The organism is Ruegeria sp. G2 (genome assembly GCF_056533505.1).
The window spans coordinates 337,468-395,138 of sequence record NZ_JBQFON010000001.1; the positions used below are offsets into that span (position 1 = coordinate 337,468).

The following is a 57,671-nucleotide window of genomic DNA, read 5'->3' on the forward strand; positions in this document are numbered from 1 at the left end:
TGCGCGGTAGACATCTGTGTCCTGACGGATGCGAGCGTCGCCTTTTCCGTCCTCAACCAAATCTATGCGCTTCTTATCTCGACGGCGCTTTACGAACACTTCGTCCCGATGATGCTGCAGCGTGAAATCGCGCACCCAAGCGATTAGACCTTCTGTCATCGGGATCTTCTCGACAATCTCCTCGCCGGTATCAGCGTAGTCCTGACCTTCAAACGGAGAGGCCGTGATCAGCACTGCATTCAAGTGAGTTTCACCTTTCAACTCATCCCGAAGCACCAGGTAAAGCGAGGGCTGTCCGTCCGACAGGTTCACCATATAGGCCTCTGTCTCGTCAGCCCAGAGTGATAGAGGCAGTGTGGCAGCGTGATATTCGACGGTTTCACCTTCGCGGCGCAGCTCTTGCCAATCCGCAGGTCCGGCGCCAGGCAACAAGGCGACTGCGCGCCAGCTCCAGCGGGCCCAACGAGTGACCCCGGGTGTTTTGCGCACGATGACGCCAACCGGCATTTCAATCTGGCTTGCGGCCTTGGCCACTGGCTCCTCCCCGGAAGGCTCTCCCCTGCCTTCCCTATGATGTACTATGGTACATAAATTGGCGCTGTGCCAAGTCCACTTGCATTGATCAGGTCGTTTTCTTCGATAATTTATTCGTTATTGACCTCAATGGCTCGTGGATGGCTTGGGGGTCGATGAAAAATAGTGCACAAATCTGCCATTCTGCCCGGTACCGCATTGCCACGGTGCGGATTAGGTCTAGTGTGAATTGGGGCAGCAAACAGTCCGGGAGAAGACATGACCAGCAAGCTTTTGTTGTGTGATTGCGAGGGGACGCAATCAATTGACGCAGATCGCATATCTTCGGCCTGTGAACTGAGCTGTTCAAAGGTACATACTGCGCTTTGTACCCGAGAACTTGGCGTGGTGGCTGAAATGCTTCAGACCGACGATCAGGTGGTGATTGCCTGCGGGCAAGAGACTGTCGTGTTTTCTGACCTTGCAGATGATCTGGGTGTGGATCAGCCGGGATGCGTTGACCTCAGAGACCGTGCTGGCTGGTCGGAACAGGGCCAAAATGCAGCGCCTAAAATGGCAGCGTTGGCAGCTGAAGCGATGTTGCCGCAGCCGATCACTTCTGCAGTTGATGTGATCAGCAAAGGCACTTGTTGTATCATCGGGTCGGGCGAGATCGCTTATGATCTGGCTGAACAATTATCGGACAGCTTGGCCGTAACGGTTTTGGTCACAGATGAGGTTCAACCGCTGAGCCGTGCTTTTGATGTTATTCGTGCCAAGGTGCGGAACTTGTCGGGCGCACTGGGTGGGTTCACGTGGCATCTGGATCAAGTGCAACAGTTAGAACCCGGCGGGCGTGGTGATTTCGCGTGGAGCGCGCCGAGGGATCGGGCCACATCGCGCAGTGATATTGTTGTTGATTTGACCGGAGGTACGGCTTTGGTTGCAGCCCCGGATAAGCGCGAAGGCTACCTGCGCGCCGATCCTCGTGATGCGGTTGCGGTTGCGCGTCTAGCCTTCGATGCGGTGCAACTGGTCGGTACCTTTGAAAAACCGCTTTACGTGCGACTGGATGAAGCGCTTTGTGCCCATTCGCGCGCAGGACAGACCGGGTGTTCGAACTGTTTGGACATTTGCCCGACCGGTGCCATCACATCAGCGACAGATCATGTGGCAATCGACCCCATGATTTGCGCCGGGTGTGGTGAGTGTTCTGCCCTATGCCCGTCTACAGCCATTACTTACGAGGATCCGCCGGTATCTGCCATTCTCTCTAGGATGCACATACTGGCGCGAACTTTTCGTCGGGCAGGGGGTACAGCGCCGCGTTTGCTGGTGCACGATGCCCACGGGGCGCAGATGATCCGAATGGTTGCCCGGTTTGGCCGAGGTCTTCCAGCGGATGTCATTCCACTAGAATTGAACGTGGTTTCAGGCTTTGGTCATGCCGAGATGCTGGCCGGGTTGGCACATGGCTTCGCCCGCGTCGACGTCCTGTTGGGGCCCAAAGTCGAACGGGACGCGCTGGATCGGGAACTGGTTTTGGCGCAGGCCATCGCGGGGCAGGGTGCCCTGAGCCTGATTGACGAGGTTGACCCGGATGCGTTTGCTGATCTGCTTTACGCGCAAGAGGTACCGCTACCATTGACCGATCCGGTTCTTCCATTGGGGAACCGGCGACAAATCACCCGACTGGCGGCACAAGCGCTGAATGCCAAGACCGAATCACCGTTGGCATTGCCCGATGGCGCGCCATATGGCGCCGTCGTAGTAAACACTGGCACCTGCACTTTGTGCCTCAGTTGTGTATCTTTGTGCCCCTCAGGTGCGCTGATCGACAATCCAGACAAGCCGCAGTTGAACTTTCAGCAGGATGCCTGCCTGCAATGCGGTATCTGTCGCACGATCTGTCCTGAGCACGCCATTGATCTGGTGCCGCAGCTTGACCTAAGCGACAAGGCCCTGTCGCAGCAGGTTCTCAATGAGGAAGAGCCGTTCGAATGCATCGAATGTGGTGCGGCCTTTGGCGTCAGATCGACGATCGAGCGCATAATGGACAAACTGTCGGGAACACATCCGATGTTTGCAACTTCGGATCAGGCAAGGCTGATCCAGATGTGTGATGATTGCAGGGTAAATGCTCAGTTCCACAGCACCGACAATCCGTTCCAGTCATCTCCTAGACCCCGTGTCGTGACGACGGACGATTATTTTTCAAAGCGTAAGGATCACTGAAGTTGCAGCGGTGCGCCCAGATCGGCGGCGTTGATGGCGGCGACAAAGGCCAAAATGGCTTCGAGATCATCCAGACTTATTTCCACCGGATGGATCGGCGATGGACGCTCGGGCGGGAAGGGCTCGGTTACGCCTTCAATCTGGGTGAAGGCGGGATGTGGGTTCAGGGCAAAAAAGGCCTGAAACCGCTCGGACCAATCAGGCATCGCGCGCAGGACGGCGAAAGACGGCGTGGAACCCAATCCGTTCATGCGGTTTTGCGGCCCGATCACATGGCACCGGCCACAGTGATTAAACGACAAATCCTGACCCAAAGCAGCATTTCCGTCGATTTTAGCGTCTTCGACAACATCTGCGATTTCGAAGTTCGCGCTAAAGGGCCCACCTTCAGCGGGAACAAAGCTTTCGACCGTACGTTTCCCAATGTCGGACAACAGCCAGTCTCGGAACTTGATTTCCTTTGCGCTGGCATTAATGCGCAGGTGATAGACTGTTTCGTCACGGGCAAAAACCGGATCGCCAGGAGGTGCCGGAGCAAGAGCCATTACACCATCGTCGTCTGCGACAACGCGAACCCCGGTCTTGAGAGAGAAGCGCGGAAGGATATGTTGCAGAAGACCCGAGTTTGAAATCTCATCTGGCGCTGCGAGTCCAATTGCCTCTTGTGACCAAGAGGGGGTGGCGGTGAGCGTCAGGCTCAGGCACAACAGGACAAAGCGCATGGCCAAACCTAACGGTGTCAGGCCAATTGCGTCAAATGAACGAAAAGAGACGGAGTATCATGCAATGAGCGGCGACCGCAATCAGTCGACACGCAAGACCCTAATCGAAGGGCGGGCAACGGAGGTGATCGCATGAGCATCCGTGACGCCGTACTGGCGAACCTAAAGAAGATCACTGATCCTGTTTCCGGACAGGATATCGTCAGCGCAGGTATTGTGCGCGCGCTGAATGTCGAGGGGGATACGGTACGCTTTGTACTTGAGATCGATCCCAAACAGGCCGAGAAAATGGAGCCCGTGCGCGCCACAGCCGAGAAAGCGGCGCAGATGGTGGACGGCGTGTCTAACGTCTCGGCCATGATGACCGCGCATTCGGACAAGGCCCCACCCGATTTGAAGCCCAAGCCTAAGCCTTCGCAAACCGGACCGCAGGCGGTGCCGGGTGTGGACCGGATCATCGCGGTGGCGTCTGGTAAAGGGGGCGTCGGCAAGTCCACTGTGTCGGCCAACCTTGCCTGCGCGCTAGCCGCAGAAGGACGTCGCGTGGGTCTGTTGGACGCGGATGTCTACGGTCCGTCGCAGCCCCGGATGTTGGGGGTTTCGGGTCGTCCGGCAAGCCCTGATGGCAAGACGATTCTGCCTTTGCGCAATCACGGTGTTACCATGATGTCGATGGGGTTGATGACCAACGAAGGACAGGCGGTTGTCTGGCGTGGCCCGATGCTGATGGGCGCATTGCAGCAGATGATGGGTCAGGTACAATGGGGCGCGCTCGATGTGTTGATCGTTGACCTGCCTCCTGGCACGGGTGATGTGCAGCTTACGTTGAGCCAGAAGTTTAAGGTGGATGGCGCCATCGTTGTTTCAACCCCACAAGACGTGGCTTTGATCGATGCTCGCAAGGGGATCGACATGTTTAATCAGCTCAAAACACCCATCGTTGGGATGATTGAAAATATGTCGACTCATATCTGTTCGAATTGTGGACACGAAGAGCACGTATTCGGTCATGGCGGTGTGGCGTTAGAGGCCGAGGCATTGGGAGTGCCACTGCTGGGTGAGATACCACTGCATTTGGATATCCGCGTGGCAGCAGACGGGGGGGCGCCGATCGTAGTCAGCAAACCCGACAGCCCACAAGCAGAAGCCTTCCGAAAGATCGCTCGCGACATGATTGCCAAGGGGAATGCATGAGCCACCCGGTCTTTCCCCCATTGCTCAGCGGGCATCCTGCCAAGGCCGGAGAGGACCCGTTCGAAAAGGCTCAGGCCATGGCGGCGCTAGGCTGTGATGGGGGAACCGTGGTCTATAGTATTGAGGCGGATCGTTTGCGCGTTGCCATCGTTTTTGCCCCCGAGGTGCCACTGCAGGATGCAATAGCGATGTTGCCGCTATGTGCAGTCGGTTTCCAGAACGCTCTGGGTGCATTGGCTCCTCCAGAAGTTGCTGTGCATCTAGGCTGGGACGGCGTGATCTGCGTGAATGGCGCATCATGCGGGACGATGAAGGTTGCAGCCTCGTCTGCCGAGGCAGGCGAGATTCCTAATTGGCTTGTCGTCGGTTGGGAGCTAGCATTGCTGCCGACCAGCGACGCCCCCGGGGAAACGCCGGATGTAACTGCGCTTTATGACGAAGGTTGTGCTGACGTGTCGGCGACGCAACTGGTCGAAAGCTGGTCGCGCCACATGCTGACATGGCTCAACCGCTGGCAAGAAGAGGGCAACGCGCCGCTCCATGCCGAATGGATGGGGCTACTGCGCGGGGTTGGAGAACCCATCGCGGACTCCGGTGTATTTCTCGGCACCGACGAACGGTTTGGCATGCTGATCCGCGAGGGCGCAGACACCCGAATACGCCCGCTGACAGAACTGTTGGAGACCGTCTGATGAATCTCGCCCGCGCAATCCATTTTGATGAAAGCGACATGAACGTGTTCCATTCACCTGCACGAACCGGTGAGTGGTGCATCCCGGGTGGTTTCGAGTTTTCGAATTGGGGAGAGGCCGACTTGGAAGGCAAGGCACGTCAGGCCTTTGCCAACGGTTGGCTGGGGCTTGAGACGTTTGGGCGCGTGACATTCGTTGCGGTTACGCAAATTGAGCAGGCTGAAATTGACCAACTGACAAAGAATCTGGCTGAGCATTTTGTGCAGTTATACGGCGCACCATCGGTCGAGGCGGCGATGGATGTCGCGCAGACCGAAATCGCGCACATGACCGAGATGTGCGAGGATCATGCCCCGAACACGTTGCTGACTGTGGCCCGGGAATTGACAGCGGCAGGGGTGCACGAGGCGTTTCGCGTGATCACGCCGCAAGAAGCGCAGCTTGAAGCATTGGCCGTCCACGGATCGCTGGACGACTAGATCAAATCTGCGAAACCACCAAACTGGCCGCGTTTAAAGATCAATCCTTGACCGGGGCGGTGCATGACTTTCTCGACATGGCCAACAAGAATCAGGTGATCACCTGCCGCGTGACGCGCCGACAAGCGACAGTCGAAGCGGGCTAGACATTCAGCAAGACGGGGACGCCCTGCATCATCTTCCTGCCAGTCGGCATGAGAAAAATCGAACCCGTTACGCGCAAATTGCAGGGCCTGATCGTGCTGGTCCTGCGCCATCACATGGATCGCGTAATGTTCGCAGGCGCTGAAGGCGTCATACCGGTTCGAGTTCCGGTCGAGACACCATAAAACCAAAGGTGGGTCCAGAGACACGGATGCGAACGAGTTCACCGTGATCGCGGCGGGGCCGTCGGCGGTGCTGGTGGTGACAACGGTGACCCCGGTGCCGAAACAGCCCAACGCCTCGCGAAAGGCAAGATTGTCCTCAGGGCCAGGAATGAATGTTTTTTCCGTCATCACGCGCTCGTTCAAGGGGCCTGTCTCAGGTGCCATGTGGCGCAGGGATTGTCCACGAAAAGCTGCGGTGAATTGTGGATTTTCCGGCTAGTTTAGATCCTCCAGCAACCGGCCGTGTTTGCGGGTTTCCGCAATGACGTCGCCAAAGGTTGTCAAGCCGCGCGCGTTGAGCATTGGCAGCATCAGAACCAGCACTTCTGCCGTGGCGACCGCATCGCCCAATGCCGTGTGACGCAAGGCTTCGGGGATCGTGATACCCAGCCGTTCGCAAACCGAATCCAGCGTGTGCGTTTCGCTCGCCCCGAACAGCACCGCCGACAGCAAGACGGTATCCAGAATGGGATGGGTCCACTCTACCTGCATACGCTCAGCGTGGCGGTGCAGAAATGCCATGTCGAACGGTGCGTTATGCGCAACAATCACCGCGTCACGAGCGAATTGGTGAAAGCTGCGGCCAGCCTGGGCAATATCGGGTGCACCCTGGACCATCCTGTCACTGACCTTGTGTACCTTGGTCGAGGCTGGCGGGATCGGGATGCCGGGATTGACCAGCGTGTCCAACCGCTCGCCCTCGACAATTTTGCCCTTCACGACGCGCACCGCGCCGATCTGAACGATTTCGTCCTTATGCGGTAGAAGCCCCGTGGTTTCGGTGTCAAACACCACAAAGCAAAGATCCAGTAATGGCCTTTCTTCAAACGCGTCGTCGCCGGGCGTTTCAAGAAGCTCGAAATCATAGACCAGTGGGCGCGCCTCGTCCGGTTCGATCTGTGCAGCGCTGTCGTCGAAAACCAGCATATACCCGGGTGCATCGCCCAAGGGTTTTATTCGGGCCGAATAGGTTTGCCGCCCGTCAACGCTGGTCAGTGTGCAATGTACGTCTTTTCCGGTCTTGATCAGCTTGGCATAAGCGTCGGTCAGGCCAGTTGCTTCGAGGTAATCAAACAGCGAGGCGTTCAAACGGGGATGCGCGATTTGCGCCAGAACCTCGGCTGCCTGAGCGTCATACAAGACAATCTGATGCTTGGGTCCCGCCAGCAGCATGGCGACCGGGATTTCGGTCAGCAGCGCGGTGAGGCGCTGTTTTTCCGAAGCCAAATGAGCGGTCTCTGCCGCCACAGCCTCTGCCGTGTTCATGGCGTTTGCGGCCAATTGTTCGGCCAGCCCGGCGGCGGCGGGGGCCAGATCACCCAAATAGCGTGCGGCCTGAAGGTCCAGATCAGCGCTGACCCCGGCATGAGCGCGCGCGCGCAATTGGGCCGAAAGCCGTTCGATTGGTTTTGCAACATTGTCATCGAACAGAAGCCAAACTCCGGCAACCAATGCCAACATCCCAAATGCAATCAGAATCTCTGCAAAGATGAACGCGTCCAACAGTCCGGGATCACGTGCCCTTTGATAGCCGACCCACAAAGCCAAAGCGCTGATAACCAGCCCGCCTGCCGCCAGCAGTAGGAAGAATAGAAAGACCCGCAGGCGCAAGCTAAGGTGATTCAACATCTTCAGACCCCGCAAGTTGCCTCGATCACCGGATCATCGGCGTCAATCTTGATCCAACTGGCGTTCAGCAAACGTCCGTCATCAGCGAATTCTGCCCCGTCAGCCAGATTGGCCCGGCTGTTATCAGCGCAATTGACCGCAACGGGCATCTTCGACACTGGTGCCCAGCGACCGAAGAAATACAGATCGACCAAACGTTCGTCGGGCACGCTGCCATTGGTACGGACCGAGGCAGAATCGATTGCGGCAAAGCGGTCTACAAACGGTACCGCGTAGGTCCAGGGACGATAAAAGGCACGGCTCTCGACTTCTTGTACCACAGTCAAACTGTCGGGCAGTTGGTCACGTGTTCGATCGTACCACGAGTATTCGCTGGTGATCGTCATCGCGATCATCCCGATACCCGCTGCAACCGGCGCGGCCCATTTGGGTAGGCGTCCCCCGGTCAGCTTGTTCACAACCATCACAACACCCGCAAAAGCAAAGCCCGCAAAGATTGTGCCGATCAGTTCCAGAAACATAAGGTTTCTCCGTTCATTTCCAGTTGCTTACCCCAGCATTCCCTTGCCGTGTCCAACCGCCGATTGCATCGTTTTTATCACGACAAAGGCGTTGCGGAGATGACTTCGCTCAAAGTCGGACAGGTCAGCCGGGGGAAGGTAGTTGTCGGGCGCATCACCGACCTTGACCAGACGTGCCTGATGTTCAAGCCGGGTTTCAGCGATGAGGTCATAGGCGTCCAAAAGATCGCGTGCTCCAGTAGCGCTTAGGACACCAGCAGCCTCAGCAGCGCTGAGCCGCGCGCGTGTGTTGGCCTCGGTTAACTGACCCTGAAGGCTGTAGATGCGTGCCAGATCAACCACAGGCACGACGCCATTGTGCTTCAGGTCCAGCGTATCGCGGTGCTCACCCGACCGGATCGTTGCAAAACCGCGCAGCAGCCCCAATGGTGGCGTGTGTTTCAGAGAATTCGAGATCATGTGCGCCACGAAGATCGAGTTTGCGCTGGCATTGGCCAAAGTCTCGGACTGCAGGTCAGTGAACAGGTCGAAATTGCCCCCGATCGGGCGTAGATCGAACATGACTGAGGCTAGCATCTGTGCCTCAGGGTTCGGCCGGTCGATCCATCCTTTGAAGTAATCGCGCCAGACCCTGATTGGTTGGCACCAACGTGGATTTGTCGCCATCATGTCGCCGGGGCAATAGAAATACCCGCAGGTGTCCAGCCCGTCCGACACAATTTTCGCCAGCTCGGCGAAGTACGCCATGTCGTCTTTGGTTACGCGGTCATCCAGCATCAGGCAATTGTCCTGATCCGAAACACCGGTCTGCTCCTGCCGTCCTTGCGAGCCGCAGGCCAGCCACAGGTATTGCACCGGAGGTGCCCCAAGCTCGGCCTGGGCCAGTGCCAGCAAGCGCCGTGTTGCGGTGTCAGCAATGTCGGTGATCAGTCGTGTCACGATCTCGTGCCGGTTGCCGCCTGCAACGAGTTGAACCAGCAGTTGGGGTATCTCGGCAGTGACTGTAGCCATCTCATCGGCAGTATTGGCGCGGGCGATCCGGCCCACCAACTCGGCAGAATTGACCGCCTGATAACGGGTGAGGTCGGTTTGAGTGACGATGCCAACCAACCGCCCGGCCTCGGAAATCGGGATATGCCCGATGCCACGCTCCATCATCACATGCAGCACGTCCGAGCCGATATCGGTAGGGGACAGCGTGATCGGGTTGGTGGTCATGATGGCTGAAACCGCAGTGTCTGCTGGCATCGACTCGGCGACGAATTTGCCCGAGATATCGCGTAGGGTCGTGATGCCCAGCAAACTGTCTCCCTCCGTCACGCAGAGGGATGATATATGTCGGTCGCGCATGATCTGCGCGGCGTTCTGAACCGGCGTATCGGGCGGGCAGGTGGCAGGATCGCGCGCCATCAAAATGTCAATTGCACTGGTGGCCAGGCTTTGCGGCCCGCTGCGCCCACCGCGTGTGCGGTTGAAGAATTTGGACACCACGTCGTGCCCGTCGATCAGGTTTTTCACCAAATCTGGTGGCAGCACGATGAGCACCGTCGGCGTGTGGGCCCGCGCATGGGTTGCGGCCTTGCCGTCCTTCAGCAATCCGCGCTCACCAAAAGAATTGCGCAGTCCCAGATGCGAAACGACAGCGCCGTTTTCATCTGTAATCTCCACCTGTCCTTCGTAGATCACAAAGACGCCGGGCAGGGCATTGCCCAACTGGTAAATGCTGCCATCGGCATCGACCTCACGCACTTCGATCTGCTGGGCCAGCTCGTCCAACGCATCGTGGGGCAGGGCGTCATAGGGGTGCACAGATTTCAGAAACCGGGTGATTTCGTCATGGGACAGGGGCATTTACGCTCTCCGGAGTTCCGAATAAAAATCCCGCCCGGTGGTGTGCCGGGCGGGAACAGTAAGTCGAAAGACGCGATCGAAGACAAGAGCCGTCGACCGCATCACACTCAGTGATCCTGAGCTGCGCCCGCACCACGGGGAATGCGAATGCTTTCGACCATATCTTTGATCTCCTGCGGAGTCTCTTTGGTTGCGCCTGCTACAAAGTAGGCGACCGCAAAGTTGATCATCGCACCGATGGCGCCGAACGAGGTCGACTTGATCGGACCCAGAAGTGGGTCAGCATCGGTGAAAGAGTTGGTGCCCGGAATGAACAGCCAGCCCTTATGCAGGAAGATGTAGACCAGAGTTACGGTCAGACCAGCCAGCATACCTGCGACCGCACCGGTGTTGTTGATGCGGGTCGAGAAGATCCCCATCATCAGCGCCGGGAAGATAGAGGCAGCCGCCAGACCGAACGCCAATGCAACCGTCTGCGCCGCAAAGCCCGGAGGGTTGAGACCCAGATAGGTTGCAACAACGATGGCTACAGCCATGGCAATCCGCGCCGCCAGAAGCTCACCCTTTTCAGAGATCGACGGGTTGATTGCACCTTTGACAAGGTCGTGGGACACAGCCGACGAGATCGCCAGCAGCAGACCCGCAGCGGTAGACAGAGCAGCCGCAAGACCACCGGCAGCAACAAGACCGATCACCCAACCTGGAAGGTTGGCGATTTCGGGGTTGGCCAGAACCAGGATGTCGCGGTTGAACTTGGTCAGCTCGTTTCCGACCCAGCCCTTTTCTTCCGCGATCGCGGTCATGGCTTCTGACTTGTCGTTGTAGTACTGTATTTTGCCGTCGCCGTTCTTGTCTTCCCAATCCAGCAGACCGGTTTTCTGCCACGTGGCCATCCAGTCATAGCGGGGATCGTTGTCGATTTCCTCGACCGATACAGCACCACCTTCGATGCCGCCATTGGGCCACATCATGTCACTGATGTTCAGACGCGCCATGGCACCAACCGCAGGGGCGGTCAGGTACAGCAGAGCGATGAAGACCAGTGCCCAGCCAGCCGACCAACGTGCGTCAGATACCTTGGGAACGGTGAAGAAGCGCATGATGACGTGCGGCAGACCCGCTGTACCGATCATCAGCGATAGGGTGAACAGCACCATGTTCAGCGTGTTCGAGTGGTGTGCCGTGTACTCATTGAAGCCCAGCTCGGTCACGATCGCATCCAGCTTGGTCAGCAGAGGTTCACCGCTTGCTGTGTCACCAAACAGACCCAGCGCCGGGACGGGTGTGCCGGTCAGCTGCAGCGAGATGAAGATGGCCGGGATGGTATAGGCGGTGATCAGCACGCAGTACTGAGCGACCTGAGTGTAGGTCACGCCCTTCATCCCACCAAACACGGCGTAGGCAAACACAACGCCCGCGCCGATCAGCAGACCGGTGGTGTTGGAAACCTCAAGGAAGCGGCCAAAGGCCACGCCCACGCCGGTCATCTGACCGATCACATAGGTCACCGACGCAACGATCAGACAGATAACCGCCACGATACGTGCGGTTTGGCTGTAGAAACGGTCGCCGATGAATTCCGAGACGGTGAACTTACCGAACTTACGCAGGTAAGGCGCAAGCAGCAGCGCCAGCAGCACGTAGCCACCGGTCCAACCCATCAGGAAGGTTGAGTTGTCATAGCCGGTAAAGGCAATCAGGCCCGCCATCGAGATGAACGAGGCCGCAGACATCCAGTCCGCCGCTGTCGCCATACCGTTGGTGACCGGGTGAACGCCGCGACCGGCGGCGTAGAACTCCGATGTGGAACCCGCACGGGCCCAGATCGCGATGCCGATGTAAAGCGCAAAGGACGCGCCCACAAACAGCAGGTTGATGGTAAACTGATCCATGGCTCTTACTCCTCGTCCACGCCGTGTTCAGCGTCGAGCTTGTTCATGCGCCAGGCGTAGTTGAAGATCAGCACCAGAAAGACCAGGATCGATCCTTGCTGAGCGAACCAAAAGCCCAGATCTGTACCGCCAACGGCGATGCCAGACAGCAGCGGACGCAGCAGAATGCCGAATCCAAACGACACCAGCGCCCAAATCGCGAGGCTGATGTAGATGAGGCGCAGGTTGGCCTGCCAATAGCCCTTGTCGGCTTCGGCAGTCTGCGCGGAGTTTGTTGAATGATCCGCCATCGCGGGTTCCTCCTTCGCTTCCCTCATTGGCGGCCCATTGCCCAACTCCTCCAGTGCGGTGGGCCGCTTCTCGGTTGTGCCAAACGCCCCGTGACGTCAGGCATAACTTCTCCGGTCCGCCAAGGCGGGTCCATTGAAGTATTCTGTTTTAGGATCAAAGCCCTTAGGCTTATCTCCTCCCCTTAATTCATGACTTCGCCAACAATCCCTTGAAGGTCTTGCGCAATGTCGTCGATCTGACCCATGGCATCGATGCCTTTCAGCACGCCCTGGGCCTGATAGTAGTCAATCAGCGGTGCGGTCTGCGCGTGATAGGCCGCCAGCCGCGAGGCGACCGTCTCGGCATTGTCATCAGCGCGGCGCTTGAATTCAGTGTGGCCGCACTTGTCACATTTGCCGTCTTCGACGGGTTGCTTGAACGTATCGTGAAATCCTTCACCGCATCCGGCGCAGGTGTAACGGCCTGAGATCCGGGTAACCATTTCGGCGTCTTCAACCTCAAGGCTGATGGCCGCATTGATCTTCTGATCTGAAGAGGCAAGCAAGCCATCAAGCGCTTCGGCCTGAACCGTAGTGCGCGGGAACCCGTCCAGAATGACACCTTTGGAGCAATCCGGCTCTGCCATGCGGTCGCGCAGGATGGCGATGACGATGCCGTCGCTGACAAGATCACCGGCCTCCATTACCGCTTTGGCCGCATTTCCGGCATCGGTGCCTGCCGCAACCGCGTCGCGCAGCAGATCACCGGTGCTGAGTTGTACAAGCCCGAACTTCTCCTCAAGCATACGGGCCTGCGTGCCCTTCCCGGCGCCGGGAGGGCCGAGAAGGATCAGAACAGCGGGAGATATGGTCGTGGCAGCGTCCATCACATCCTCACTTGTTCGCGCGGTTGTCGATCAGGTCTTCGACCACCGAAGGATCGGCCAGTGTGGAAGTATCCCCAAGCGAGCCAAAGTCGTTCTCGGCAATCTTGCGCAGAATTCGGCGCATGATCTTGCCCGAGCGAGTCTTGGGCAGGCCGGGGGCCCATTGGATCACGTCAGGCGACGCAATCGGGCCGATCTCGGTCCTGACCCATGTGCGCAACTCCTTCAGCAGATCATCCGAAGGCTCGCGATCATTCATCAAAGTGACATAACAATAGATGCCTTGCCCCTTGATTTCATGGGGATATCCGACCACGGCGGCCTCGGCGACAGCTGCATGGGCAACCAGCGCGCTTTCCACCTCGGCGGTACCCATCCGGTGACCCGAGACGTTGATCACGTCATCCACACGGCCCGTGATCCAGTAGTCGCCATCCTCATCCCGACGGCAACCGTCGCCGGTGAAGTAGTAACCTTTGTAGTCCGAGAAATAGGTCTTTTCGAACCGCTCATGATCGCCCCAGACCGTGCGCATCTGACCGGGCCAGCTGTCTTTGATGCACAGAACGCCCTCGACGCCATTGCCCTCGATCTCAATACCGGACTGAGGGTCCAGAACCACGGGCTGAATGCCGAAGAAGGGTTTCATCGCCGAGCCGGGCTTCATCGCGTGAGCACCTGGCAGGGGGGTCATCAAGTGACCGCCAGTTTCGGTCTGCCACCAGGTGTCAACGATCGGGCAACGTCCACCGCCGACCACTTCGTTGTACCAGTTCCAGGCCTCCGGATTGATCGGCTCGCCGACCGTGCCCAACGTGCGCAGGTCGCTCAGGTCGCACTTCTCGACCCACTCGTTGCCTTGCCCCATCAGAGCGCGCAACGCAGTTGGGGCGGTATAGAACTGGTTCACCTTGTGCTTTGCGCAAACTTGCCAGAAGCGTGAAGCATCCGGGTAGGTGGGTACACCTTCGAACATCAGTGTGGTCGCACCGTTGGCCAATGGGCCATAGACGATATAGCTGTGGCCAGTGACCCAGCCCACATCCGCAGTGCACCAGTAAATGTCGCCTTCGTGATAATCGAACGTGATCTCATGCGTCATGGCCGCATAGACCAAATAGCCACCGGTCGTATGAACAACGCCCTTGGGCTGACCTGTCGAACCAGAGGTATAGAGGATGAACAGCGGGTCTTCCGCGTTCATCTCAGCGGGTGCACAATAGTCGTCCGCCTCAAGCGCCATTTCGTTGTAATCGTAGTCACGACCGTCAATCCACGTGGTTTGCCCGCCAGTGCGTTTAACGACCAAGCATTTTACGGTGTCCGTACAGTGCAGCAGTGCAGCGTCTGCGTTAGACTTCAGCGGGGTCTTGCGGCCACCACGAGGCGCCTCATCGGCAGTGATGACGACTTTGGCGTTGCAGCCGTTGATACGTGCCGCCAACGCGTCGGGTGAAAATCCGGCAAATACAATCGAATGAATCGCTCCGATCCGTGCACAAGCCAGCATCGCGTAAGCAGCTTCGGGGATCATTGGTAGATAGATGACAACGCGGTCGCCTTTGCGGACACCCATCGACTCAAGGATGTTGGCCATCCGGCACGTGCGGCGATGCAGTTCGGCATAGGAAATATGCTGAGCCGTGTCATTTGGATCATCTGGCTCCCAGATAATGGCTGTCTGATCGCCACGCGTCTTCAAATGACGGTCCAAGCAGTTGGCCGAGACGTTCAGCGTACCGTCCGCATACCAATTTATGCCAACCGAACCAAATTCATAGCTGACGTCTTTGACCTGAGTGTAGGGCTTGATCCAGTCAACGCGCTTGCCTTGCTCATCCCAAAACGCCTCTGGGTTGTTGATCGACGCAGCATACATATCTGCGTATTTGTCGGCGTCGACATGGGCGCGGGCGACGATTTCTGCGGATGGCGGATATGTCTTGGCATCTGCCTGGGCAGCGGTGGTCATTTTTGAGGCTCCTCCCTCTGGACTGGATTGCATGGGACCGATATTGCCAGCCGATCAGACAATGTCGATCCATTTCCTCCCCGAGTTGAATAATACGGAGATCAGAAAAGAAATAAATAAATTGCGATAATCCTTGAACTTCTTTGTAAATAAGTTTCAGAATAATCGCGTTACTTGTAAACAAATATGAAATTATCAGTAATTATTTAATAATAACAATAATATGAATGTAACATGCAGAAAGCTCACCGGATCGGTTCTGGAATATTAATATATAGCCCCATTTTGTTGAGCTGAATTGATGGCGGTAACACCGCTTATCCGAGCAGGGGTTGGCAGATTCCAGACTAGGCGCTAGCTTCTCTTTCAAGCGCCTCGATAGGGGGCGCATCTATGGGAGAGATCACAATGAATAAGATACTGAGTGGTGCGGCCTTTGCCGCCCTGAGCGTGGCGTTTGTCACCGAGGCAGCCGCGACCGAATGGAATGCCTCGGTCTGGGGTAAACGTCGTGCTTTTACCGAACATGTTGAAAAACTGGCTGAACTGGTGAACGAGAAAACCGGCGGCGATTTCACCATCAATGTCAGCTATGGTGGCCTGTCGAAGCCCAAGGAAAATCTGGACGGGATCGAGATTGGTGCGTTTGAGATGGCGCAGTTCTGCGCGGGCTACCACCGCGACAAGAACCGCGCGATCACTGTACTGGAACTGCCCTTCCTGGGTGTGAACACACTGGATGAAGAAGTGGCTGTCAGCCACGCGGTTTATGATCACCCGGCGGTCAAAGATGAGATGGCGCAATGGAACGCGCGTATCATCATGACCTCGCCGATGCCTCAATATAACCTTGTTGGCACCGGTGACCCTCGTGATGAACTTGCCGAATTCGACGGGATGCGTGTTCGTGCCACCGGTGGTTTGGGGCAAGCATTTGAAGCGGTTGGCGGAGTACCTACGTCCGTGCCCGCGACAGAAGCTTACAATGCGATGGAATCGGGCGTGGTCGATACAGTGGCCTTCGCCCAGCATGCGCATCTGTCGTTTGGAACCATCAACGAAGCCGACTGGTGGACGGCGAACCTCAATCCGGGAACCGTGAATTGCCCAGTTGTGGTAAATATAGACGCCTATGAAGCCCTGCCAGTGGAACACCGTGAGGCGCTTGATAGCTCGATTGATGAGGCGATCGCACATTATCTGGCCAACTACGGTGGACTGCTTGAAAAGTGGGACGGCGTTCTGGAAGAAAAGGGCGTTGAAAAGGTCGAGATCGACGGCGCAGTTCTTGAAGAGTTCCGCGCCAAGGCCGCCGATCCAATCCGCGCAAAATGGATTGAAGACATGACGGCTCAGGGTCTGCCAGCGCAGGACCTGTACGATCTGGTGCAGACAACACTGCAACAGCAACGCGGCGGTAACTAATCGCCCCTCGCCGGGTGTCATTGGGCACCCGGCCTTTCCTACAATCAAAGGGTTGCTGAGATGGCAGGACATGCCACGGTGCTTGAGGATGGCAGTCTTATAAGTCGGCTGGATCACCGATTGTTGCGACTGGAGCGCTTTATGGCGTTGATCAGTGGATTTGCGGTCTTCGGACTGATGGTGCTGGCTGTTGTGTCAGTCAGCGGCCGAAACGCCTTGAATGCGCCGTTGCCCGGCTATGTTGACTGGATAGAACAGGCGATGCCCCTGATCGCGTTTCTGGGCATTTCGTTTGTGCAACGCGATGGCGGGCATATCCGAATGGATATCTTGATCTCGCGCCTGAAAGGGCGGGCGCTGTGGTTGTTCGAACTGATCTCGGTTCTGTTGATCCTGCTGCTGATGCTGGCACTGGTTTGGGGCAGTTGGTCCCATTTCGACCGCTCCTTTGATTTTGGCGCCCCGATGTGGAGCCGCGACAGCTCAATCGATATCGGGATTCCTATTTGGCCAGCCAAGCTGTTGGCGCCCGTTGCTTTTTCGATTCTTTGTGCTCGGCTGGTCCTGCAGGTCTGGGGCTATGGACGCGCGTTCTTGCTGGGGCTCGAAACCCCGGTGGCCGTCCCGTTGATACAAGATGCCGCCGCACAAGCCGCAGCCGAGGCTGAACAATTCGAAGGACGTAACTGACCCATGGATACGATTGATATCGGCCTTTGGGTCACCGCCGGCCTGCTGGTTCTTGTCGTCACTGGTATGCGCGTGGCTTTTGCTGCTGGGCTGGCAGGGTTGGTTGGCCTTATTTGGATATTCTGGGCCAAGTTTGGGTATGATCCCGGGCGGTTTGGAAAGGCACTGACGGTGGCGGTCAAAACGGCCGGGCAGGTGCCGCATTCCAAGGTGGCGTCTCATACGCTTAGCCTGATCCCGACATTCATCCTGATCGGCTATCTGGCCTATTACGCCGGGCTGACGCGCGCCCTGTTCGAGGCGGCAAAACGCTGGGTGGCATGGGTGCCCGGCGGATTGGCAGTTTCAACAATATTTGCAACCGCCGGTTTTGCAGCGGTTTCAGGCGCCTCGGTCGCCACATCAGCCGTTTTTGCAAGAATCGCCATCCCCGAGATGCTGGCCGTCGGCTACAACAAGCGCTTCGCCGCCGGGGTGGTCGCCGCTGGAGGGACGTTGGCTTCGCTTATCCCTCCATCCGCGATTCTTGTGATTTATGCGATTATCGTCGAGCAGGATGTGGGAAAACTGCTGCTAGCGGGTTTTATTCCCGGTGCGTTCTCGGCGGTGATTTATGGGTTGTTGATCGTTGGCATCGCCGTGATTTTTAAATCCGTCGGGCCACCTGTGACAGGATTTACCTGGAAACAACGATTTGCGGCGCTTCCGGGCGCGTTGCCCATCGTGGCAGTGATCCTCATCATCATCTGCTTCGTCTATAACCCGTTTGGCGACAAGGCCTGGGGCACTCCGACCGAGGGAGGAGCCATTGGGGCGTTCATCGTGTTCTGCTTTGCCCTGATCCATGGGATGCGCTGGCCAGAGTTCAAGTCGGCCTTGCTTGAAACCGCCAAACTAACCGCCATGATCTTTGCGATCATCTGGGGCGTTCTGATTTATGTCCGCTTTTTGGGATTCGCTGATCTGCCCGGAGCGTTTTCCGACTGGATCACCTCGCTCGAGATGTCGCCGATGCTGATCCTGATCTGCATCTTGCTGGCCTATGCAGTGCTGGGCATGTTCATGGATGCGATCGGCATGCTGCTTTTGACACTGCCTGTCGTGTATCCTGCCGTTATGGCCCTGAATGGGGGCGAGGCCGTCAGCGCCGCAGACAGCGCATTTGGCATGTCCGGGCCAATGTGTGCGATCTGGTTCGGTATTCTTGTGGTGAAAATGGCCGAGTTCTGCCTGATCACACCACCCATTGGCCTGAATTGCTTTGTCGTTGCCGGGGTGCGGCCTGATCTCAGCGTTCAGGATGTGTTCAAGGGTGTTACTCCTTTCTTCATTGCAGATGCACTGACCATCGCGCTGCTGGTGGCTTTTCCGGGGATCGTTCTCTACTTGCCATCGCTGGCCGGATAAGAAAAAGCCCCGGCCAAAGGCCGGGGCACAGTTATTGATGTGCGGGTTCTTTATCCTGCCCGCATCAACATCCCAAACAGGTCCCTTGGGTCGTCAGGGTCTGCGAGCATATCCAATGCTTCATAGAAATCAGTGCCTTCAATTGCACATTTGATGTATCGTAGTGCCGAAAAATCTTCGATTGCGAAACCTACACTGTCAAACAACGTGATCTGTCGATCGTCGGTGCGGCCTTTGGCCTGTCCGGTCATCACTTCCCACATCTCGGTGACCGGGTGATCATCCTCCAGAGCCTGTATTTCACCTTCGACCCGCGTTTGCTCGGGGTATTCTACAAAGATATCCGAGCGCAGAAGGATATCGCGGTGCAGTTCGGTTTTGCCGGGGCAATCGCCTCCAATCGCGTTGATGTGGACGCCGGGGCCGACCATATTGTCTGTCAGGATGGTGGCGTATTTCTTGTCAGCGGTGCAGGTCGTTATGATCTGAGCGCCTTCGATCGCCTCTTCTGGCGTTTTGCAGGGCACGATTGTCAGCCCTTTGCCCTGCAGATTGGCAGCACATTTCGCCGTCGCGTTCGTATCGGTGTCGTAGAGCCGGACAGTATCGATCCCGCACATGGCTTTGAATGCGAGACACTGGAACTCGGATTGCGCTCCGTTTCCGATCATCGCCATCGTCGTCGCCGATTTGGGTGCGAGGTACTTGCCAACCAGCGCCGAGGTTGCCGCCGTCCGCAGTGCGGTCAGCATAGTCATTTCGGTCAATAATGTCGGGTAACCGGTATAAACATCAGCCAGCAGGCCAAACGCTGTAACGGTTTGCAGGCCCTCAGACGTGTTCTTGGGGTGACCGTTTACGTATTTGAACCCGTAAGCCTCACCATCCGAGGTTGGCATCAATTCAATTACGCCGTGCGGTGAGTGAGCCGGGATGCGGGGCGTTTTATCAAAACTCTCCCAGCGTTTGAAATCAGCTTCGATCTGCGTAGCAATCTGTGTGATCATCTGTTCGACCCCGACGTGGTGAACCAGACGCATCATGTTGTCGACGGATACAAACGGCACGAGGGCCTTATCAGAGGGTTGCATCAAAGACTCCTATCGGCGGGAAAGATGGATACCAGCGATCATACAACGTACGGATCCACCGGCTGTTTCAATTGTGGGAACCGAGAGCGGCAGCGGAGTTGCGCTTGCTTCGATAACCGCGACTTGAGCGGGCGTAAGAGCCTTTAGCGCACGGCTGGACAGCGCCAGAACAAGACCATCGTTGCCGCTAAGCTCAATCGCGTTTCCTGCAAAATCTGCGATCTGTTCATGAGACAGATCGATGACAGTACGACCAGACTCCTCAAGCCGTGCCCGAACTGTTGCCCGACGTTCTGGGTCGGAAATCATGTCCAAACAGATCAGCGCGTAGTGCGTCCCGATCCCCATCAGAACATTGGTGTGATAGACATCGCGTCCTTCGGCATCCTTTGCATCGAACGCGATCGGCTCATAGTTGAAATGCGTACAGAAACGTTCCAACAACACCGGATCAGCGCGATTGGATCGAACGGTGTAGGCAATACGGCCCACGTGATCCAGAACCATTGCGCCCGTACCCTCAAGCGCCAGGTCGTCCTGTTCGAGGCCGGAATAATCGATGACGTCCTGCACTCGATATTCCCGCTTCAGCAACTCGATTACATCTGAGCGTCTCTCGCGTCGACGCGATGGTACGAACATCGGATATACGGCGACATGACCGCCGGGGTGGGTCGAAAACCAGTTGTTCGGGAACACGCTGTCGGGTGTATCGCGCTCACCTTCATCGTCAAACACATGAACGGTCACACCAGCAGCGTGAAGCTTTTCTACTGCTTTGTCATGCTCATCCCGCGCAGCCGCTGAAGTCGCTGCGGCAGATCGATTTGCCAGCGTTTGAAACGCATTGTCGTCTCGGGTTTCTGGATTCGACGCGAATGCATGGGGGCGCACCATCACTACAACCGAAGGAGATTGAAGAGATATCATCAGAAGCTCCGGGTTGGGCGATCGAAGATGCGACGCCCCATAAGCGAGGCTGCAAGATCGACCATCAGTTTTGCGGTCCGGCCGCGCTCATCAAGGAACGGGTTCAACTCGACGAGGTCCAGCGAACAAACGAGGCCGCTTTCGTGCAGGAGTTCCATGACCAGATGCGCCTCACGCTCGGTCGCGCCTCCGGGGACTGTGGTGCCAACTGCTGGTGCGATCGAGGGGTCAAGGAAATCCACATCCAACGAGACATGCAGGATGCCGTTGGCCTCGCGTACTTTGTCGAGAAAGGCCAGAAGTGGGGTCTTGATGCCGTGTTCATCGATGCTGCGCATATCGGCCAGCATCGCGTCATCCTTTTCCAGCGCCGCGCGTTCGGCTGGATCAACCGAGCGCAATCCTATCATCCCAACGCGATTGGTTGGGATTGGAGTGGTTACAGGAGGAAAGGGCTCAAACCCCGGTTGACCGGTGAAATAGGCGACGGGTGTTCCATGTAAATTGCCGCTATCTGTGCTGCGCGGTGTATGAAAATCACTGTGTGCATCCAACCAAAGAACAAAGAGCGGGCGCCCGATTTTATCCGCATGTGCCGCCATCCCTGTCACCGTCCCCATCGACAGCGCGTGATCGCCGCCCATGAAGATCGGCAAACCTTGCTCTGCGACTTCATTCGCAGTCCGGCTCAACGCCTGTGTCCAGCCGACGCATTCCGGAAGCGAGAACAGATGGGCGTCTGCTGGCACATCTACCTGATCCGGGTGAGTATCGCCGATGTCGGTCACGGTATGTCCCAGGTCAGACAGCGCTTGTTCAAGCCCGGCAACACGGTAGGCGTCGGGCCCCATTCGGCAGCCCTGACGATGTTTGCCAGCATCCATCGGAACCCCGGCGAGAATGATGTTCTGTTTGCTCATAAGTCTATCTATCGATACGATATGAGTTGAGAGAAGAGGGCAAATTGATCAAACTGGATCAACAAAATTCTATTTGGTAAATACGTATGGACGAACTGGATAATAGGTTGCTGAATGCGCTGCATAGGGACGCACGCGCATCGCTGTCAGAGTTGGCCGAAATGCTTGGCGTAACCCGAACGACTGTGCGCAGCCGGCTGCAGCGTCTCAAGCAATCTGGCGAAATCGTGGGGTTCACTGTGGTGACCCGGCAGGGTGTGTCGGAAAGCCCCGTACGTGGATTGATGATGCTTGGAATCGAAGGTCGCGGGACCGAGCGGATCCGGTCCCGGCTGGCTGCGATGCGGCAAGTTCGGGCGGTACACTCGACCAATGGCAGTTGGGATCTGATAGCCGAGATCGGCACAGATACTCTGGACGAGCTTGATGAAGTGTTGTTCCAGATCAGGCGGATGGAAGGCATCACGCGGTCCGAGACAAACCTGTTGCTTTCTACGCGCAAGGGCCGTTCGTAACTGGCTGTTCAAGCCACTTTGACGGATTCGAGAATCGTGCAAAGCTTTGAATTAACACTGATCTGAAGATCATAGGGCAGGGACGTACAGTATGACCACAGAGGCGAGCACCAATGAGACGCGCGTGGCAAATTTAGCCGAGCGCGTAACAGGGTTGTTGGAAAAGCCATTGGTCAAGATTGCGGTTCCGCTACTGATCACCGGAATAGCACTCGCGGTTCTGCACGACCTGTCTGCACATGTGAAATGGTCAGATATCCAAAGTGATATCGCGGCGAAGCCTGGGAAGTTCATGTTCTTCGCGCTGTGTTGGACGGCGTTCAGTTTTCTGTCTCTATCATTCTATGATGTCCTTGCCGTGCAGAGCGTGGCTGGTGGAAAGGTGCCTTTGCCTGTTGCCGGAATGGCTGGGGCGAGCGGTTACGCGGTGTCGAATTGCCTTGGATTCTCTTACATCACCGGCACCGCGATCCGATATCGGATCTATGCCTCGCTCGGGCTGGATTTGGGGCGCGTTGCGGGGGTGATCGCGACCTCGTGGGTGGCGTTCTGGATGGGGCTGGTTCTGCTTCTGGGCCTGCTGCTTACCATCCATCCTGACGGTATTTCCAAGGTCCTGCCCATCAGTGAGACAATGGAAACTGTGATAGGCCTCTGCATGCTTGCGGGGCTGATTGTTCTGTTTGTTTGGCTTTCAAGCGGTGGGCGGCGATTGGCGTATGGCGGCTTTGGGTTCAACCTGCCGGGTGGTAAGCTGGCCAGCTTGCTGACAGTCGCCGCAGTTGGCGATCTGTTCGGCGCGTCCATGGCGCTTTGGGTATTGATGCCTGACGATTTGGGTGTTGGCTATCCATATTTCTTCGCGGTCTATATCGGTGCGATCGCGGTGGGTATCCTCAGCCATGCACCGGGTGGGATAGGCGTGTTCGAAGCGACCCTGATTGCAGGCCTCGGGGCATCGGGCCGGTCTGATGTCATTGCTGCACTTCTGCTGTACCGGCTGATCTATACTTTTTTGCCATTTGCCATTGCCAGCCTGTCGATTGCGGTCGCATCGGCAATGACTCAGCGCCAACGCATCGGGGGCGCGATGAGCTGGGTTTATCGTGCAATCCGCCCCATTGTCCCGATGGTGGCCGCGGGTGTTGCGGCAGTGGCCGGGGTGATCTTGCTGGTCTCAGGTGCCTTACCTTCCAGTTCCCAAAACCTTGGCGTACTGCGTGCGGTGCTGCCCTTGTCGTTTGTCGAGGCCTCACACCTCGCAGGCAGCGCAGTGGGCGTTTTGCTGCTGTTGGTATCGCGTGGACTATTCCGCAAACTCTATCGCGCATGGGTGGTGGCCATGTTGTTGATGGCGGCTGGTTTCTTTGCCTCGCTCGCCAAGGGGCTGGATACACACGAAGCCCTGTCCTTGCTGTTTACGATTGGCCTTCTGGCGATGTTTCGGGGGGCTTTCTACCGGGTTAGTGGTGCTTCGATCTTTCGGCTGAATATCCCATGGTTGGTCAGCGTAGTCGCATTGCTGGCGGTAATTTTCTGGATCGGGTTGTTCGCTTATTCCCATGTTGAATACGAGAACGCCTTGTGGTGGGATTTTGCCTGGAGCGGCGATGCCTCACGTTTCCTACGCTCAAGCCTTGTTGTCGCTGTGATCCTTGGCATTGTGGCGGTGGACTCTCTGTTTGGGAGAGAAATTCCGGCTCCGGTTCGCACTGAAATTCCCGAAGTCGTGGAACGGCTTGTGATGGAAAGCGAAGACACCGAGTCTCAGATTTCGCTTACGGGCGACAAGCAATTCCTGATTTCACCCGACGAAACCGCATTCCTCGCTTATGCCGATACTGGCAACGCGCTCATCACCAAGGGTGAGCCGGTGGGAGATGAAAAGGCAGGGCAACAACTGATCTGGCAATTGCGAGAAATGGCCGATCGCGAAGGCAAGCTTTGTGCCTTCTACAGTGTATCGACCAAGTATCTGCCAACTTTCCTCGACCTCGGCCTATCTATCTTGAAGATCGGAGAAGTGGCCCGCGTGCCGCTGCAGGATTTCTCTCTGGATGGAAAATCGCGCAAACGGTTTCGTCAGGCCAAGAACCGGGCCGAGCGTGAAGGGTACAAGTTCGAAATCATCCCCAAGGAACAGCTTGCTCCGGTGTTGCCCGAGCTTCGTCAGATCTCGGACGACTGGTTGGCGCAAAAGGCGGGTGAGGAAAAAGGTTTTGCACTGGGCGGCTTTGATGATGCCTACCTGTCCTATTTCAACCACGCCGTTCTGCGGGATGAGACAGGCAAGATCATGGCTTTCGCCAACCTGTTTCAAGGCGGAAACAAATCCGAATTGTCTCTGGACCTGATGCGTTACGAACCCGACAGCCCCAGTTTTGTCATGGACGCGCTGTTCGCCGAGATGATGGTCTGGGGTTCCGAGCAGGGATTCCACTGGTTCTCGCTGGGCGCTGCACCATTTTCAGGGATTGAGAACCGGCAGTTGGCCTCGCTTTGGAATCGGATCGGTGGGTTCGTTTATGAACATGGCGAGCAGTTCTACCACTTCGAAGGCCTGCGCGCCTTCAAGCAGAAATTCGATCCGGAATGGAGCCCCAACTATCTGGCCAGCCCCGGCGGATTGGCGGCGCCACGTATCCTCTACGAAGTTAACATCCTGATCTCGGGTGGCCTGCGCGGGTTGACGAAATAGCGTTTAGTTCAGGCTGGCGCGTGTTGGCGTTTTCTCAAGCAGATCACCCCAATCGGTGCGATAGGCCATTTCGGCCAGAACAGTCTCGGGTAGGAACTCCTGATTCTGACGGATCTGCCAGCCGCCACCCAAACCTTTGTAGATCGCGACCAGATTGGACGAGACTTCTTGCCGCGCCTCGATCAAGTTTGCTTGTGAACGGAGCAGGGCAGTCTGTGTATTCAAGATACGGGAATAACTGGCGATGCCATCGCGGTATTGATCAACGGCTATGTCAGCAGCTTTGCGCGATGCTTCAACGCTACGCTGATAAAAGGTGACCTGTTTGCGCGCCTGTGCATAGGCGACCATCGCACTTTCAACCTCTGAATAGGCGGTCAGCACAGTGTTCTGGTAATTTGCGATCAACGCCTGATAAGCCGCATCCTGAGCGCGGACGTTGTTCTTGATGCGGCCATAGTTCAGGACATTCCAGACAACGCCTGCACTGGCCAATCCCGTGGCACTATTGGTGCTGAACAGATCACGCCCGCCCGAAGCCTGCAATCCGATCGACCCAGACAGGATGAATTGCGGATAGAGATCAGCCAAAGCGATCCCCACCTGCGCCGACTGGGTGGCAGCCGCAAGTTCGGCGGCGCGGACGTCGGGCCGCCGCCGTAGCAATTCGGCAGGGACTCCCACAGCTACGTTGCTGCGCCCTGTTGGAATGCGACCCGAGTTTCCAATCAGGCCCGCCATCTGGGAAGGGGTTTTGCCCAAAAGAACTGCCAGTGCGTTCTTGGCCTGTTGGATATCGCTTTCCAGCTCGGGCACTAGCGCCTTCGTGTTGTTGAGCAGAGCAGTTGATTCCTGCACATCCAGCTCGGTCGTTACGCCGTTGTTAAAGCGTAACTGGGTGAGGTCTGCCGATTCCTGCTGGATCGTGATGTTCTCCCGCGCGATGCGCAGCGCCTCCTGCAACGAACGGATGTTGATATACAGCGCTGCAACGTCCCCGGTAAGCGTTACTAGAGCGTCGTCATAATTGGCGACCTGTAGTGCAAGGTTAGACCGCGCGGCCTGTACGCCGCGACGTTGCTGGCCCCAAACGTCTAGCTCCCATTGCGCATCAAAACCGACTTGCGAGGTTGAGAATTCGGTGTCCAAAGGGATGATACGCCGGATATCCGAAATCGGCCCAAGGTTGTCGCTGATCTGTCGACGTTGCAGCGAACCGCCCACGGCTTGTGATTGCGGGTAAAGCTCACCAAATGCGATGCCAAGCTGCGCGCGGGCCTGCAGTACGCGGGCACCTGCGACCTGCAAGGTCAGGTTTTGCGCATAGGCTTCGGCGATTAGTTTGTTCAGCGTCGGATCGTTGAATGTCTCCCACCAGCGCACAACGGGGGCGCTGCGCGAGGTCAGCCCGCTTTGACCCGCGCTGGGGTTGTTGACCTCCATCCATTGCTTCACAACTGGAGAGTTGGGACGCACGAAATCAGGCCCGACCGGTGTACAGGCGGCGAGGGTGGCAGCGCAAAGGGCGGTGCCCAACAACCGGCGGAGTGTCATCGTACGCATCCTCAGATATCCAGTGGCCGGATGAAGTTGGCGAAGGAATAGAGGCGGATATTGATGCGCCTCAGAAACTCAAAACTTTGGCCCATGCCCGTGTAGATTGCCACGGCCGCATGGCCACCAGCGGGGAAGGTGTGCCCCTCAGGCACATCGACTGAGATTTGAACAGCGATCCGACCGGGAAGCTTCGGCAGCTCAAAGCCGGGCAGGCGGCCTGAGGGCAGGTATTGGCCTTGCCGTGTGGCCCACCAGACGGCTTCGACCTTCCCGGTTAGAATTTCGCCGGGGTACAGGTCCAGCGCAACTTCAACCGGTTGGCCGACTTCTACGAATTTGAGATTTTGCTGTCGGAAGGTGGCCAGAATATAGGGGCTTTCTTCAGTGACGAAGCTGGCAATGGCACCCAGACGAATTTCCCCCACAACCATCCCCGGGCGGGCCTGTTGCGAAACGATCATGCCATTTTCAGGGGCGTAGATCGTTGTGTTTTCAAGAAAGTACTCTGCTTCGGCCAGTTGGGCCTCAGCTTCCAGAATGCCGGTATTCACCCCGTCGATCTGTGAATCCAGCGCGAGGTTGGCCTTTTCCAGATTGGCCTGAGCCTCTTTGATTTTCGCCTGATCTTCCGCGACCTGTTCGTTCCAGCGATCTAGTTCGTCCTGACGTGCCCCACCAGCCGGAACAAGGTTCTCGTATCGCGCCTGTTCCGTTTGGGCATACGCCAATTGCGCATTTGCACGCTCAACCGCTTCGCTTGCAGCGATGACGTCCTGTTCGAGAATTTTCGCGTTTTGCTGCGCCGCCACCAGTTGCGCATTTGCCTTGTCCACGGCCAGCGAAAACACCGTGTCGTCGAACTTATACAGCGGATCGCCCTTCGTGACCCATGTGTTGGGCTCTACCAGAACCTCGGACAGGATTGTGGGCTGTGTCAGGCGCGGTACGATCTGGATCGTGGACCGCACAACGTGGCTGTCGACTGAGAAGGGCTGAAAGAACCGCAGCGCGACCAAAAAGATCAGCAGCAGATGAGCGCCGACCCAGAACGAGACGATCCCCCACATGATGTTGAATTTCAGCCATTCCATCTTGAAAAAGATGAACCAGACAAAAATGATGTAGAACAGCGTGATGCCAAGGGCGACAAACATGAGTGCTGAATTCCTTTGGCGTTAGGCTTGCTTGGTTTCGTCGGTGTCCAGCGGGTCTTGGTATTCCGGTTTAACGGTGCCGCCCAGACGCTTGATCTCATCCCGGATCGCTTTGCGTTCTTCATCAGGGCCACGGCGCATGTCGACTGTCACCCCGTCATGGAACGCCCAGATAAAGGCATGCACCCACGGTACTATAGCCAAAAAACCCATCCATCCCATGATCTTGACGGCTTCGGCGTGCGGGTGGTTGCGTTTGATCGCAATCCGTCCGGGTAGGCCCATTAGGAACAGAAACAACGCCATCACCGCTGCCAACAGCAGAATAAGCGCCACGAATGTCAAATAGTCATAGTAGCCTAGCGGCTGCCCCAAAAGTCCCATGCTCGCGCCTCCTGTTGGGAAGGTTGTGCCATCCTCAGTTGTTGTTGCCCAGTTCGTCAATCAATTTGTAACTGGTCGGCGGGTCCGCACAAATGGTTGGGCCGCATTCGATCAGGGTCGAGATCGCGTTTAGCCCCGCCAGAGCCAACAACGTAAAAAATGCAGCCTTGGCCAACCCGCGTCCTCCGAAACGCGGGCCTTGTTGAGCGTCACTGACATATTGCCTGTCAAACATCAGCATGATCGCCGTTCCCAGAAGGACCAGAAAAAAGCAGATGGCGGCCCAGGTGTAGTAGTGCAGTCCTAGAACGGGAGAGCCATAGTGGCCCGTGCCTGGTACGATATGCAGCAGGATTTGACGGATCGAAACGCTGCCTCCGTAAAGTGCGGCAAGCAGCATCAGCGCATAGTGACGCGCGCGCGCTCCGTAAAGCAGGTTCAGCCCAAGTCCAACGCCGACGGCGACAAAGCCGACCCTCTGCAACAAACAAAGCGGGCAGGGCAACTCGTTCAGCGAAAACTGATAGGCGTAGGCCAATACAAGTACGAGGCTGACAGCAAATGCGCCAACGGCATTCAGGGTGCGAGACAGTTCAGGTGTCATTGAATCGCTCCCTACAACTGAATGGTGAGCGTGCTGGTGGCGTGGAATTTCAGCCAATAGACGCTCAACGCCAGAGTGATCAGAAACAGGGCCATTCCGGCGTTTGTCCGGCCAAAGTAATTTAATCCCATTGTGACTGTAAGTAACGAAAATAAAAGCGCGATCATGGTCCGCTGCCGCCCCCCTTGCGCCAATTGCAATTGATCACGACTTTGTCATCTGGATTGTGGTCTGGCAAGCAAAGACAACCGAAAGGCGCAGTGGAGGGCTATTTGCATTCCATAATTTGCGTTTGCCAGTCATTGCATTTCCGGGCCAGCGTTTCAGGAAAGTCAGAATCTGTATAAACCGTATCAATATCCGCCAGCGACGCTATGCGCGCAGGTGCGGTTCTGCGGAACTTGGAATTGTCAGCGACGAGGCTGATCTGTCGTGCCTGTTCAATGATTGTTTGGCTGACCAGTACTTCCTGTAGGTCAAAATCCATCAAATCTCCGTCCAAATCCAAGGCCGAGCACCCAATTATGGCGTGATCAAATTTGAATTGTCGGATGGTTGAAACTGCCAGATTGCCTACCAGCCCGCTATCCGATCGGCGCAGAACACCACCTGCAACGACAATCTGACAATCCGGGTTCTCTACAAGGATATTGGCCACGTTCATGTTGTTGGTTACGACCATCAGGTTCTTGTGGTCGAGCAATTGTCGTGCGACGGCCTCGGTCGAGGTGCCGATATTCATAAAGATCGAGCTGCCTTCCGGAATATCAGCTGCGCAGCGTTCGGCGATGCGAATCTTGGCCTCATGGTTCAGGGCACGCCGGTCTTCGTAACCAATATTGGACACGCCCGAACGCAGAACGGCCCCTCCGTGCACCCTGTCCAGTTTTCCTGCATCTGATAACTCGGACAGGTCGCGGCGGATGGTCTGAACCGTCACCTGAAAGCGTTCGGCCAGTCCGTCGACGGTAACGCGACCTTCTACATTGGCGATTTCAAGAATGTCTGATTGACGGAAGGATAGTGACATAGATCAGCTCTGCGCTTGGGATAGTTCGTTTTTGTTCTATTTTTTGAAACTGACAAGACTTATTGTACAGTTATTGCAAAAATTTCGAGAATTTTGATTGCAACCGAACATTTACGAAAAGTTATGTTGACGATACGAAGTGTTGTGATGCTAATGCCATCGAAACTGCCACTTTTGGGGAATCGTTTGGATATGTCATCAGACAGCAGTCAGGTAACCGATCTTTTCATAATCGGTGGCGGCATCAACGGGTGCGGAATTGCAAGGGACGCTGCGGGGCGGGGATTGTCTGTCACCTTGGCAGAGATGAACGATCTGGCGTCTGCCACCTCCTCGGCGTCGACCAAACTGTTCCATGGTGGGCTAAGGTATTTGGAATTTTTTGAGTTCCGTTTGGTCCGCGAAGCTCTGATAGAGCGGGAAACGCTGCTGCGCGCGATGCCGCATATCAGTTGGCCGATGCGTTTCGTGTTACCGTATCACGCCGATATGCGTTTTGATTCTGAGACGCCAACCTCGCGATTGCTGAGTACGGTGATGCCATGGATGCGTGGGCGACGGCCGGCCTGGCTGATCCGGTTGGGTTTGTTTTTGTACGATAATCTTGGCGGCCGCAAAATCCTGCCGGGAACGCGCGCGTTGAACCTGCGCTCTGTGCCTGAGGGCGCGCCTTTGCAAGACAAGTTCGAAACAGCCTACGAATACTCGGATTGCTGGGTCGAAGATTCTCGGCTGGTGGTTCTGAACGCCCGTGACGCTGAGGCAAGGGGCGCGAAGATCAGGGTTCGGACCGAAGTTCTTGCGGCCAGGCGTGTTGATGACATGTGGCATATCACGATCCGTGATCAGCAGAGCGGTGAGACTGAGACAATTCTGGCAAAGATGTTGATCAATGCAGGTGGCCCGTGGGTGGGCGATATCATTCAGACCAAGATCCACATAAATTCACGCGAAGGGGTCCGGTTGGTGCGGGGCAGTCATATCGTGACGCCCAAACTGTTTGATCACGACAAATGCTACTTCTTTCAGGGTGAGGATGGGCGCATCATCTTTGCCATTCCTTACGAGCAGGATTTTACCCTGATTGGCACCACAGATCAGGATCATTCTGATCCATCGGAGCGGCCAGTTTGCACCGAGGCCGAGCAGGAGTACTTATGCGCATTTGCCACGAAGTATTTTAAGAAACCGGTGACACGTGCTGATATCGTCTGGACCTATTCCGGCGTGCGTCCACTTTATGATGACGGCGCAAGCAGTGCCACCGCAGCGACCCGAGACTATACGCTGAAGGTTGATGCCACAGGCGGCGCTCCGGTTCTGAATGTCTTTGGCGGCAAAATCACCACATACCGGCGCCTCGCGGAAAGCGCGTTGGAGAAGATCGGAGAGTACTTCCCAGATCTTGCAGGGCCTTGGACGGCCGGGGTAGCGCTGCCCGGAGGAGATTTCCCCGTTGATGGTGCGCCAGATTTAGTCCGGCAGGTGCAGACGGATTATCCTTTCCTCACCGAAGCTTGGGCGCATCGGCTGGTCCGAGCGTACGGCACCGAAGCTTGGGACATTCTGGGGGCGGCCAAAGATCAGACCGATTTGGGCGAGGATTTTGGGGCGACCCTGACCGAGACCGAACTTGTCTGGTTGATGGACAAGGAATACGCGCGCACCGCCGAGGACGTTATATGGCGCCGCAACAAGTTGGGACTACGACTAAGCCCCGAGCAGATTGATCGGCTCGATGACTGGATGACAAATCGGTAACGCAACAACCAGTCGCTTCACACGAAAAAAACGCCCCGCTGTTCTGCGGGGCGTATTCGTTTTATTGCCGTTTTTACGCGGTTTCCTCTGACGGTCCTGGATCATTCTTGCTCCCTTTGATCCACTCTCGCATGCTTTGCATAACGGCATAGAGGACGGGAACCAGAATGACGCCGAACAGTGTCGCAGCAAGCATACCGCCAAATACGGCCACACCAATGGCCTTCTGACTTGCCGCCCCGGCACCATTTGCCGCCAGCAATGGAACCACGCCCAGCAGGAAGGACAACGCGGTCATCATCACGGCGCGGAAACGCTGGAAGGCAGCTTCGACCGCGGCGTCTTTAACGGACAGCCCCTTGGCCCTTTGTTCCATCGCAAATTCGACGATGAGAATCCCGTTCTTTGACGCAAGCCCGACCAGCATGATCATCCCGATCTGCGTGTAGAGGTTGATGTCGCTGCCCACGATTGCCACCGCTGCGACGGCACCGAACAAGGCCACGGTCACCGACATCAGGATCGAAACGGGCATCGTCCAGCTTTCATATTGGCCGACAAGGAAGAGGTACCCGAACAGGATTGCTAATCCTAGGATCACGACAACCAGGTTGCCTGATGCCAGCTGTTGTTGCGCGGTCCCGGTCCATTCAAAAGCATAACCGGGGGGCAGAGCGGTCGCCGATTCTTCGGTCATAGCGGTGATGGCGTCACCGGTTGACAATCCGGCCGCTGGAACTGCGGTCACAGTCGCAGAACGGAACAGATTGTGCCGTTTCAGCAGAACCGGGCCCAGTACGTTCTCGACGTCGATCAATGTGCCCAACGGCACCATCTCGCCTTTGGTGGAGCGTACATAGAGGTCCGAGATATCCTCGACCTTGTTCCGGTACGAGCCTTCGGCTTGGATCATGACGCGGTAAACACGACCAAACAGGTTAAAGTCGTTTACGTAATATGAACCAAGCTGCGCCTGCATGGTCTGGAAGATCTCGGCCACCGAGACCTGCAGCGTCTTGGCTTTTTCCCGGTCCAGATCAACGAAAAGCTGCGGGACGTTAGCGCGAAAAGTGGTGTAGGCCTGTGCGATTTCAGGCCGCTGGTTCGCGGCATAAACATATGAGCCAACAGCCGAGGCCAGATCCTGCGGCGATCCGCCTCCGGTTTGCTGTACCTCCATTTCCACGCCAGCGGACATGCCCAAGCCCTGAATGGGTGGCGGGTTGAAGGCCACAATCGACGCTGCGGATTCCTGGTTTGCAATCGCCAGAACTTTGCCCAGGATGGCATCGGCGCTTAGATCAGGTTCTTGCCGCTCCTCCCAGTTGGTGAGGTTGACGAAAATGGCTGCTCCGTTTGTCGTCGTACCGTTCAGCAGCGAGAACCCGTTCACCAGAACGGTGCTCGCAACACCGGGGATCTCTTGGATCTGCGCATCCAGACGTGCCGAGACAGTTTCGGTGCGTTCCAGAGTTGCGGCGTCGGGCAGTTGGAGGTCGACAAACAGATAGCCATTATCCTCGAGCGGGATAAACCCTTTCGAGGTGGCACCCATGATGGACCCTGTACCGGCAGCGAAGGCTGCGATGATGCCCAGTGAAATCACCGGCAAGATCAGCAATTTTCGTACGATTGCGGTATATCCGTTGCGCATCGTACCGATGAACCCTTCGAACACAGCCAGCAGCCCGGTTGGGGGACCGGAGCGTGCCTTTAGAACCAACCCACACAAGGCCGGGGACAATGTCAGGGCGTTGATCGATGAGATCACAACAGCGGTCGAGATCGTGACTGCGAACTGAGAATAAAGCCGCCCTGAAATGCCAGGCATAAAAGTGACGGGTACGAACACTGCCAGCAAAACCAGGGTTGTCGCAATCACCGGACCGGTGATTTGGCCCATCGCTTTGCGTGTCGCTTCCGCAGGAGGCAGCCCTTCATCCGCGATGATACGCTCGACATTTTCAACTACGACAATGGCGTCATCCACCACGATGCCGATGGCTAGCACCAGCGCAAATAGAGAGATCGTATTGAGCGACATGCCGAATGCCAGAAGGAAAGCGAATGTTCCAATCAGTGAAACGGGAATTGCCACCGCGGGAATAATAGTCGCGCGCCAACTGCCAAGGAATATGAACACGACCGTAATCACGAGTATGAATGTCAGGATCAGTGTTGACACCACGTCATTGAGCGATTGTTCCACAAAGTCTGTCGTGTTGAACGGAACGGCATATTCTACATCCGACGGAAAGGCTCGGGACAGACGGTCTAGCTCGGCTTCAACACGTTCGGAAACCGCAAGCGCGTTCGCGCCAGGGGCCTGATAGATACCGATAACCGTTGCCGGAACGCTTTGAAAGTAACCCGAAGCTGAATAAAACTGCGCACCAAGTTCTGTGCGTGCGATGTCTTTGACACGTACGATCGCGCCTGCATCCCCGGTGCGGATAACGATATCTCCGAACTCATCAGCGGAGGTTAGGCGGCCTTTGGTCTTGATCGTGTATTGAAAGGTTTGCCCTTCTGGAACAGGCGGTGATCCAATCGATCCAGCCGATACTTCGATATTCTGCTCGCGGATTGCGTTTATGACATCACCCGGAGTGATCGACAGCGCGGCCATCTTATCCGGATCCATCCATATCCGCATCGCGTATTCCAGATTGGTCAGAACATCCGCCTTACCTACGCCCTGAACGCGTGCCAGCGCGTCTTTCAGGTTGATCGAGGCATAGTTCGAAAGAAACACGCTGTCATACGTGCCATTGGGCGAGGTCAGCGTGACCAGCAGCAGCATGTTTGTTGACGCTTTTTGGGTTACCACGCCCGATGAGGTCACTTCGCTCGGCAACGAGGCCATGGCCTGCGCGACGCGGTTCTGCACGTTGACCGATGCAATATCAGGATCGGTGCCAACTTCAAACGTTACATTCAGAGAATAAGAACCGTTATCTGACGAAGTTGACGTCATATAGATCATGTCGTCCACGCCGTTGACCTGCGCCTCGATTGGCGCGGCTACGGTGTTCTCGACAGTTTCGGCATTCGCGCCGGTATAGGTGGCGGTTACACTGACAACCGGAGGCGTGATATCAGGGAATTGCGCAACCGGCAGAACCATATAACCGATCCCGCCCAAGATGGTCAGGACCAGCGAAATTACAAGCGCCAGCTTGGGCCGGCTGATGAACAGGGCAGAGAACATCTGTTATTCTCCTGGCTGCTCAGAGGCGACAACGGCATCGACGGCGACGCCGGGACGAACGCGCTGCAGACCTTCGACGATCACACTTTCGCCCTCACGCAGACCATCCGTTACGATAATGGCCGAGTCGACGGGGTCTCCGGTTGTGATGTAGCGCTGCTCGACCATCTGTTTGTCATTGACGACCAATACGAATTCCCCGCGTTGGTCACGTTGCAGGGCCGCTTGAGGGATCAAGACCTGCAGCGTTGGCTCCAACGCTTCGATCTGGACGTTTACGAACGCGCCATCGACAAGCAGACGTTTGGCATTTTCGAACTGAGCTGTGAGGGTGATCGCACCAGTCAACGGGTCAATGCGGTTATCTACAAAAATGATTTCGCCTGTCTCATCCAGTGCGGTTCCATTCGGCAAGGTCACATGGACGTTTGGACTTTTGTTGCTTTCTGCCAGGGTCGCTGGATCTTCACCAATTTGTTCAAGAACCGAGGTGAACTGTTTCTCGTTCAATGAAAAATTCACGTAGATGGGGGCCTCGCTAACCAGCGTGACGAGGGGTGGATTATTGGGGCCGACGACGTCGCCAACACTAATTTCGACCCGACCGATCCGACCAGAAAATGGCGCGTGAATCTGGGTATAGCTGAGATCAAGCTCGGCCTGCTGGATGGCCGCATTCGCAGCTTTTACCTCGGCTTCCGCAACCAATTCGTTGGCACGTGCGATATCACGTTCGGATTCGGGTGTGGCGTCTCGCTTGTACAGTTCTTCCTTACGTGCCAGATCGACTTTGGCCAGTTCAAGGTTGGCCTCGGCGCGGTCAAGATCAGCTTTGCGCGCTTCCAGAGTTGCTTGGTAAAGGTCTGGTTCGATCGTGAACAGCAAGTCATCTTTAGACACGGGGGCGCCGTCATCTACGTTCTGACTGTCCAGAAACCCGCTGACGCGCGCGACGATGTCGACCTTGTCGATGGCCTCGGCCCGCCCAATAAACGTCGCCTGATCAGTAATCTCTTCTGTATAGGCCGCCGCGATCGAGACCTTTGGCGCGGGGGCGTCTGACTGATCCTGTGCCGTAACTGAGTGCGGAAGGATGGACCATGCGATTACAGCGAGAGATGCGCCTATTGTCCTGAAATATCCGCGACGGCGGTATGTGGGCTTCTTAAATGCAAAGGACATGATGGCGCCTCGTTCATACTAAAGATAATGCGCCCGGGCATAAGATATGCGCGGACGAGTCGAGTGATGTTTCAGGCAGGATGGCGGGTTTGGCGCAGTTTCTCAAGCATGTTGAGACTTCCTGCGAAGTTCAGATGATAAAGAATTTCTTTCCAATTGGCAGACTTAGCTTGCGCCAACAGCAGATTTGCAGAGGAAAGGGCACCTTTTTAGGGCCAGTGGGTCTGCTGAATAAAACACGACAGAGGATTGCTCAGCCCTCTGCCGCTGCATTCACAGATGAAGATTTGTTGTTATTTACGCGTCCCTGCGAAGCGATTCTGCCAGTCTTCACGTTGCTCATCGGTGACCTTGGCGAACAGCACATCGGGAACCGTGAAGTCGTGGCCTGCGGGTAGGGCACGCAGTGCGGCGTCGACGTCATCAGGCCAGCTAGTGTCCAGCGTGTTCATCGCGCTGAGCATTTTTGCCGAAGTTTCAGGAATAAACGGCGCGCTCAGAACCGCATAGAGTCGGATCAAGTTCAGCCCCAGCCTAACTTGAACCGCAGCCAGCGCCGGGTCTTCCTTGAAAGTTGACCAGGGGGCCGCGGCCTGCAGGTATTCGTTGCCCGCGACCCAGATCGCCCGCAACTCCTGCGCAGATTTACGCACTTCCATTGCTTCCATGTGGCCCTCATAGGCGCGGATGCGTCGGGTCAGTTCTGCGATAAGCGTTTGCTCATGCTCACCATATTCACCATCACCCGGAACGGCCTCACCGAACTTGGAGCGGCAGAACTTGGTGATCCGGCTGACAAAGTTGCCCAGAACGTCAGCGAGGTCTTTGTTGACCGATTGCTGGAAGTTTTCCCAGGTGAATTCGCTGTCGCTGCTTTCCGGCGCATGGCTCAAAAGCCACCAGCGCCAGTAGTCGGCAGGCAGAAGCTCCAGCGCCTGATCCATGAACACGCCGCGCCCTTGTGAGGTTGAGAACTGGCCGCCGTCATAGTTCAGATAGTTGAATGATTTCAGGTGATCGACCATCTTCCACGGCTCGCCCGATCCCAGAATGGTAGCCGGGAAGCTGAGCGTGTGGAACGGCACGTTGTCTTTGCCCATGAACTGGACGTAACGCACGTCATCTGCGCCTTTGTCGGTGCGCCACCAGCATTCCCACTCGGCATCGGACTTACCGTTGGCATCCGCCCATTCCTTTGCGCAGGCGATGTATTCGATGGGCGCGTCGAACCAGACGTAGAAGACCTTGCCTTCCATTCCAGGCCAGTCCTGATCGCCTTTCTTAACCGGAACACCCCAATCCAGATCGCGGGTGATCCCGCGGTCCTGCAGACCGTCGCCATCATGCAACCATTTCTTTGCAATCGAGGTGGTCAGGATCGGCCAGTCAGTCTTGCTGTCAATCCACGCATCCAACTGATCCTTCATAGCGGATTGGCGCAGATACAGGTGCTTGGTCTCGCGCACCTCTAAATCAGTCGAACCGGAAATCGCTGAGCGGGGCTCGATCAGGTCGGTCGGGTCCAACTGTTTGGTGCAATTCTCGCACTGATCACCACGCGCGCGATCATAGCCGCAATTGGGGCATGTACCCTCGATATAACGGTCAGGTAGAAACCTGCCGTCGGCGTTTGAATAAACCTGCTTCTCGCTGACCTCGCGGATCAGCCCGGCCTCATCCAGTTTGCCTGCGAAGTGCTGGGTCAGGTTACGGTTCTGATCGCTGGATGAACGGCCAAAGTGGTCAAAACTCAGACCAAAGCGTTTGGCGATGTCTGCCTGCACCGCATACATATCGGCGCAGTATTCCGCGACGGGTTTGCCCGCTTTCGCCGCAGCCAGTTCCGCAGGGGTGCCGTGTTCGTCGGTTGCGCACAGGAACATGACCTCATTCCCCCGACCACGCAGATAGCGCGCGTATAGATCGGCGGGCAACTGCGAGCCGATCAGATTGCCGAGGTGTTTGATCCCGTTGATATAAGGGATCGCCGAGGTGATGAGAATCCGAGCCATTTTGCGTTTCCAGATAACTGTCTGCGCGCCCGTCTACAGTATGTCGGCGGTTAGCAAAAGGCCGGGTTTTGCGACTCTGTGTATTTCACACTGAAATCGCGCTTAGTGCTTTTCACGCGAACCTTTCAGCAATCTGCCAATCGTAAACGAAGTACGCGGCGCATAGACGTAATTTGTCCGTTCGTCGGGCGTTGGGCGAGAGCGCATGCGGGCAAGGCCGAACACGATCAGGAATGCATGACCCAGAGCCACGAAGGCAAATAGGGCGCCAGGGCCGAACTGCTGGATCAACGTGGATGAGATGTATGGTGAGGCAATCGCCCCCAGCGCGTACCAAAACATCAGCGCCGCGGCCAGTTCCACGCGTTGTTCGGTGGTGGCAAAGTCATTTGCATGGGCTGATGAAACCGAGAAGATCGGGAATGTGGTCAGGCCGAAAAAGCCCGCTGTCAGCATGACGCCGACTGTGCCGGTTCCGCTGGCCAACATTGTGATGCCGCAACTTAAGACCGCTGCGGCCGATAACCAGATCAACACCCAGCGTCGGTCATATTTGTCGGCCAGCCAACCCAGCGGGTACTGCGCCAGCGCGCCGCCCAGAACGAATGAGGCCAGAAAGAACGCAATCTGATCTACAGCCAGCCCCACCTCCTGACCGTAAACCGGGCCGACCATTCGAAATGAGGCCGAGCTTAGGGCCGCGACGATCACTCCGGCCACTGCAAGCGGTGAGTTTTGCCACGCCAGCCGGGGCCGTAAGCGTGGTGCGTCCGGGGTTTTGGGTTGGCTCGCGCGTGTTAGCGTCAAAGGCAGTAGCGATGCGCAGCATAAGATGGCCAGAAGATTATATGAAACATAGGATGCCGGAGGCAGAACCGCGATGATCAACTGCGCGCAAAGCGAGGCGCCCAGATCTGCGATGCGATAGCTTCCCATCACACGTCCACGTGATTCATTTGTGACCTTTGCATTTAGCCACGCCTCAATCACCGTGTAGCACCCGGCAACGCAAGTGCCCGACGCGATCCGTAGGATGGCCCAAACATAGGGGTTCTCAGTCAGCGTGTGTCCCAACAACCCCATCGCACCCAAGGCGGTGCAAACGGCAAATGCGCGCGAGTGTCCGACGCTTCCCATCAGGCGCGGTGCCCACCAGCAGCCAATGAAAAAGCCGAGGAAATGCGAAGACCCCAACAGACCGATCTGTTCTGTCGAAAAGTTCAGTGTCAGGCCCGAGATCGCATCCAATGGCCCGACACCGCCGGTCGACAATTGCAATAGTATGACCGAAAGAAAAAGTGCGGCAAATGAAATGATCGTACGCATGATGGGGGCAGCTTGTCTTTATTGTCACGAATTGCGCGTGTCTATTCGACACCTTAGCGTCGTTTTTTGGCGTTCCTTGGTTAATACTGTTTAATGATTTCAGCTCGGATGTTTAAACCAATCATTGGCTGTACCAGATCAGGATAGCCTGACGCACCAAATTCGTGCCGATTAAGCGCGCCCACCAACCTTATGAACAGGTTGTCTAGATCATCCACTGCGCTGCCCGGTCTTCGATAAAGATCGGCTTTCAGCGTTACGGGACGGGTTACATCACGCACTGTCAGATCACCCGTTACTGTCGCGCCTTCCGAGATGCGACCAGTGGGTCCAAGTTGAATTTTGGTCGTGACGAACCGAATGGTTGGATATCGGGCAGCGTTCAACACGCTACTGCCTAGCATTGGACCGCGCGCAAAGGGCAATTTCGTACGAGCTCGGGCCACGTCCATCACAACATCGACCCTACTGTTTTGAAGGCGTCTCGTGTCGATTAGAATCTGCGCCGTCTGAACTGGCATCGTACCTGTTTGTGCTGTGCCAGACAGAGTGTAGGTAAATTCAACCGAGCTGCGCGCCGTTGCCAGAACGTACGGGGTGAGTGCTGCATGAGCGTCGCGCGCGAACGGTAGAGCCGCAAGGCCAGCGATGAGTGTGCGGCGCGTGAGGTCGGTCATGCCAATGCCGTGTCGCCGCGTGGCCTTGAGCGTTTCAAGAGCATCAGCAGGATGGCGATGTTCATGCCATTCCAAACGATGCCGTTGATAAAGGCGAGTTGATAGTTGCCGGTTACATCGTAGATCCAGCCGGACATCCAGCCGCCCAGAGCCATGCCCAGAATGGTCATCATCAAGACTAAGCCGACGCGCGCGCCGGCCTCTTGTGGCGGCATGTATTCGCGCACAACCAGCGCGTAGCTTGGCACGATACCACCCTGCGCCAATCCAAACAGCATGCTGACAACGTATAGCGAAACCATTCCGTCGTAGGGCAGAAACAGGAACAATGCGATACATTGCAGGGTCGAGCCGATCAGCAGCGTGGAAAGTCCACCCAATTGGTCCGCAACCAGCCCCGAGATTATTCGGCTGACCACACCTCCCAGTAGCATTAGTGACAGCATTTCAGCCCCGACCGCTGGGCCGTAGCCGAGGCCGATGCAATAGGACACGATATGGACCTGTGGCATCGACATTGCCACGCAGCAGCCGATACCCGCCAACCCGAGGATGTATTGCAGGGCGCGGGGTGAAAAGCCGACGCTCTGAGCCTTGATCTGTGCTGCTGCTGCTGCGGTGCTGTGCGCTTCGACCGGAACTTGGCGACGCAAGAGCAGTGACAGGGGTATGACAACGACCAGAGTGATGAGGGCGAGGCTCAGGTAAACCTGTTGCCATCCTTCGCGCTGTAGAATGCCCGATAACAGCGTGGGCCAGATTGCACCTGACAGATAGTTGCCGCTGGCCACCAGCGCCACAGCAACCCCGCGCCTGCGCATGAACCAATGCGAGATATCGGCGATCAGTGGTCCAAACCCGATCGATGTTCCAAGACCCAGCAACAGATGCGCGACTGAAAGGAGGGCAATGTTCGGTGCAAGGGTGGCCAGCAAATAGCTTAATGCGCTTAAGAGGGCGGCCCCGATCAGAGCCTTTGTCACGCCCAGATTATCCACCAGCTTGCCAAGCCACATGTTGCCAAAGGCAAAACCGATCATGGTGAGCGTATAGGGCATCGATGCGGCAGCTCTGCCTGCTCCAAAATCGGCCTCGATGGCGGGCATCACGACAACCACAGCCCACATACCCACATTGACCACCATTGCGATGGCCAGAGTGATCAGCAGGCGAAGCCAGGAGTATCGGCTGTCATGGATCGGATGTGTCATGCGGGCACGCTAGGGTGCAAGTTCTGCTTTGACCAGTCACAAGTTATGTGAACGTGGGTGCGTTTCCGGTTTTGATCTGTTGTAACTGCAGGCCGAAATGGGGGGCCGTCCGCGTCACGTGCCAACTGGCCGGGGGCAGGGCGCGGGCGCGGCGGCGGGTCAGGTGCCAACTGCAGGCCTCGTCCCGATAAGTCGGCTCCATATGCCAGCGCGTCTCGATCCCCTGCGCGCCGCCATCGTCAGGTGTCAGCAACAGTCCCAGAGGGGCCTGACCCGATGTGCCACCCTGTTCGGCGGCCAGATGCAACCGCCGAACAGGGGTCAGACCCGGCGGGCCGGGCAGGTCGCCGATAACCAGGGGCGCGGCACCACTGCGCAAGGCTTCTTCCATGCACCACAATAGGTCCTCGGGTTTATCAGGGCGGATCAGCAGAAACCGGGACGGGTCAGCAAAAGGTAACATGCCTTCGGGATGCAGCTGGACGACCTCCCACGCCGGGGCAATCCACATTACCGGACCCTGAGTTTGCCCCGCCACCCACAGGGCAAAACTGCGTCGAGCAGGGCCGCAGGCCTCGTGCACACGGGCCAGTTGTAGGCTGATCTGTGGGTGCAGGGCCACCCCGGGCGGGGTGCGCGCGGGCTTGCGGCCAAGAAGATGGGTGGACATGCTGATCAAACTAGCATGTTCCTACTTTGTTCTCAATTGAGGATTGCCATCAGCGCGACAAAATCAGGCGTCCGTCAGCAAACTGGATATTCGAGAACCGATGCAGATATTCCATCCCCAGCAGCGATTGATCCAGATCGCCCTCATTGATCGAGGCCGGGATATTGCGATCAGTAATCGGGCCCAGAGACAAGCTGTCCAACCGAACCGGCGCGGTGCGCACGATACCATTGGCCGTTGAGGCGCGGCCGAGATAGTTCAATTGATCCGTATCGATTCCAATTCGTTCGGCATCTTTCGGACTAATGACGATATTGCTGGCCCCGGTATCGACCAGAAAGGTTACGGCTTTGCCATTTACAAGCATCGGCAAATAGTAGTGTCCATCATACGAACGGGGCACTTCGATCCTCTGATCGGTTACGGTCAGCTGTGGGGTAGGGCTGACGGTCGAACGGATGTCATCCCACAGTCCGACTACGGCGATAACGCCAATAAAGATGAACACCCAAGCCGCGACCTGCTGCATGGTTTTGCCCAATGACTGGCGGTTTTGAGTGAAAAACCACATCAACAGGGCGGCTCCCAGCAGAACCAGATAGGTCAATCGCCCAAAATCTTCGCCGTCCATTCAATCACCCGAATACAGTTGTCTGATGCCAATATGGTGCCTCAGGAGGCGAAACCAAAGGCTTTGAGGCCATCCAGGATGAACTGAACCGATAGTGCGGCCAGCAGCATACCCAGCAGCCGTGTCAGTACGTTCAACCCGGTTTTGCCCAAGATGCGAGCAATCAGACCTCCGGCCAGAAAGAACACAAAAACAACCAGCATGACGCCCAGCATGACGGCACAGGCGGCTGCGATCCCCTGAATGCCGGGGTTTTGTCCCGCCAATAGAATGATGGTTGCAATCGACCCGGGGCCTGCGATCAACGGAATGGCCAACGGGAACACCGACGGGTCAGGATGCTCTTCCTCTTCCGCACGGTTCTCGCGCCGCTTGTTGCGCCGCTCGAACAGCATGTCGAGCGCGGTCAGGAACAACAATGCGCCGCCGGCCACTTTGAACGCAGGCATCGAGATACCAATAAAGCCCAGAACCGCCTCACCAAACGCGGCGAAGGCGATCAGGATGAAAACGGCGGTCAAGCAACTGCGAATGGCAATCTTACGGCGCGTTGCGGCATCCATGTCCTGTGTCAAAGCAACAAAGACCGGCGTAGTGCCGAACGGGTCGATCACCACGAACATCGTGGTGAAAGCGGTTATGAAAAAGGCCATGTCGATCATGCTGCGCTCTCTGCCTGTTCCAAGCGTTCTGCGGCGGCGACCCAAAGGGCCTCAGCCTTTTGCATGGCCTCGACCACCTCGGCGAACTTGCGGTTCCAGGTTTCCAGATCGTTGATCCGGTCGTCTTCATAGAGCGCCGGATCCGCCAGCTTGGCCGATAGCTTGTCGTGCATATCCGTGAGTTTCTCGACCCGATCTTCACATTTGCGCAGATCTGCGCGCAGCGCCAATACCGTCTCGCGTGATGCACGTTTGGGTTTGGCGGTCTGTGGCTTCTCTTTGACCGGTTTTTCGCGGGACAACAGAAGGGAGCGATAGGCCTCAAGATCGCCGTCGAAGGGCTTCACGTTGCCATCCGAGACCAGCCATAGCCGGTCAGCGACCAGCGACAGTAGATGCATGTCGTGGCTGACCAAGATAACCGCGCCGGAATAGGCTGTCAGCGCTTCGACCAGCGCTTCGCGGCTTTCGATGTCCAGGTGGTTCGTCGGCTCGTCAAGGATCAGCATGTGCGGTGCGTCGATTGTAGCAATCAGCAGCGACAAACGCGCCTTTTGCCCACCTGACAGACGACCGACCAGCGTTTCCGCCTGATCCGAATTCAACCCGAACCCCGCCAGGCGCGAGCGCCACTTGCCGGGTGCCTCATTCGGGCGCAGGCGGCGCAGGTGATCCAAGGGCGTTTCGTCCACATGCAGCTCATCCACCTGATGCTGCGCAAAATAGCCGATGCGCAGCTTGGAACTGCGGGTCATTTTTCCCGCCATCAGGGGCAGTCGGTCGGACAGCAGTTTCGAAAGGGTCGACTTGCCTTGACCGTTCTTGCCCAGCAAAGCGATGCGATCGTCCTGATCAATGCGTAGGTTCAGTCGTCGCAGAACCTCGGTCTCACCATAACCGGTCACGCCTCCTTCAAGCTGGATGATCGGGGGCGACAGCTCTTCCGGCTCGGGGAAGGAAAAGGCGCGCAAAGCTGCCTCTTGTGGGGTTGAGACCAGCTGGATGCGCTCAATCATTTTGAGGCGAGATTGGGCCTGTACGGCCTTTGACGCTTTGTAACGGAAACGATCCACGAAACTTTGCAGATGTGCGATGCGTGCCTTGGCTTTGGCATTTTCGGATTCGGCTTGCGCCAGACGTTCGGCGCGGCGTTCGGCAAACTTGTCGTAGGGAACCGCGTAATAGGTCAGCTTGCGGTCTTCGAGATGCAGAATTGAGCCCACCGCACGATTTAGAAGCCCACGGTCGTGGCTGATGATGATGACAGTATGTGGGTATTTCGCCAGATAGCTTTCCAGCCACAGCGCACCTTCGAGGTCCAGATAGTTGGTCGGTTCGTCCAGCAGCAGCAGATCTGGCTGAGAAAACAGCACTGCCGCCAGCGCCACGCGCATCCGCCAGCCGCCCGAGAAATCCGAACAGGGCTTCAGCTGATCTTCATCGTCAAAGCCCAGTCCTTTGAGGATCGAGGCCGCGCGCGCTTCAGCCGACCAAGCGTCGATATCAGTCAGACGTGTTTGAATCTCGGCAATCCGATCCGGATCGGTCGCGCTGTCAGCTTCGACCATCAATGAACTTCGTTCGACATCCGCTGCCAGAACGGTGTTGATCAGCGAGACATCCGACGACGGCACCTCCTGCGCCACGCCGCCGATCCGCGCGCGTTTCGGTAACGAGATATTGCCTGATTCCAGCGACAGCTCACCACGGATCAACCGGAAGAGCGTCGTCTTTCCGGTACCATTGCGCCCAACAAGGCCGACCTTGTGGCCGTCGGGAATGGTCGCACTGGCCCCGTCGAACAGGGGACGGCCCTCAACGGCATAATTTATATTCTCAATCCGTAGCATGAGGCGCTCTTATCAGAGCATCAAAGACGCCGCCAGAGGTCACCATGTTCAAGCCAGAAGCAATGTGTTAGCGCTGTTCCGGTTCGTCTTCCAAACGGTTTCGATATGCGTGCGGCTCAATCACCTCCGACCCTGATAACGCTGATCTTTGCAACGGCACTCTCGGTTCTGACACTGAACATGTTCCTGCCGTCGCTTGCGCATATGAGCGAAGATTTTGGTGTGGATTATGGCCTGATGAACGTATCTGTGGCCGGGTATCTATGTGTCTCGGCGTTCTTGCAGTTGATCGTCGGGCCGCTGTCGGATCGTTACGGGCGTCGGCCCGTCCTGCTGATCGCGATGACAATATTTGTTGCCGCATCAATCGGGTGCGTGCTGGCAGACTCGATCTGGGCATTCCTTACATTTCGGATGGTACAGGCGGCGGTGGTGGCCGGGCCAGTTCTGTCGAGCGCTTCGATCCGCGACCGATATCCCCCAAATGAAGCAGCCAGCAAACTGGGTTACGTCGCGATGGCGATGGCGCTGGCACCGATGCTTGGACCGATGCTGGGCGGTGCGCTGGACATGCTGTTCGGTTGGCGCGCCGGGTTCGTAATGTATTCGTTTCTTGGAGCAGGGGTACTGCTGCTGTTGTGGTTCGACATGGGTGAAACCAACACCAACCGATCCTCAACCTTCGCCGCGCAACTGCGCGAATACCCTCATCTGTTTCGCGCACGCAGGTTCTGGGGCTACGCCTTATGCGCTGCGTTCTCTATCGGCGGTTTTTTCAGTTTCATCACCGGCGCACCGCTGGTCGCTGCGGCCTGGTTTGATCTCAGCCCCGCCATGCTGGGCCTTGGGATCGGGATCATCACGGGCGGTTTTATGGTCGGCAACTTTGTCACCGGGCGCATCGCAAAGCGCACTCAACTCACCACAATGATCCTATTCGGTCGGATCGTGGCGTCGGTCGGGCCGTTTTGCGGCTTGCTGCTATTCATCGGCAACACGGGCTCGGTCTGGGTGTTTTTCGGTTCCGCCATCTGCGTTGGTTTCGGAAATGGTCTGACCAATGCAAATGCCTCGGCCGGGGTGATGTCGGTGCGCCCGAAACTGGCAGGCAGTGCTGCCGGCCTGTCAGGCGCACTGATCGTGGCACTGGGTGCAGTCTTGACCATGATGACCGGGACGTTCGTAAGCCCTGAAAACGGGCCTTATCTAGTGCTGAGCATGATGTGCGGCAGCAGCTTTGCGGGTCTTTTGGCAGTGCTCTATGTCCGACGGTTGGATCGTACCGACCCACTGCCTGAGGCGATCTGAGCGATAAACGATCATAACGCTTTTCATGAGACAAATACCGTGTTAGGCGGCGCGCGATGGATTTCGGCGCAGGTTTTGCGCCCTTAAGTCAAGGAGAGGCCAATATGGCACTGGAACGCACATTCTCGATCATCAAGCCCGATGCAACCCGCCGCAATCTGACTGGCAAGATCAATGCCAAGTTCGAAGAAGCTGGCCTGCGCATCGTTGCGCAAAAGCGCATCCACATGACCAAAGCCCAAGCAGGCAAGTTCTACGACGTCCATGCTGAGCGTCCGTTCTATGACGAACTGTGCGAATTCATGTCGTCGGCACCGGTTGTTGTTCAGGTTCTGGAAGGCGAAGGAGCAATTGCGAAGAACCGTGAAGTTATGGGTGCGACCAACCCCGCTGACGCGGCTCCCGGCACCATCCGCGCCGAGTTCGCCGAGTCGGTTGGCGAAAACTCGGTCCACGGTTCGGACGCTCCCGAAACTGCAGCGGTTGAGATCGCCTACTTCTTCTCGGGCATCGAGCTGGTCGGCTAATCTGTCGTCAGATCAGGGTTTAGGCCGTGGCCTCGTTGGGCGCGGCCTTTTTTGTTGCTTAGACAGGTTTGAGGTCACTTGCCGTTACACGCACGCCAACGGCATCCAGATCTGAAATCAACTGGCTTTCAGGCGCCCGACTGGTGCTGGCCTTGATCGCATCGAACCGTTCACGCAATGCCTTCTTTTCCTCGCCTTTACAGTCATTCCATGGGCGTCCTTGCAAGCCCATGACTAAGACATAGTAGCCGATGAAATGCGGGCGGGTTCCAGCCTGCAACAGGCGAGCATATGCCTCATCAGCACCAAGATCGCGCAACTCCTGAGCTGTCATAATTCCCGCCCGTGCGCAGGCCTGTTCGAACGCTGGGCCAAGATTCCGGATTGATGAAATCGGGTCAGACATGCCTTGTCTTATCCGGTCCGACGTGGCCTGTCATCTGACAAGGTTGTTTGCTGTAGTCTATTCCGCTACCCAAACGTCAGGGGAGCGAAGCATGAACGACATAAGCCTAAAGAATCTTGCGCAAAATCTAGACCTAACAAACCCGCCCGAGGGGTTTGTCGATGACCCATTTTCCTTTTACGATGCTTTGCTCGAATACGCACCGATACTGCGTCAACCAGATGGTTCCGTACTGTTGTCTCGTCATGCAGATCTGGATGCGATTTATCGCAACACGACGCTCTATTCTTCGGACAAAGAGGCAGCGTTTGGTCCGAAATTTGGAGTTGGCTCGCCGCTGTTCGAGCATCACACAACGTCGCTGGTGTTCTCTGACCCGCCGCTCCACACACGGGTGCGTAAAATCATGACCTCGGCCCTGACGCCGCGCGCAATTGCGCGGATGGAGCCGGGTTTGATCGAAACTGTTGATGTATTGCTCGACGACATGGAAGGCAAAGCACAGGTGGATCTGATTGAGGATTTTGCATCGACGATTCCGATCCAGATCATTGGTAATCTGCTGGACGTCCCTATGGATGAACGTGCACCGCTAAGGGATTGGTCTTTAGCCATTCTTGGTGCTTTGGAACCCGCTTTGACGGAGACACAACTGGAAATAGGCCACAGCGCGGTACGTGAATTTAAAGCCTACCTTCAGGACCTCGTTGCCCGTCGCCGTGCAAAACCGGGTGATCCTGAGATTGATGTTTTGACCCGCCTGATCCGAGGTGAGGGTGCAGATGAAAAATTAAGCGAAATTGAGCTGCTACAGAATTGCATCTTCATCCTGAACGCGGGTCACGAGACCACTACCAATCTGATCGGCAATGGGTTGGCATTGCTGAACGACCACCCGGAACAACGCAAACGCCTGCTGGATAATCCTGACCTGATCGCTTCGACAGTCGAGGAGGTCTTGCGCTTTCGGTCGCCCAATCAGTTTGGTAACAGGGAAACCACGGCAGAGGTTGAGATCGGGGGACATCAGATCGCCAAAGGAACGAACCTGCACCTTTGTATCGGGGCAGCGAACCGCGATCCCGAGGTCTTTCCCGACCCCACGCGTTTTGACATCACGCGCAAACCGAACCGGCATCTGGCGTTCGCAGGCGGTCCGCATGTCTGCGTTGGCCTGACTCTTGCGCGGCTTGAAGGTCGCGTGGCGCTAGGGCGATTGCTGAACCGGTTTCCTGATTACCAAGTTCAGGGACCTAGGGTGCGAGGCGGCCGCATTCGCTTTCACGGGTACGCCTCGCTGCCTGCGATTCTTTAGTTATTTCACAATGCCTTGCGGCTTGAATTTCAATTATCAAAACTTGCGTGAAAGCCTCAGAGTCGTCTCCAGACCGGGCTTGCAGTTCCGGGCCTGAAAGCTGCCCCCGTGCATATGCGAGATGGCCGCTACAAGTGCGAGACCTAGCCCCGCATTACGCCCAGTCCGTGCGGGATCAAGTGTGACGAAGGGCATCTGCAACCGGGACAGATCGTTTTGCGGAACACCGGGGCCACGATCACGGACGCTAAGCAATGCATAATCCTCCTCTTCCCGGATTTCGATGGTGATCGCAGTGCCGGGAGGCGCATAGCGCATCGCGTTTTCGAGCAGGTTTGACAATGCCTGAGAGAGAAGTGGGCGGTGACCCTGGATCGGTTCGGCGTTACCAACAACTTCAAGTCGGATGTTCTGATCAGAAGCGACAGGTTCATACAGTTCAACCACATCCCCGACCAGTTGCAGCAAATTAACCTGCTCGAACTGCTCGCGCCCCAAACCGGCTTCTGCCCGCGAGATCTCGGTCAATTGGCTGAGGACGCGCAGCAGATGATCAATTTCCCCAGTCGCACGGGCCAAATCGATATCACGGTCCTGTTCGCTTTTTCCGGGTTCGGCCAGAGACTCAACGCGCTGACGAAGTCGCGACAGGGGCGAGCGCAGGTCGTGAGCGATTGAGTTGGAAGTTGTGCGCAGGTTGCTGATCAGCTCTTCGATGCGATCAAGCATGTTGTTCAAAGTGCCTGCAACTTGGTCGAATTCGTCACCTGTTCCACGCAAGGGCATGCGCAGCGCCAGATCGCCTGAAACGATATTGTCGGCGGTGTCGGCAATATCCTTTAGCCGCGAGAACACAAGCCGAGTTAGCAGCCAACCGGTCAACAGGCTTAGCGCAAGTGCGGTCACCAGTGCCAGGGCGACCGAGCGGAGAAGAACACGATCAAATTGCTGTCTGGCCAGCGCATCTCGCCCAACCAGCAATCTTTCACCACCCGGCAATCTGATGGAAGCAGCAGAAATCGGAACGTGTTGATCGGTATCCCCTTTGCGCAACTGCAGGTCGACCCACCCACTGCCCGCTGTGATTCCTTCGGGCCAATGAGATAAATTTCCCGCCAGCTTTGTACCCTGCCGACCGGTTAACAGATACAACGCATCGCGCTCGGCCGCTGTTGGCAATCGCCTCTCGATCGCAGTGATCAAACCGATCATGCCGTGCCGTTCATACTCATCCGCCAATCCGGTGAGCTCAGCCGACACGACCGAGCGCGTTTCGCCCGTAATCGTGCGGTTGGCAGTCACATAGACCATCGCAAGCACCGCCGCTGTTAGCAACGTGCTGAGAACCATACTGGCCAGAACCAGCCGCGTACGTGAATTTTTGAGCGACAGGCGCAGGTTATCCATCCGAAACCATGTAACCGGCCCCACGGACCGTTTCAATAATCGGGTCGGCCCCGTCTTCATCGAGTTGGCGGCGAAGCTTCGAGATATGCACGTCGACTACATTGGTGTTCGGATCAAAGTGATAATCCCACACCCCTTCTAGCAACATGGTGCGCGAGACGACTCGGTTCTTGCGCCGCAGAAAGAACTCCAGAATCTGAAATTCGCGCGGGGTTAGAGTGATTTCCCGGCCACTGCGCGTGACTTTGCGGGTCAACAAATCCATCTCAAGATCGCGGCAGGCGAGGGAAGGGGTTTCTTCTGACTCTTGTGGACGGCGCAGCAGCGCCTCGATCCGAGCGTGGAGCTCCTGGAACGAAAATGGTTTGACCAAATAGTCGTCAGCGCCAGCACGCAGGCCTTTAACGCGTTCGTCGACCGCGCTCATGGCGGTTAGCATCAGCACAGGTGTTTTTACCCCGGCTGCACGCATTGATTTGATCAGCGACAACCCGTCCAAGCCTGGCAACATTCGATCCAGCACGACTGCGTCAAATCCGCCATCGGTGGCGTGGTACAACCCTTCGCGGCCGTCTGATGCAACTTCGACAACGTACCCTTCTTCGCCAAACCCTTTGGCAATGAAGTCCCGTGTGTCTTGGTCATCTTCAACGATTAACAGGCGTCTACTCATAATCAGGGCTCCTTCACATCGGGATTTAAACACACATACTGTTTGAAAAAAACATGCCGGGTGCGATGCCGCACCCGGCTGTTCCGGCGGCGCGTGGACAATCCGCGTCGGCCAGAAATAAGCGCACCAGATTTCCCCATCATGTGGCGCGCTTAGGTGTGGGGTCAGACGATTTCGACCGCGACAAATATTTGGTTGCCGCCACGGTTGATAAGAACCAACGCAGGATCGGTCTTTTCGCTTTCCAGTGCTTCCTTCAGCGCATCCGGCGAAACCGTATCCAGATTGCCTAGCCGGACGATAACATCGCCGCGTTGCAAACCAGCTTTGGCCGCAGGGCTTTCAGGCTGGAGATCGGTGACAACAACGCCATCGACAGATTCCGCGACGCCAACTTCTGCACGGGCGCTTTCAGTCAGAGGAGCCACGATAACGCCAAGTTTGGTGCCTTCGAACTTGTCTTCCGCCACGCTGTCAGTAGCCGCTGATGCCGCCTGATGTTGGCCGATCGTCAGCTTGATCTGTTCTTCCTTGCCGTTGCGCAGAACTGTCAATGTGCTGTCGGTGCCAACTTTGGTGGTTCCAACCAGAACGGGAAGTTCATTACTGGATTCAACGGTATCGTCGTTGAAAGTCAGGATCACGTCGCCTTGCTGCAGCGCGCCATCGGCGGGGCTGTCCGGGACAACATCGGATACCAGGGCGCCGGTAGCGACATCAATTCCCATTGCTGCCGCCAATTCGGGGCTCACATTCTGAATCGAAACACCCAACCACCCGCGGCTGACTTCACCGTCATCCAGCAGATCAGCTGTAATGTGATCGACAATATTGGATGTGACCGCAAAACCCAATCCAACCGAACCTCCGCTTGGCGAATAGATTGCCGAGTTCACCCCGATTACTTCACCTTCCATATTGAACAGCGGTCCACCCGAGTTACCCTTGTTGATGGCGGCATCAGTCTGGATGAATTCGGCGTACGGTCCTTCCGAAATATTGCGGCCCTTCGCCGATACGATGCCAGTCGTAACAGTCGCGTTCAGACCGAACGGGTTGCCGATGGCCACCACGTCTTCGCCGACGCGGATGACATCGCTGTCACCCAGTTCGACGGCCTGCAAGTCTTCACCGGCATCGATCTTGAGTACGGCAATATCCGTTAGCGGATCAGTGCCTATGACTTCAGCTTGGAACGTACGGTCATCGCTCAGGCGGACGGTCACTTCAGTTGCGTTGTCGACAACGTGGTGATTGGTCACGATGTAACCCGCCTCGTCCAGCACGAATCCAGAGCCCAAACCCTGGCTTGGACCGCGCTGTGGCATGTTGAACCCTTCCGGGCCTCCAAAGCGTTCAAAGAATTCACCAAAGGGGTGACCTTCGAAATTGAAGTCCTGCCCCTGCGCCTGTTTTGGCGTTGCGTCTTGTTTGGCGATGATTGTCACCACCGAGGGTGAAACCGTTTCGACCAGATCAGCCAGCGCCTCGTCTGCCATTGCGGGCAGAACGGTTGTGGCCAGCATTGCCGCGCCCAGTGCGCCAGCCCCCATCCAGCTGGATGTGCTTGGTAGAAGCAGTGAGGATTTCCGGATGCTCATTTTGACTCCTGTCTGTGTTTGGCGGTTGATCCCGCGCATTCAGACAGGAGATGCCCCAGCAACCTTGGGATATCCTGAGAGAAAAATTAAGAAACCTTAATTTCGCCACGTTTCGCCGCTTTAATGACTCTGTTCGAAAGGGCTAAACAGCGAGAATCAGCTTGTGAGCATCGGGGCGAATCGGTGGATTGTTGCCGACGAAGTCAATAATTTCGGAAAAGTATTGAATTGAATCATTTTTGTTAACAAAGAAACGGCGCGTGGACGGCCCGTCGAATTTCTCCCCTTAAAGTTGTATCGCGCAATCGATCTAATCTTTGAGTGCGTGTGTAGGTGTCTATGAAATAGGCGCAATGGGCGTATCGATGAACTATTAACGCTGTATTTGCTCCGAATAGAGCTAAGGAGCTGCAACCACTGGTAGAGTCTTGAGTGTTGTATTGTTGCGCAAAAGCCAAACCGTCTTCGCTCAAATTTACCATTTCGTCCAATTTTACATTGTTTGAACGCATCTGATCGGCGACATTGGTTATGCCCAAGTGAAGGGGGCCTGAGACACTAGGGGGTGTCAAAGGCACATCTCAGTCTCCACAGCGCTGAGCGGCATGTTAACGAGGGGGTCTTGTTTAGGTTCTGCAGCTCAAAGTCGGACAGCCTGATTGGCGATCTGATAGTGCTTTAGAGATTGGTGAAAGTGGTAGTCCTGTTTTTGGGCATACGGCCCGGTCGAAAACGACCGGGCCGTGTTTATTTCGGGTGAAGCCCAGAAGGTTGGCGGGCTGCCCACTCTGCCCAATCCTCTGGTGTATCTAGATCCAACAGCGCATTTTGGCTGGGCAGGCGATGAAGGTGAACTGCATCCTTGTGACGCCGTACGACAGATTGTGCACCAATGTCACCGTTTAGTTCTGTTAGTTCTGCAAAGAGAGAGCGATCAAAGATCACCGGGTGCCCAGGGACGCCCTGGTTGGTCGCACCGCGCCAAATTCGATTGGCAGGATGGGTTTTGACCGATTGCAGGACATTGCGTAGATCTGCAGTCGTAAGATCCGGCAAGTCGGACAAGAGGATCATCACGGCCTTCGCATCGGCTGGGATAGCCGCCATCGCCCCTTTTAGACTGGCGTTGATACCTTCCCGTGCGTCCGGGATTTCGACCGGCAGCACATCGAGATCTTTCAACACCGTATAGCGTGGATGAGGTATCGGGGGCAGGGCAACGAATACAGGACCAACGGCAATCGCTCTTTGCGCTACACGGCGCAGCAGCGGCACGCCACCCAGTGGCTGCATCAGCTTATCGGTCCCACCCATACGGCTGGATTGGCCAGCGGCGAGCAATATGATGGGAATCTCTTTCATCTCGCCACCATGCCGCCAAGGTCAGATTGTGTCATCCCCGCATTCTTGCACCGTCGGCATCAAATAGAGGCGTGGCGATCACACGGGCCGCGCGCATCCTGCCCAATATCTCAATCGCAACCTCACAACCTTCGGTTGCTTGTTCGGTTGGCAGGAATCCCATTGCTATCGATTTGCGTGCATAGTGGGAATACCCGCCTGACGTGCAGAAGCCGACAACTGAACCATCAATCCATATCGGTTCGTACGCGTTAACATCGGCATCGGCTGCATCGACCTCGAACGCAACCAAACGGCGATTGGTGCCAGCAGCGCGTTCGGCCTCGGCAGCTGCACGGCCAATGAAGTTGCTGTTCTTTGCGAATGAGATGAACCTATCCAGACCGGTTTCCGCGGCGGTATAGTCCGGCGAAAACTCGCGCATCCACGACCCAAAGAACTTGTCCAAACGCAGGCTCATCATCGCACGCATGCCAAATGGTGCGATGCCATGAGGTTTGCCGGCCTGCCATAAGGTCCACCAAAGCTGCCGCTGTGCCATCGGATCACAATAGATCTCATATCCCAGGTCACCGGTATAGCTGACGCGCTGAACGATGCAGTCTGTCATGCCGATGGTCATCTCGCGCACGTCAAGGAACCTATGTGAACTAACATCATCCCGGGTACAGGCCGACAGGACCTCGGTGGCCTTGGGGCCAGCAATCTGAAAGCCGTTCAGCCGGTCACTGATGTTTTCGATGTTTATGCCTTCGTCCTGATTTTGCAGGAACCAGCGCATGTGAAACGCCTGGCTGCCATATGAGGCCGTGACGCGAAACTCATTTTCGCTCAGACAGGACACGGTGAAATCCCCAATCAACTTGCCATTGGGCGACAACATGGGCGTCAACGAAACACGACCCGGTTTCGGAATTCGGCCAGCCATGATGCGATCCAGCCATGCGCGGGCACCGGCACCGGTGATGCGGTATTTGCCAAAATTGTGAACCTCGTTGATCCCCACACCTTCGCGTACGGCGCGGACTTCTCGGCCGGTGGCCTCAAAAGCGTTGGAGCGGCGGAAGGAGGGTGTTTCGAAATCTGGTTCATCCCCTTTGGCAAAGTAGTTCGGAACCTCCAATCCGTACTGCTGCCCCCATACGGCACCGAGATCGCTGAAGATGTCATACATCGGCGTGGTTCGGTTTGGGCGTGCGGCAGGCAGCTCTTCGTTCGGATATGCGACGCTGAACCGTTTCTGATAGTTCTCAATCACTTTGGGGCGCGTGTAGCCGGGGCTGATCCAGTCGCCGAACCGGGCCACATCCATCGCAAACACATCGCGTTCAGGTTCGCCTTCGATCATCCATTGTGCGAGGGTCAGGCCAACCCCTCCGCCCTGGCTAAAGCCGGCCATGACACCACAGGCCGACCAGTAGTTCCGCACGCCGGGCACAGGCCCGACCAGGGGATTGCCATCGGGGGCAAAAGTAAACGGCCCGTGGATGACCGATTTGACCCCCGCCTCAGCCAGAACAGGGAAGCGTCGGTACGCGAATTCGATACTGTCGGTGATCTTGTCGAAATCATCGGGCAGCAGTTCGTGTCCAAATTCCCAAGGGGTTCCGTCAACGGCCCAGGGCTTACAGGGTTGTTCATAGAAACCGATGCACAGCCCGCGACCTTCCTGCCGCAGATAGCTTTCTCCTGCAGGATCCATCACATGCGGATGCTCGCCACCTGCGTCGATAATGGCCTCGATATCAGGGATGGAGTCGGTGACCAGATATTGGTGCTCCATCGGATGAAGCGGGAAATAGATACCGGCCATTGCGCCGACCTCGCGTGCCCAAAGTCCGCCTGCATTGACGATATGTTCGGCATGGATAGTGCCTTTGTCGGTCTCCACATCCCATGTGCCGTCAGGGCGCTGGTTGGTCTCGCGCACCATGCAATGGGTTTCGATCGTGGCACCGCCCATACGCGCGGCCTTGGCATAGGCATGGGTGGTGCCCGAAGGGTCTAAATGCCCGTCTAGGGGGTCATAAAGCGCGCCAAGTATACCATCGGTGTTGGTGATTGGAGCGATCTTCTTGATCTCTTCTGGCCCGACAATCTCAGTCTCAAGGCCCATGAACCGGTGTTTGGCACGCTCGGCCAGTAACATGTCGAAGCGATCCTGATTGTCGGCCAGAGTGACGCCACCCACATGGTGCAGGCCGCAAGACATGCCCGTGATCTCTTCCAGCTCTTTATACAACCGTATGGTATAGCCCTGCAGGGCGGCCATGTTAGTGTCGCCGTTCAGCGTGTGGAATCCACCGGCCGCGTGCCAGGTCGAGCCGCTGGTGAGCTCGGATCGTTCCAGCAGCATCACATCCGACCAGCCAAGCTTGGTCAGATGATAGAGGACCGAACATCCGACGACGCCCCCGCCAATCACTACAACACGGGTGGTGGTTTTCACGATGCAACTCCCTCGGCTTTTGGCCGAGCCTGCCGAGGGCTCTGGCGCAATACTATTCCGTTCGCGACACTGCGCGTCGCTTGTCAATTGCGAGCGCTGCCGAACTTAAAGAGGTCGCACTTTGAGGGCCGTGATCCGGTTGCCCTCGCGTGCGGTGACTTCGAACCGAAAGCCGTGGAATGAAAACACCTGACCGACGATCGGGATCATCTGTGCTTCGTGAATGACAAGACCAGCCAAAGTGTTGGCTTCTTCGTCCGGCAGGGCCCAGTCGAGGGCGCGATTGACGTCGCGGATGGTCATTGCACCTTCGACGAGGAATTGGCCATCATCGGTGCGGGTGACGGGTACTTCTTCGTCGATGTCGAACTCGTCGGCGATCTCACCGACGATTTCTTCCAGAATATCCTCGAGCGTGATCAATCCGCGCAGCGATCCATACTCATCCACAACAAGCGCGAAATGGCTGTGCATCCTAAGAAACTCGCGCATCTGGTCGTCCAGAGTGGTGGTTTCAGGAACGAAATAAGGATCGTTAGCCACCTTTGCGATGTCGAAATTCTTAAGCCGCTCCGGATCGCCATCTGCACCGCCGACTTGGGCGTACATCGCGCGAAACAAGTCCTTGGCATGGACCACACCCACGATGTTTTCCTGTTCCTCCCGAAAAACCGGCAGGCGGGTGTGGGGGCTTTCCAGGCATTGTTTAAGGATCGCCTCGGGTTCATCATCGGCATCAATCATCTCAATATTCGAGCGATGGAGCATGATTTCTTCCACCGCGCGATCACCAAGATCCAGCGCACCCAGAATACGGTCGCGATCTTCCTTTTCGACAACTCCTTCGGAATGGCCCAGTTGCAGCGCGCCAGCGATTTCTTCCCGCACCGCGAGAATGTTGCTGTCAGGGTCGATTTTTACGCCAAACAAGCGCAGCACTCCGCGCACGAGAAGCCGGACGGCGGCTACGACGGGCGAAAACACCGTCACGACAACACCGATAACAGGCGCGACCCATGCGGCAGCCTTTTCAGCGTTTGTAATAGCGTAGGTCTTGGGCAGCACTTCGGCAAAGATCAACACCAGCAAGGTCATCACTAGCGTTGCCAATGCCACTCCGCTTTCGCCGAATAGCCGCGTAAACAGTGCTGTGGCCAGCGAAGCGGCAAGGATGTTGACAAGGTTATTGCCCAACAGGACCGAGCCGATCAGGCGTTCGTTGTCGTCGGTAATATCCAGCGCCTTCTGCGCCCCGCGTGAACCTTTGTCAGCCTGCGCCCTTAGCTTTCCGCGTGATGACGCAGTCAGGGCGGTTTCCGAGCCAGAGAAAAAGCCTGATAGCACAAGGAGAAGAAGAATGGATCCTGTCGTGATCCAGAATGCACTGTCGAGCAAAGAAGAGGTGGGTTCCATCGGTCCTAGGTTATTCTTGTTGCTGCATCCGTTATGGGGCTGCGACCACGTCCGATCAAGGGGTTAGCCTTGATCTGTGGTGTCATCCTTGGCAAGCGGGTGGTGTTCCAGCACCAGTTCCGACAAGCGTTCATCCAGAACATGGGTATAAATCTCGGTTGTGGCGACATCCGCATGGCCCAGAAGTGTCTGGATCGAGCGTAAATCCGCACCATTGGCCAGCAGATGTGTCGCAAACGCATGGCGCAGTGTGTGCGGGGTGACCTTCTGGGGTGAAACGCCGCCCTCGACGGCCAGTTCCTTGACCAGAAGGAAGAAGCGATGCCGTGTCAAATGCCCTGATTTCCCGCGCGAAGGAAACAGAAAACGTGATGCCTGTGCACCTTTT

Annotated in this window: 51 protein-coding genes (2 of these 51 only partly in view); 14 read left to right on the plus strand and 37 right to left on the minus strand. The window is 56.5% G+C overall.

Annotated elements, in window-relative coordinates; translation table 11 throughout:
- Window positions 1–534 carry the 5' portion of a DUF3305 domain-containing protein gene (locus tag ACR0DU_RS01665; RefSeq protein ID WP_480872118.1) on the minus strand. Its footprint begins 21 nt before the window's first position, so 534 of the gene's 555 nt are visible here — the first part of the coding sequence; the start codon lies at window positions 532–534; its stop codon lies beyond the left edge, outside the window.
- Window positions 535–792: 258 nt separating this feature from the next.
- On the opposite strand from ACR0DU_RS01665, the gene ACR0DU_RS01670 reads away from it, so the two are divergent.
- A complete protein-coding gene (locus ACR0DU_RS01670; RefSeq protein ID WP_480872120.1) occupies window positions 793–2,748 on the plus strand; it encodes a 4Fe-4S binding protein in 1,956 nt (651 codons plus the stop codon).
- On the opposite strand, the gene ACR0DU_RS01675 is transcribed toward ACR0DU_RS01670, so the two are convergent.
- Entirely contained in the window at window positions 2,742–3,470 is a 729-nt protein-coding gene (locus tag ACR0DU_RS01675; protein ID WP_480872122.1) for a hypothetical protein, read from the minus strand. The two genes, ACR0DU_RS01670 and ACR0DU_RS01675, sit on opposite strands and share 7 nt — an antisense overlap.
- Here ACR0DU_RS01675 and ACR0DU_RS01680 point away from each other — a divergent pair.
- From ACR0DU_RS01680 to ACR0DU_RS01695, 4 genes are read left to right on the plus strand one after another with little or no spacing between them, the layout of a single operon-like run.
- Window positions 3,469–3,606, plus strand: coding sequence for a hypothetical protein (locus tag ACR0DU_RS01680; protein WP_480872124.1), 138 nt, complete (start codon window positions 3,469–3,471; stop codon window positions 3,604–3,606). The two genes, ACR0DU_RS01675 and ACR0DU_RS01680, sit on opposite strands and share 2 nt — an antisense overlap.
- Window positions 3,603–4,664: an Mrp/NBP35 family ATP-binding protein gene (locus tag ACR0DU_RS01685; RefSeq protein ID WP_480872126.1), complete on the plus strand. Its 1,062-nt coding sequence runs from the start codon at window positions 3,603–3,605 to the stop codon at window positions 4,662–4,664. Before ACR0DU_RS01680 ends, ACR0DU_RS01685 begins: the two co-directional genes overlap by 4 nt.
- On the plus strand, window positions 4,661–5,356 hold the full coding sequence (locus ACR0DU_RS01690) for a biotin/lipoate--protein ligase family protein (protein WP_480872128.1): 696 nt from the start codon (window positions 4,661–4,663) through the stop codon (window positions 5,354–5,356). Before ACR0DU_RS01685 ends, ACR0DU_RS01690 begins: the two co-directional genes overlap by 4 nt.
- The gene (locus tag ACR0DU_RS01695) at window positions 5,356–5,835 is read left to right on the plus strand and encodes a DUF6505 family protein (protein WP_480872130.1); all 480 of its coding nucleotides are present in this window, start codon (window positions 5,356–5,358) and stop codon (window positions 5,833–5,835) included. Before ACR0DU_RS01690 ends, ACR0DU_RS01695 begins: the two co-directional genes overlap by 1 nt.
- Here the strand turns inward: ACR0DU_RS01695 and ACR0DU_RS01700 are convergent.
- From ACR0DU_RS01700 to acs, 8 genes are all read right to left on the minus strand, one after another.
- Window positions 5,832–6,332: a flavin reductase family protein gene (locus tag ACR0DU_RS01700; protein ID WP_480872132.1), complete on the minus strand. Its 501-nt coding sequence runs from the start codon at window positions 6,330–6,332 to the stop codon at window positions 5,832–5,834. The two genes, ACR0DU_RS01695 and ACR0DU_RS01700, sit on opposite strands and share 4 nt — an antisense overlap.
- 87 nt (window positions 6,333–6,419) lie before the next feature.
- Complete coding sequence (locus ACR0DU_RS01705) at window positions 6,420–7,832, minus strand: 3'-5' exonuclease (protein WP_480872134.1); 1,413 nt, start codon at window positions 7,830–7,832, stop codon at window positions 6,420–6,422.
- A gap of 2 nt (window positions 7,833–7,834) precedes the next feature.
- Window positions 7,835–8,353, minus strand: coding sequence for a hypothetical protein (locus ACR0DU_RS01710; RefSeq protein ID WP_010439504.1), 519 nt, complete (start codon window positions 8,351–8,353; stop codon window positions 7,835–7,837).
- 27 nt (window positions 8,354–8,380) lie between these two features.
- Window positions 8,381–10,204 carry a DUF294 nucleotidyltransferase-like domain-containing protein gene (locus ACR0DU_RS01715; RefSeq protein WP_480872136.1) on the minus strand — a complete coding sequence of 608 codons (1,824 nt, stop codon included), beginning with the start codon at window positions 10,202–10,204 and terminating at the stop codon, window positions 8,381–8,383.
- 107 nt (window positions 10,205–10,311) lie between these two features.
- Window positions 10,312–12,096 carry a sodium:solute symporter family protein gene (locus ACR0DU_RS01720; RefSeq protein WP_480872138.1) on the minus strand — a complete coding sequence of 595 codons (1,785 nt, stop codon included), beginning with the start codon at window positions 12,094–12,096 and terminating at the stop codon, window positions 10,312–10,314.
- Between the two features lie 5 nt (window positions 12,097–12,101).
- On the minus strand, window positions 12,102–12,386 hold the full coding sequence (locus ACR0DU_RS01725) for a DUF4212 domain-containing protein (RefSeq protein WP_010439512.1): 285 nt from the start codon (window positions 12,384–12,386) through the stop codon (window positions 12,102–12,104).
- A gap of 182 nt (window positions 12,387–12,568) precedes the next feature.
- Window positions 12,569–13,252 (minus strand): adenylate kinase, encoded by a 684-nt coding sequence (locus ACR0DU_RS01730; protein ID WP_480872139.1) that lies wholly within the window; start codon window positions 13,250–13,252, stop codon window positions 12,569–12,571.
- 7 nt (window positions 13,253–13,259) lie between these two features.
- Window positions 13,260–15,224, minus strand: a complete 1,965-nt coding sequence (gene acs / locus ACR0DU_RS01735) for an acetate--CoA ligase (protein ID WP_480872141.1) — start codon at window positions 15,222–15,224, stop codon at window positions 13,260–13,262.
- Window positions 15,225–15,632: 408 nt separating this feature from the next.
- On the opposite strand from acs, the gene ACR0DU_RS01740 reads away from it, so the two are divergent.
- Genes ACR0DU_RS01740 through ACR0DU_RS01750 form a run of 3 tightly spaced genes read left to right on the plus strand, consistent with a single transcriptional unit; the run spans window position 15,633 to window position 18,746 of the window.
- Entirely contained in the window at window positions 15,633–16,649 is a 1,017-nt protein-coding gene (locus ACR0DU_RS01740) for a C4-dicarboxylate TRAP transporter substrate-binding protein (RefSeq protein WP_480872143.1), read from the plus strand.
- A 60-nt stretch (window positions 16,650–16,709) separates the two neighbouring features.
- Complete coding sequence (locus ACR0DU_RS01745; protein ID WP_480872145.1) at window positions 16,710–17,339, plus strand: TRAP transporter small permease subunit; 630 nt, start codon at window positions 16,710–16,712, stop codon at window positions 17,337–17,339.
- A 3-nt stretch (window positions 17,340–17,342) separates the two neighbouring features.
- Entirely contained in the window at window positions 17,343–18,746 is a 1,404-nt protein-coding gene (locus tag ACR0DU_RS01750) for a TRAP transporter large permease (RefSeq protein ID WP_480872147.1), read from the plus strand.
- Between the two features lie 50 nt (window positions 18,747–18,796).
- Here the strand turns inward: ACR0DU_RS01750 and ACR0DU_RS01755 are convergent, their stop codons facing one another.
- From ACR0DU_RS01755 to rocF, 3 genes are read right to left on the minus strand one after another with little or no spacing between them, the layout of a single operon-like run.
- The gene (locus ACR0DU_RS01755) at window positions 18,797–19,840 is read right to left on the minus strand and encodes an ornithine cyclodeaminase (protein WP_480872148.1); all 1,044 of its coding nucleotides are present in this window, start codon (window positions 19,838–19,840) and stop codon (window positions 18,797–18,799) included.
- 6 nt (window positions 19,841–19,846) lie between these two features.
- Window positions 19,847–20,767, minus strand: a complete 921-nt coding sequence (gene ctlX / locus ACR0DU_RS01760) for a citrulline utilization hydrolase CtlX (RefSeq protein WP_170778930.1) — start codon at window positions 20,765–20,767, stop codon at window positions 19,847–19,849.
- Window positions 20,767–21,687 carry an arginase gene (gene rocF / locus ACR0DU_RS01765; protein ID WP_170778929.1) on the minus strand — a complete coding sequence of 307 codons (921 nt, stop codon included), beginning with the start codon at window positions 21,685–21,687 and terminating at the stop codon, window positions 20,767–20,769. The genes ctlX and rocF overlap by 1 nt, the downstream gene beginning before the upstream one ends.
- A gap of 86 nt (window positions 21,688–21,773) precedes the next feature.
- Here rocF and ACR0DU_RS01770 point away from each other — a divergent pair, with 86 nt between their 5' ends.
- Window positions 21,774–22,202: an Lrp/AsnC family transcriptional regulator gene (locus tag ACR0DU_RS01770; RefSeq protein ID WP_170778927.1), complete on the plus strand. Its 429-nt coding sequence runs from the start codon at window positions 21,774–21,776 to the stop codon at window positions 22,200–22,202.
- Window positions 22,203–22,293: 91 nt separating this feature from the next.
- Window positions 22,294–24,900, plus strand: a complete 2,607-nt coding sequence (gene mprF / locus ACR0DU_RS01775) for a bifunctional lysylphosphatidylglycerol flippase/synthetase MprF (protein ID WP_480872150.1) — start codon at window positions 22,294–22,296, stop codon at window positions 24,898–24,900.
- A gap of 3 nt (window positions 24,901–24,903) precedes the next feature.
- On the opposite strand, the gene ACR0DU_RS01780 is transcribed toward mprF, so the two are convergent.
- From ACR0DU_RS01780 to ACR0DU_RS01805, 6 genes are all read right to left on the minus strand, one after another.
- Window positions 24,904–26,454 carry an efflux transporter outer membrane subunit gene (locus tag ACR0DU_RS01780; protein WP_480454721.1) on the minus strand — a complete coding sequence of 517 codons (1,551 nt, stop codon included), beginning with the start codon at window positions 26,452–26,454 and terminating at the stop codon, window positions 24,904–24,906.
- An 11-nt stretch (window positions 26,455–26,465) separates the two neighbouring features.
- Window positions 26,466–27,611: an HlyD family secretion protein gene (locus tag ACR0DU_RS01785; RefSeq protein WP_480454722.1), complete on the minus strand. Its 1,146-nt coding sequence runs from the start codon at window positions 27,609–27,611 to the stop codon at window positions 26,466–26,468.
- Window positions 27,612–27,632: 21 nt separating this feature from the next.
- A complete protein-coding gene (locus ACR0DU_RS01790; protein ID WP_170421206.1) occupies window positions 27,633–27,995 on the minus strand; it encodes a DUF3302 domain-containing protein in 363 nt (120 codons plus the stop codon).
- 34 nt (window positions 27,996–28,029) lie between these two features.
- The gene (locus ACR0DU_RS01795) at window positions 28,030–28,599 is read right to left on the minus strand and encodes a disulfide bond formation protein B (protein WP_480872153.1); all 570 of its coding nucleotides are present in this window, start codon (window positions 28,597–28,599) and stop codon (window positions 28,030–28,032) included.
- 11 nt (window positions 28,600–28,610) lie between these two features.
- A complete protein-coding gene (locus ACR0DU_RS01800) occupies window positions 28,611–28,766 on the minus strand; it encodes a DUF5993 family protein (protein ID WP_010439542.1) in 156 nt (51 codons plus the stop codon).
- 101 nt (window positions 28,767–28,867) lie between these two features.
- Window positions 28,868–29,629, minus strand: coding sequence for a DeoR/GlpR family DNA-binding transcription regulator (locus tag ACR0DU_RS01805; protein WP_170778919.1), 762 nt, complete (start codon window positions 29,627–29,629; stop codon window positions 28,868–28,870).
- A 192-nt stretch (window positions 29,630–29,821) separates the two neighbouring features.
- Here ACR0DU_RS01805 and glpD point away from each other — a divergent pair, with 192 nt between their 5' ends.
- Window positions 29,822–31,390, plus strand: a complete 1,569-nt coding sequence (glpD, locus tag ACR0DU_RS01810; RefSeq protein ID WP_170778917.1) for a glycerol-3-phosphate dehydrogenase — start codon at window positions 29,822–29,824, stop codon at window positions 31,388–31,390.
- Between the two features lie 73 nt (window positions 31,391–31,463).
- Here glpD and ACR0DU_RS01815 read toward each other — a convergent pair whose 3' ends face one another.
- The 10 genes from ACR0DU_RS01815 to ACR0DU_RS01860 form a co-directional block, all read right to left on the minus strand.
- Complete coding sequence (locus tag ACR0DU_RS01815; RefSeq protein ID WP_480872155.1) at window positions 31,464–34,601, minus strand: efflux RND transporter permease subunit; 3,138 nt, start codon at window positions 34,599–34,601, stop codon at window positions 31,464–31,466.
- Window positions 34,602–34,604: 3 nt separating this feature from the next.
- Window positions 34,605–35,783 carry an efflux RND transporter periplasmic adaptor subunit gene (locus tag ACR0DU_RS01820; protein ID WP_480872157.1) on the minus strand — a complete coding sequence of 393 codons (1,179 nt, stop codon included), beginning with the start codon at window positions 35,781–35,783 and terminating at the stop codon, window positions 34,605–34,607.
- 293 nt (window positions 35,784–36,076) lie between these two features.
- Window positions 36,077–37,795 (minus strand): methionine--tRNA ligase, encoded by a 1,719-nt coding sequence (metG, locus tag ACR0DU_RS01825; protein WP_480454725.1) that lies wholly within the window; start codon window positions 37,793–37,795, stop codon window positions 36,077–36,079.
- A gap of 102 nt (window positions 37,796–37,897) precedes the next feature.
- On the minus strand, window positions 37,898–39,121 hold the full coding sequence (locus ACR0DU_RS01830; RefSeq protein WP_010439558.1) for an MFS transporter: 1,224 nt from the start codon (window positions 39,119–39,121) through the stop codon (window positions 37,898–37,900).
- Window positions 39,122–39,201: 80 nt separating this feature from the next.
- A complete protein-coding gene (locus tag ACR0DU_RS01835) occupies window positions 39,202–39,798 on the minus strand; it encodes a YceI family protein (protein WP_480872160.1) in 597 nt (198 codons plus the stop codon).
- Window positions 39,795–41,009 (minus strand): MFS transporter, encoded by a 1,215-nt coding sequence (locus ACR0DU_RS01840; RefSeq protein WP_480872162.1) that lies wholly within the window; start codon window positions 41,007–41,009, stop codon window positions 39,795–39,797. The genes ACR0DU_RS01835 and ACR0DU_RS01840 overlap by 4 nt, the downstream gene beginning before the upstream one ends.
- A 43-nt stretch (window positions 41,010–41,052) precedes the next feature.
- Complete coding sequence (locus ACR0DU_RS01845) at window positions 41,053–41,679, minus strand: ImuA family protein (protein ID WP_480872164.1); 627 nt, start codon at window positions 41,677–41,679, stop codon at window positions 41,053–41,055.
- A 49-nt stretch (window positions 41,680–41,728) separates the two neighbouring features.
- A complete protein-coding gene (locus ACR0DU_RS01850) occupies window positions 41,729–42,310 on the minus strand; it encodes a retropepsin-like aspartic protease family protein (RefSeq protein WP_010439569.1) in 582 nt (193 codons plus the stop codon).
- A 41-nt stretch (window positions 42,311–42,351) separates the two neighbouring features.
- Window positions 42,352–42,972: a MarC family protein gene (locus tag ACR0DU_RS01855; RefSeq protein WP_170539242.1), complete on the minus strand. Its 621-nt coding sequence runs from the start codon at window positions 42,970–42,972 to the stop codon at window positions 42,352–42,354.
- Window positions 42,969–44,822: an ABC-F family ATP-binding cassette domain-containing protein gene (locus ACR0DU_RS01860; protein ID WP_480872167.1), complete on the minus strand. Its 1,854-nt coding sequence runs from the start codon at window positions 44,820–44,822 to the stop codon at window positions 42,969–42,971. Before ACR0DU_RS01860 ends, ACR0DU_RS01855 begins: the two co-directional genes overlap by 4 nt.
- A 105-nt stretch (window positions 44,823–44,927) precedes the next feature.
- Here ACR0DU_RS01860 and ACR0DU_RS01865 point away from each other — a divergent pair, with 105 nt between their 5' ends.
- Together ACR0DU_RS01865 and ndk are read left to right on the plus strand one after the other, a co-directional pair.
- A complete protein-coding gene (locus ACR0DU_RS01865) occupies window positions 44,928–46,130 on the plus strand; it encodes a multidrug effflux MFS transporter (protein WP_480872168.1) in 1,203 nt (400 codons plus the stop codon).
- A gap of 104 nt (window positions 46,131–46,234) precedes the next feature.
- Window positions 46,235–46,657 (plus strand): nucleoside-diphosphate kinase, encoded by a 423-nt coding sequence (ndk, locus tag ACR0DU_RS01870; protein ID WP_008757405.1) that lies wholly within the window; start codon window positions 46,235–46,237, stop codon window positions 46,655–46,657.
- Window positions 46,658–46,715: 58 nt separating this feature from the next.
- Here ndk and ACR0DU_RS01875 read toward each other — a convergent pair whose 3' ends face one another.
- Window positions 46,716–47,063: a TfoX/Sxy family protein gene (locus ACR0DU_RS01875; RefSeq protein WP_480872170.1), complete on the minus strand. Its 348-nt coding sequence runs from the start codon at window positions 47,061–47,063 to the stop codon at window positions 46,716–46,718.
- 91 nt (window positions 47,064–47,154) lie between these two features.
- Between ACR0DU_RS01875 and ACR0DU_RS01880 the strand changes: the two genes are divergently transcribed.
- Entirely contained in the window at window positions 47,155–48,378 is a 1,224-nt protein-coding gene (locus ACR0DU_RS01880; RefSeq protein WP_480872171.1) for a cytochrome P450, read from the plus strand.
- A gap of 36 nt (window positions 48,379–48,414) precedes the next feature.
- On the opposite strand, the gene ACR0DU_RS01885 is transcribed toward ACR0DU_RS01880, so the two are convergent.
- The 7 genes from ACR0DU_RS01885 to ACR0DU_RS01915 all read right to left on the minus strand — a co-directional run.
- Window positions 48,415–49,785, minus strand: a complete 1,371-nt coding sequence (locus ACR0DU_RS01885; RefSeq protein ID WP_480872173.1) for a sensor histidine kinase — start codon at window positions 49,783–49,785, stop codon at window positions 48,415–48,417.
- Window positions 49,778–50,458, minus strand: a complete 681-nt coding sequence (locus ACR0DU_RS01890; protein ID WP_010439589.1) for a response regulator transcription factor — start codon at window positions 50,456–50,458, stop codon at window positions 49,778–49,780. The genes ACR0DU_RS01885 and ACR0DU_RS01890 overlap by 8 nt, the downstream gene beginning before the upstream one ends.
- A gap of 164 nt (window positions 50,459–50,622) precedes the next feature.
- On the minus strand, window positions 50,623–52,059 hold the full coding sequence (locus ACR0DU_RS01895; RefSeq protein WP_480872176.1) for a Do family serine endopeptidase: 1,437 nt from the start codon (window positions 52,057–52,059) through the stop codon (window positions 50,623–50,625).
- Between the two features lie 747 nt (window positions 52,060–52,806).
- Window positions 52,807–53,421, minus strand: coding sequence for a nucleotidyltransferase family protein (locus ACR0DU_RS01900; RefSeq protein WP_480872178.1), 615 nt, complete (start codon window positions 53,419–53,421; stop codon window positions 52,807–52,809).
- A 31-nt stretch (window positions 53,422–53,452) separates the two neighbouring features.
- Window positions 53,453–55,870, minus strand: a complete 2,418-nt coding sequence (locus tag ACR0DU_RS01905; protein WP_480872180.1) for a GcvT family protein — start codon at window positions 55,868–55,870, stop codon at window positions 53,453–53,455.
- Window positions 55,871–55,975: 105 nt separating this feature from the next.
- Window positions 55,976–57,283 carry an HlyC/CorC family transporter gene (locus ACR0DU_RS01910; protein WP_170778892.1) on the minus strand — a complete coding sequence of 436 codons (1,308 nt, stop codon included), beginning with the start codon at window positions 57,281–57,283 and terminating at the stop codon, window positions 55,976–55,978.
- Between the two features lie 63 nt (window positions 57,284–57,346).
- Window positions 57,347–57,671: the 3' portion of a tyrosine recombinase gene (locus tag ACR0DU_RS01915; protein ID WP_480872181.1), read on the minus strand. It continues 632 nt past the right edge of the window; the window shows 325 of its 957 coding nt (coding positions 633–957); the start codon falls outside the window, past its right edge; the stop codon is at window positions 57,347–57,349.

What these genes read in the sequence shown, in the direction of transcription:
- ACR0DU_RS01670 (WP_480872120.1), top strand. Translation starts at nt 793, where the DNA reads ATGACCAGCAAGCTTTTGTTGTGTGATTGCGAGGGGACGCAATCAATT.
- ACR0DU_RS01680 (WP_480872124.1), top strand. Translation starts at nt 3,469, where the DNA reads ATGGCCAAACCTAACGGTGTCAGGCCAATTGCGTCAAATGAACGAAAA.
- ACR0DU_RS01675 (WP_480872122.1), bottom strand. Translation starts at nt 3,470, where the DNA reads ATGCGCTTTGTCCTGTTGTGCCTGAGCCTGACGCTCACCGCCACCCCC.
- ACR0DU_RS01685 (WP_480872126.1), top strand. Translation starts at nt 3,603, where the DNA reads ATGAGCATCCGTGACGCCGTACTGGCGAACCTAAAGAAGATCACTGAT.
- ACR0DU_RS01690 (WP_480872128.1), top strand. Translation starts at nt 4,661, where the DNA reads ATGAGCCACCCGGTCTTTCCCCCATTGCTCAGCGGGCATCCTGCCAAG.
- ACR0DU_RS01695 (WP_480872130.1), top strand. Translation starts at nt 5,356, where the DNA reads ATGAATCTCGCCCGCGCAATCCATTTTGATGAAAGCGACATGAACGTG.
- ACR0DU_RS01700 (WP_480872132.1), bottom strand. Translation starts at nt 6,332, where the DNA reads ATGACGGAAAAAACATTCATTCCTGGCCCTGAGGACAATCTTGCCTTT.
- ACR0DU_RS01705 (WP_480872134.1), bottom strand. Translation starts at nt 7,832, where the DNA reads ATGTTGAATCACCTTAGCTTGCGCCTGCGGGTCTTTCTATTCTTCCTA.
- ACR0DU_RS01710 (WP_010439504.1), bottom strand. Translation starts at nt 8,353, where the DNA reads ATGTTTCTGGAACTGATCGGCACAATCTTTGCGGGCTTTGCTTTTGCG.
- ACR0DU_RS01715 (WP_480872136.1), bottom strand. Translation starts at nt 10,204, where the DNA reads ATGCCCCTGTCCCATGACGAAATCACCCGGTTTCTGAAATCTGTGCAC.
- ACR0DU_RS01720 (WP_480872138.1), bottom strand. Translation starts at nt 12,096, where the DNA reads ATGGATCAGTTTACCATCAACCTGCTGTTTGTGGGCGCGTCCTTTGCG.
- ACR0DU_RS01725 (WP_010439512.1), bottom strand. Translation starts at nt 12,386, where the DNA reads ATGGCGGATCATTCAACAAACTCCGCGCAGACTGCCGAAGCCGACAAG.
- ACR0DU_RS01730 (WP_480872139.1), bottom strand. Translation starts at nt 13,252, where the DNA reads ATGGACGCTGCCACGACCATATCTCCCGCTGTTCTGATCCTTCTCGGC.
- acs (WP_480872141.1), bottom strand. Translation starts at nt 15,224, where the DNA reads ATGACCACCGCTGCCCAGGCAGATGCCAAGACATATCCGCCATCCGCA.
- ACR0DU_RS01740 (WP_480872143.1), top strand. Translation starts at nt 15,633, where the DNA reads ATGAATAAGATACTGAGTGGTGCGGCCTTTGCCGCCCTGAGCGTGGCG.
- ACR0DU_RS01745 (WP_480872145.1), top strand. Translation starts at nt 16,710, where the DNA reads ATGGCAGGACATGCCACGGTGCTTGAGGATGGCAGTCTTATAAGTCGG.
- ACR0DU_RS01750 (WP_480872147.1), top strand. Translation starts at nt 17,343, where the DNA reads ATGGATACGATTGATATCGGCCTTTGGGTCACCGCCGGCCTGCTGGTT.
- ctlX (WP_170778930.1), bottom strand. Translation starts at nt 20,767, where the DNA reads ATGATATCTCTTCAATCTCCTTCGGTTGTAGTGATGGTGCGCCCCCAT.
- rocF (WP_170778929.1), bottom strand. Translation starts at nt 21,687, where the DNA reads ATGAGCAAACAGAACATCATTCTCGCCGGGGTTCCGATGGATGCTGGC.
- ACR0DU_RS01770 (WP_170778927.1), top strand. Translation starts at nt 21,774, where the DNA reads ATGGACGAACTGGATAATAGGTTGCTGAATGCGCTGCATAGGGACGCA.
- mprF (WP_480872150.1), top strand. Translation starts at nt 22,294, where the DNA reads ATGACCACAGAGGCGAGCACCAATGAGACGCGCGTGGCAAATTTAGCC.
- ACR0DU_RS01780 (WP_480454721.1), bottom strand. Translation starts at nt 26,454, where the DNA reads ATGACACTCCGCCGGTTGTTGGGCACCGCCCTTTGCGCTGCCACCCTC.
- ACR0DU_RS01785 (WP_480454722.1), bottom strand. Translation starts at nt 27,611, where the DNA reads ATGTTTGTCGCCCTTGGCATCACGCTGTTCTACATCATTTTTGTCTGG.
- ACR0DU_RS01790 (WP_170421206.1), bottom strand. Translation starts at nt 27,995, where the DNA reads ATGGGACTTTTGGGGCAGCCGCTAGGCTACTATGACTATTTGACATTC.
- ACR0DU_RS01795 (WP_480872153.1), bottom strand. Translation starts at nt 28,599, where the DNA reads ATGACACCTGAACTGTCTCGCACCCTGAATGCCGTTGGCGCATTTGCT.
- ACR0DU_RS01800 (WP_010439542.1), bottom strand. Translation starts at nt 28,766, where the DNA reads ATGATCGCGCTTTTATTTTCGTTACTTACAGTCACAATGGGATTAAAT.
- ACR0DU_RS01805 (WP_170778919.1), bottom strand. Translation starts at nt 29,629, where the DNA reads ATGTCACTATCCTTCCGTCAATCAGACATTCTTGAAATCGCCAATGTA.
- glpD (WP_170778917.1), top strand. Translation starts at nt 29,822, where the DNA reads ATGTCATCAGACAGCAGTCAGGTAACCGATCTTTTCATAATCGGTGGC.
- ACR0DU_RS01815 (WP_480872155.1), bottom strand. Translation starts at nt 34,601, where the DNA reads ATGTTCTCTGCCCTGTTCATCAGCCGGCCCAAGCTGGCGCTTGTAATT.
- ACR0DU_RS01820 (WP_480872157.1), bottom strand. Translation starts at nt 35,783, where the DNA reads ATGTCCTTTGCATTTAAGAAGCCCACATACCGCCGTCGCGGATATTTC.
- metG (WP_480454725.1), bottom strand. Translation starts at nt 37,795, where the DNA reads ATGGCTCGGATTCTCATCACCTCGGCGATCCCTTATATCAACGGGATC.
- ACR0DU_RS01830 (WP_010439558.1), bottom strand. Translation starts at nt 39,121, where the DNA reads ATGCGTACGATCATTTCATTTGCCGCACTTTTTCTTTCGGTCATACTA.
- ACR0DU_RS01835 (WP_480872160.1), bottom strand. Translation starts at nt 39,798, where the DNA reads ATGACCGACCTCACGCGCCGCACACTCATCGCTGGCCTTGCGGCTCTA.
- ACR0DU_RS01840 (WP_480872162.1), bottom strand. Translation starts at nt 41,009, where the DNA reads ATGACACATCCGATCCATGACAGCCGATACTCCTGGCTTCGCCTGCTG.
- ACR0DU_RS01845 (WP_480872164.1), bottom strand. Translation starts at nt 41,679, where the DNA reads ATGTCCACCCATCTTCTTGGCCGCAAGCCCGCGCGCACCCCGCCCGGG.
- ACR0DU_RS01850 (WP_010439569.1), bottom strand. Translation starts at nt 42,310, where the DNA reads ATGGACGGCGAAGATTTTGGGCGATTGACCTATCTGGTTCTGCTGGGA.
- ACR0DU_RS01855 (WP_170539242.1), bottom strand. Translation starts at nt 42,972, where the DNA reads ATGATCGACATGGCCTTTTTCATAACCGCTTTCACCACGATGTTCGTG.
- ACR0DU_RS01860 (WP_480872167.1), bottom strand. Translation starts at nt 44,822, where the DNA reads ATGCTACGGATTGAGAATATAAATTATGCCGTTGAGGGCCGTCCCCTG.
- ACR0DU_RS01865 (WP_480872168.1), top strand. Translation starts at nt 44,928, where the DNA reads ATGCGTGCGGCTCAATCACCTCCGACCCTGATAACGCTGATCTTTGCA.
- ndk (WP_008757405.1), top strand. Translation starts at nt 46,235, where the DNA reads ATGGCACTGGAACGCACATTCTCGATCATCAAGCCCGATGCAACCCGC.
- ACR0DU_RS01875 (WP_480872170.1), bottom strand. Translation starts at nt 47,063, where the DNA reads ATGTCTGACCCGATTTCATCAATCCGGAATCTTGGCCCAGCGTTCGAA.
- ACR0DU_RS01880 (WP_480872171.1), top strand. Translation starts at nt 47,155, where the DNA reads ATGAACGACATAAGCCTAAAGAATCTTGCGCAAAATCTAGACCTAACA.
- ACR0DU_RS01885 (WP_480872173.1), bottom strand. Translation starts at nt 49,785, where the DNA reads ATGGATAACCTGCGCCTGTCGCTCAAAAATTCACGTACGCGGCTGGTT.
- ACR0DU_RS01890 (WP_010439589.1), bottom strand. Translation starts at nt 50,458, where the DNA reads ATGAGTAGACGCCTGTTAATCGTTGAAGATGACCAAGACACACGGGAC.
- ACR0DU_RS01895 (WP_480872176.1), bottom strand. Translation starts at nt 52,059, where the DNA reads ATGAGCATCCGGAAATCCTCACTGCTTCTACCAAGCACATCCAGCTGG.
- ACR0DU_RS01900 (WP_480872178.1), bottom strand. Translation starts at nt 53,421, where the DNA reads ATGAAAGAGATTCCCATCATATTGCTCGCCGCTGGCCAATCCAGCCGT.
- ACR0DU_RS01910 (WP_170778892.1), bottom strand. Translation starts at nt 57,283, where the DNA reads ATGGAACCCACCTCTTCTTTGCTCGACAGTGCATTCTGGATCACGACA.